We start from the raw sequence: 52,159 nt of genomic DNA, 5'->3' as shown, positions 1-52,159 counted from the left end.
GTTTTGCCCACTGAAGTCCAGGCTTTTGCCTAAAGTTACATTTCCCATGGCTGTTTTTATAATAAATTTACACGTTGAAATTTGCTACTTCAAACATATAAACTGAAATAAATTCAGGATGGCGATTGTGTATTTTTAGTTCCCTTTTTACTTACAGTTTTTTAAATCTTCTGCTATTTGCTCTGGGCTGTACATGCCTTGCTTATTGCCGTACGTATTGGTGATGTAAACAACTATCTGTGCAATATCTATATTAGCAAGAGTTGTAAAATCGGGCATTTTGCCATCGTATTTCTTGCCGTTTACCGTAATTGGTCCTGATGCTCCGTTTTTTATATAGCAAGCTATTTTCTGTTTGTTTTCCTTTAGGAAAACAGTATCTGTAAGAGGGGGAGCTAATTCATTTAACCCTTCTCCTTTTGAGCCATGGCAGTTTTGGCAATGCTTAATATACAGGTCACGACCGTTTGCATAGTAAATGTCCTGTTTTAGCTGATCTGAACTCTGGCAAGAATAAACCATCATTGCAATTGTAACCAAAAACAATGTACTTAATACTAGTTTACGCATGGTTACTTCTTATCTTCAGCAAGTAAAACCGGAATGTCTTTGGTCAATTGTGCAACTTGTTCTGGGTTAGTTCCATCGTAAGCTCCGCGGATGCGCTTTTGTTTGTCAATTAAAATTAACCAACCCTGGTGTACATACCCCTCTTTAGCTGTACTATCTTCAATTACTGCAACTAAGTAATCCTTTTCAGCAATTTTGTAGATGCTGTCTTTTGAACCATAAGCAAATTGCCATTTCGGGCCATCTACACCTAGTTTTTGTGCATATTTCTTTAAAACTGAAGGATGATCGTATTTGAAATCAATGGTATGCGAAAGGAACATCACATCAGGATTGTCTTTGTACTTATCAAATATGGTTTTCATGCTACGGTGCATTGTGGGGCATATTGTTGTGCAAGATGTGAAAAAGAAGTCGGCGATGTAGATTTTATCTTTAAAAGTATCGTTGTTGATTAGTGTGCTATCCTGGTTTAAAAAGCTGAAAGCAGGGATGGTTTTATAAACCGTATCTACTGTGGTTGAGCCATCTGCGTTTTTAATTGTTGCGGCTTCTCTTGGACCTAAAATAGGAAGTTTTTTTTGATCCTGGCAAGAGGCCAAAAACATTACAGTGCCAAGTAAAAATGCGGGAAGAATGGATCGGTTAAATTTCATAACAGTGCTTTTAGAATAGTGCAAAGGTACACTACTCAAAAAATAATATGTAATGTGTGGGTAATAAAATATGAAACACAAATTCATACACATATGTGTTATTCTGAATTTAATGACATCATTCAGAACATCGCCGATATGGATGCCGATGTAATTACAATAGAGTGTTCAAGGTCGCAAATGGAACTATTGGATGCTTTTGCTGATTTTAAATATCCAAATGAAATAGGACCAGGGGTTTATGATATCCATTCGCCACGTGTTCCGAGCAAAGATGAGATGGTTTTGTTGCTTGAAAAAGCCAAATCTGTTATTCCTGCAGCCCAACTTTGGGTGAATCCGGACTGCGGTTTAAAGACCAGACATTGGGATGAAACAAAAAAAGCTTTAATAGAAATGGTCGCAGCTGCAAAAGTACTGCGGGAATATGTAGAAGAAGCCGTAACTTTGTAGAAAAAAGAGGCAGGTTTTGCGCCTGCCCCTTTTTACAGAATTACATAAACATAAATGAGAATAAGGAAAAATGCGGTGATTACCGCGGTTGGGGGTTATGTTCCGGACACTATTTTAAGTAACCATGACCTTGAAAAGATGGTAGATACCAATAGCGAGTGGATTGTTGCCAGAACCGGGATAAAGGAGAGAAGAATAGTAAATGATCCAAATATTGCTACATCCGACATGGCTACTTATGCCTTGAAAAGATTGATGGAAGATGGAAATGTAGATCCAGATGAAATTGATTGTGTTATTGTTTCCACCTCTACTCCAGATTACGTAATGGTATCAACAGGGAGTATGGTTTGTGAAAAAGCAGGTCTAAAGAATGCATGGGGTATTGATACCAATGCTGCTTGCAGCGGTTTTTTGTATGCACTAACTCTTGGTTCAAGTATGATTGAAAGCGGTCGCTGTAAAAAAGTTGTTGTTATTGGCGCTGATAAAAATAGTTCTATAATTAATTATACTGATCGCAATACCTGTATTCTTTTTGGAGACGGTGCCGGAGCGGTTTTATTGGAGCAGACTGAAGAGCCAGTTGGTTTGATGGATAGCTATTTTAGAACAGATGGTACCGGTAAAGAGAATTTAATTGTTACTGCCGGAGGATCTAAGCATCCAGCTTCGCAACAAACGCTTGATGATAAATTGCATTACGTTCGTCAGGATGGTCGTGTTGTATTTAAAGCGGCTATTCAGGGTATGACCGATACTTGTAATAAGGTTTTGAAGTCTAACGATCTAGAAAGTTCACAAATCAATTTCTTAATCCCTCATCAGGCTAATTTAAGGATCATCCAATCCGTTGGTGATTATCTTGGGTTATCTGAAGATCAGGTTAAGGTTAATATTGATAGATATGGTAACACAACCGCTGCAACTATTCCTTTGTGTTTATGGGACTTTAAAGATGATTTCAAATATGGCGACAAAATGATATTAACCGCATTCGGTGCTGGTTTTTCATGGGGAGCTACCTATTTGAAATGGGGTAACCTAAGAAACAAACAATCGAATTAATGACATTAGAAGATAAAATTACGGCTTCGGAAACTAGAATTTTCAAAGCCGTATTTCCAAATACAACCAATCATTACGATACGTTATTTGGTGGTACTGCTATGCATATGATGGATGAGGTAGCTTTTATTACCGCTACCCGTTTTAGCAGACAAATCATGGTAACGGTTAGTAGTGATAGAATAGACTTCAAAAAACCAATTCCGGCAGGTACTATTGTAGAACTTGTTGGTAGGGTAAGTCACATCGGAAATACCAGCCTTAAGGTTAATGTCGAGATTTTTATTGAGCAGATGTATTCTGATCATAGAGAAAAGGCAGTAACGGGAGAGTTTTCGTTTGTAGCTATCGACGAGAATAAAAAACCAACATCTATATTAAAGTAGATAAATGAATCGTCGTTTATGATGCTTACATTTGTCGCGAAATGCTATTAAAACCCATAACCATATTACTTTTGTTTAGTTTGCTTAGTGCAAATTGCTCGAATTTATTTGTGTTTATGGGTTTTGAGGTAAATCAGAAATATATTGCTGCAGAACTCTGCGAAAACAGAGATAAACCGGAAATGCATTGTAATGGTAAGTGCTATTTAATGAAAAAGTTAAAGCAGGCACAGGATAAAGAACAAAAGCAGGAACGGCAGTCGCAAAAAACACAGATACAGGATGCTTTAATTGTAAAGCCACTGGTTTTTACGCAATATTCTTTTGCGGAAGTTAAATTCCATATTCCTTTTTCTACAGGGATACCGCAGTGTATTAAAAATTCTATATTTCATCCGCCAAAGGGAAATTAACCGTTCTCTTCAAAGTCTGGAATAAATGCGTTGAAGAAGCGCAATGATTCCTAGGCCATTTCTGAGAAGGTGAATTTACAGGACAATTGGGTGCAGACTGATTGACCATAGCGAAGTTTGGTGCAGAACTTATGTGCATTACACATAAGTGGTTTATAGATTTTAATATTTAAAAAATGAAAAGAATACTAGTTATCGCTTTTATAGCATTAATAGCTGCTGCTTGTACGCAGCAAAATAAGGACACAACGGATTATAAAGTTGTTCGTGATGAAGTAATGAAGTTTCATGATGTGGTAATGGGTGATCATAGTGTGCTTGTAAATAATCAGATGAAATTAGATACTTTGCTGAAGAACCTTAGTGGGTTAAAAGCTAAGTTTCCTGATGTAGATACTTTAAAGGAAAAAGAAACAATCCTTGCTATGGTTAAGGATTTAAGTCAAGCTGAGAATGATATGAATGACTGGATGCACAAGTTTGAGCCAGATGTAACCGGTAAATCAAACGAAGTAGCTGTACAGTATTTTAAGGATGAGCGGAAAAAGATTGAGGTTATTGATAGCTTGTATAAGCAAGAAATTAAGTTGTCTGATGAGTACTTAAATAAATTCAAGAAGTAATGAGGAATTTACTTTTAATAGCCTTGGGATTTGGGTTGTTTGCAGTTGGTTGTAAGAATGAAACTAAGCGACTGCCTTTTCTACAAATGGAAATCTCGGATAAGGTAGTTGATGGGAAAACAGTTGCGGATACTGCATTCAAGACTATTCCTCCGTTTAAGCTATTAAATCAGGATAGCGCTGTGGTAACTGAAAAGAATTTCGAAGGGACAATTTATGTGGCAGATTTCTTTTTTACTTCTTGTCCTACAATTTGCCCTGTCATGCATCGTAATTTATTGAAGATCTATAAAAAGTATGAAGGGAATCCTGAAGTAAAACTTGCTTCTCATACCATTGATGTAAAATATGATACTCCTTCAAGAATGAAAGCGTATGCTGATAAACTTGGAATTAAAGGAACGCAGTGGGAGTATTTGTGGGGATCGAGAGATGAAATTTATGCACTCGCTGAACGTAATTACTTAGCTGCTGCTCAGGAAGACAAGCAAGCTCCTGGTGGCTTTGTTCATGGTGGGTTTCTCACACTTGTTGATAAAGAGAAGCGCATTAGAGGTGTTTATGATGGTACTAATGATGTTGATGTAGAGAAGCTTATGGGGGATATGGATATCCTTTTAAGTGAATACAAATAATAAGCGCATTTTATTCGGTAAAGGCCTGCTGTAATAGTTGGGCCTTTACTATTTTGAGAAAGAAAGTTGCTTGTAGGTAAAGATTATTAGAGAATTCTTTATCTTTATATTATATTGATTTGCTAATTACAACAAGTGCTTAGCGGTACCTAAACTAAAACCAAACTCTCATGCTAAATGTTGATCTTGAAAATGAATTAATTGAGTTTAAAGCCCGGCTTGAATTTAAGCAGGAAGAACTTTTAAGAATGGTTCATGAGATCAATATACTTCATGTTAGTAAAGTTGTAACTGCATTAGCAACCGCAGATCTACTTCGGGAATCATTGGAAGAGTTAGAGCAGATTCTTGAGAAGTATAAGTAGCTTGAGATTATATAGAATTATTCATAGCTATAACAGCACTCCTCAAATCGAAATTGATTTTATGAGCTAGAAATACTCCTTCAGCGTCTTCATGATTTAGAAAGTCAATTAAATCATTGCAGTAAATAATTCCAATACATTTACCGTATTCATAAACAGGAAGGAACTCAGCCCTTTCATTGATAAATGTTGCTAAGGCATCAATTATGATTTGTTCAGGATGTAATACTGATCTGTGTGTTAGTGCAGGAAATGAAAATTCCCCATTTGTAATAACTGATTTAGGCTTCATATAAAAATTTATTTTACTGATGTTAAGTAGCTATCAGATAGGTGATCAAATAGAAAAGCCTGTGCTTTAATTTTAAAGCACAGGCTAACGTATTAAGAATTGCTATGCTTATTTTCTTTCGAGTTTGGTTACAGTGTATTCGCGCACCATTACTATTGTTCCCTCTGGACTGCTTACTTTAAATTCATCTGCAGGTGCAATAGCTATTGTTTTTCCTGTTGCATCTATTAGGGTAGCTGATTTTATAGTTAAAATTGTACCTGCTTTAAATGTGAAGATTTTTTGGTCTATAGTAGTAGCCTTTTCTGTTGTTGACGAAAGGATTAATTCGGCTTCTTTATAGTAAGGCAGATTAATATTACCTTCTTTTACTCCATATACTATTTTTAATCTGGTCGCTTTGCTTAGATCAACGCCGTTGGTGTCAGCAGATTTTGTACTTAAGACATCACTTTTATAAACAAATTTTACATTGGTTATCGCATTTTCAGGTTGAGGAGTAGCATCTTTATCTTTTTTACAAGCTGTAAATAATACTGGAAGAGCTAAAGCAACTATGGCTAACATTTTTTTTGCATTCATTTTCATAACTTTCTAATTAATGTTTTATTGATTACTGTTTATATCTTTTTTGTTGATACAAAGGTACAGTCGCCCTGCTGGCAAGGCTGCCAGAAAAAGGTTTAATGCTAACGGATTAAGACAGAAAGGTTAATTGGTCGTTTTAATAAAAACTTCTTGAGGAAGTGTGCCAAATGCCTTTTTATAGGCTTCAGAGAAATATCCGGTTTTGCTATAGCCAACTTCTAAGGCTACTTCACGTATGGAATGGAAGTTGCCACTTTGGAGTAAATTCTGTGCAAGCAACAGCTTTTCTTCTAAAAAGAAACTCTTAGGACTGCTTTTTACGATCTTGGTAAAAAGCTTTTTATATTTAGATTCAGACATTCCTGCCAGTTCAGCAAGGAAGGTTACACCCGGAAAATCTAATGGTAAATTATCCAGTAGATACTGACTAGTATTTAATATTGCCGTGGTATCTGATGATGATAGCTTTTGAATGATGGGTTCAAAGTTTCTTGCTCTTCGTATCAGGTGCGTTAAAACTTTGAGAGCAGTTCCTTTTGCATGCAACTCAAAAGAAGGATCGTTAAACGATCTTTCTTTTAATTCTTTTAACAAGAGGCGGGTGCTGCTGTCTATATGACTATAAAAGAATAATGTGTTTTTTGTCTCGTCAAATAATGCTTCTATTATATTCTGGGGTTTACTGTTCCCCATCAACGAGATTAAAAGCTCTTTACTCATAAAAAGCCTAAGACTGTAATACCTTTCATTAAGGGTAGGGATGAGTGTGCTTTCGGTTTGACTATCCATAAAACCCATTCCAAGTTTTGAGCGGTAACCAATTTTATGATCAGTGCCTTCAACAATATGACTGCTAATTTCATCGCTAAGGTCATAATATGCCAAATAGAAATGATCTGTAGTAGCTAGTCGAGTAAACGTAATGGGGGTATGGAAGGTTACATCAGCTAAAAGCAAGGAAAGTCCAGGTATTACTTCTAGAAAATAAGATCCGCCCTGGCCTATGCTTTTAGGTAGTTCCAGTAATTTTTCTTCAATAAGTTCGGCACCCAGATCATTTGCCATTGGTTGCTGCCAATGAGGGGCTAATGCGTAATAATGCTTGATATGAAGAACAGGAGCTGACATAATTAGAAATAGCTAAGGTGATCTTTTGGTGCTACACCGTATGCATTTTTAAAAAGCTCAGCGAAATGTGATGGGGTGGCAAAATTAAACTGTGCTGAAACTTCTCCTATGGTTACTTCACCGTTTTCGAGTATTTGTTTTGCAGAGGATAGCTTATTGATCAGGAAGAAAGCATTCGGACTGAGTCCGGTTATTTTCTTAAACAACGTTTTATATCTGGTTTCGGACATGCATGCCGTATTTGCAAGTGAAGATATGCCGGGAAAGGGTTCTGTAATAAGGTCGAGCAAGGTAGATTGTGAGCTGATGATTGCAGTTAGGTCTTCTTTTACAACTTTTTCAATCAGGATTTCCTGGTTGGCAACCTGATCCATATAGTTTGCCATTAATGCATATACGGTGCCTTTCAGAAATACATCATATAAAGGATCATCCATATCTATCTTGCGCAATTCTTCAATTAGCCACCAAGCTTCATTGGTCATTCTTTCATACCTTATGAAGGTGTTTTTTTTACTATCGAAAACTTCATCAAGTATTTCTTTAAACTGAGGTAGCTTTCCAAGATAAGCTTTAAAAGCTGTTTTGGCTATGAAAATGGAGATCATATAAGTCTTACTACCCTCTTGAATAATGTAGTCGGCATCAAGACTGCTGTCCATAATGGCAAGATTGTAGTTCCATCGGCCTACTGGTCTTGAAACCTCATCAAGTACATGAAATGCTTCTCCTTCGGTAAGGTTAAAGTAAACACCTATAAAATCATCTTTGGTATTTCGTTGATGAAAAGTTACAGGTTGGTTGTATGTTACGTCTATTATTAAGGCAGTGGTGAAAGGGCTAATGGGTAATACATAACGAGTTCCACTATGAATTTCCTGAGGTATACGGAGGTAATTGCCATCCACATAGCCATCTAGTTGTTCTGCCAGGTTATTTTTCCAGAACAAATCTATACCATATTCATGTGTAACTTCCTTCATCCAATACTGATAAATATACCTTAATTATAACTTTATAAGAAATAGTTATTAATTTACGTGTAGAGATACATGAAGGCTAAAGCATTACGCAAGTTTTTTAATGTAACGTAACAAATACATAATGTTATTTTAAGGCTGATCTTTGTATATTTCTACTGTTTTAACATCGATCAGAAATTGAAGTGCTTTTTGTCAAATAGATAGAATGCTTTATAAAGATTGCAATAAACCAAACCAAATATAATGACAGTAAAAAAATCAAACACAAATGATGCATCCAGAAGGAACTTTATTAAAAGCGCTTCTATTGTTGCAGGAAGTTTCATGATTGTGCCACGCCATGTGCTTGGCAAGGGCTTTATTGCTCCAAGTGATAAACTTAATATTGCCGGCATTGGCGTTGGTGGTAAGGGCGAAAGCGACCTCAGCGAATTTGCGAAAAATCCTAAAGTTAATATTGTAGGTCTGTGCGATGTAGATGATCGACAGGCGGCTACCTCGCGTAAGCGTTTCCCTAAGGCCAAATATTATAAAGATTTTAGAGAGATGCTGGATAAAGAAAAGAACAATATTGATGCATGTTCAATTTCTACACCGGATCATATCCATGCAATTGCTACAATATCTGCTATGCAGTTGGGTAAACATGTATATACTCAAAAACCTTTAACTCATGATATTCATGAGGCCCGTTTATTGGCTACTGCTGCTAAAAGGTTTAAGGTGATTACTCAGATGGGAAATCAGGGTGGTTCGAGTGATGGGGTTCGTCAGGCAATGGAAATACATAATGCCGGATTATTAGGTGATGTTCATACGGTGCAGGTTTGGACAAACAGACCTATATGGCCACAAGGCTTACCAACGCCTACAGGTAAATTTGAAACTCCTAATGAAGTAAATTGGGATTTATGGTTAGGCCCAGCAAAATACAGAGATTATAACCCAGCTTATATGCCATGGAACTGGCGCGGATTTAATGCTTTTGGAACAGGTGCATTAGGAGATATGGCTTGCCATATGATGGATCCTGTATTCCGTCTTTTGCCAATTGACTTCCCTACAGAGGTAGAATGTAGTATTCCAACCAGCTGGAGTCCTGATGGTAAAGAGGCTAAATACCCTGAAGGTTTCCCTGCTGCTTCAATCATTCATTTGAAATACCCTCGTAAGGATAATAAAGGAACTATAGATGTATCATGGTATGATGGAGGTTTACTTCCAAAATTACCGGATGAGTTGTTGCCGGGAGAGGCTTTTGGAGCTAGCGATGGTGGTGCACTTTTCATCGGTACAAAAAGTAAAATGATTGTGGATTGCTATGGTGCAAATCCTCGTCTGTTGCCTTCAAAATTGATGAAAACGACCACTATGCCTAAGCAAGCAATTGCACGTGTACCTGAAGGACATTATCAGCAATGGGTAAATGCTTGTTTAGAAGGATATGGTAAAAGTAAAACAAGCTCCAACTTTGAATATGCAGGTCCATTTACTGAAAGCATCCTGATTGGTAATCTTGCAATCAGAAGCTGGAATATAGAGGGTAATGCTGGAAGGAAAAGACTCCTTTGGGATGCTAAAGCAATGAAAATAACCAATTTTGACGAGGCAAATCAGTTTGTGAAACTGCCACGTAGAGAAGGGTGGGAATTGCCTAATATTTAGTAAATCGATAAGGGTGTCTAAATAAGGCGTTATCGTCATCCTGAAATAAATTCAGGATGATGTTCTTACCTATCTGGATGACGATGAGTAGAGTAAACAAACCTTTTTTAGACACCCTATTTTAAAATAAATTTATATTAAACTTAAAATTATAAGACAATGAAAAAATTCCTTGTACTCTGTTCTATTCCTCTTTTTTTGTTGTCTTGCTCTAGCGTAAAGCATCAAAAATCAGACGGTTGGGTTAGTTTGTTTGATGGTAAAACTTTTAACGGATGGAAGAAGAATCAAAATCCTGAAACCTTTAGTATAGAGAATGGGACTATAAAAGTTGCAGGGCCTGTTTCACATTTATTTTATGATGGTGCGGTAAGTGATCATAAATTTAAGAACTTTGAATTTAAAGCTAAGGTAATGACCAAACCAGGAGCGAACTCTGGGATTTACTTTCATACTGCGTTTCAGCAGGAGGGTTTTCCAGGCAAAGGCTATGAAGTGCAAGTAAATAACTCTCACAGCGATTGGCGCAGGACGGGAAGCTTGTACGCAGTTCAGGATGTGAAGGAAACTTACGTGAAAGACAATGAATGGTATGAGGAGTATATCATGGTGAAAGATAAAAACGTTACCATTAAAATAAATGGTAAAACTGTTGTTGAATATACCGAGCCTGAAAACGTAGGTAAGGAGAATGTAGGTGGCAGGGCTATTTCTGATGGTACCTTTGCTTTACAAGGTCATGATCCGGGTAGTGTAATCTATTATAAAGATATTATGGTTAGGCCATTGCTTAATTAAGGAAATAAAAAATATGAGTAATTTGAAGGTAGGTTGGGCCGGGCTTGGCAATATGGGGACTGCTATGGCAGCAAATTTATTAAAAGCTGGTTATGAGGTTAGAGTTTTTAATAGAAATAAGGATAAAGAAAAGGCGCTGATTGATGCTGGGGCACAATCAGCAAAAGATCTTAAGGAGCTAGTTGATAGCTGTGATGTGGTATTTACCATGTTGTCTGATGATAATGCAGTAAAAGAAGTTTACAATGAAACGAATGGTTTGCTCTCTGGAGAGAACTCTGGAAAGTTGCTGATAGATATGAGTACAGTTGCTCCGGAAACGTCAAAATATTTATCTGCCCTTTGCGAAGAGCACAAGATGAATTTTATTGAGGCACCTGTTTCTGGTAGTGTAAAACCTGCTCAGGATGGAACATTGATTATCTTGGTAGGAGGAACTACTGAAAATTATGAAACAGCAAAGCCTCTTTTTGATGTACTTGGAAAGCTATCCTTGTATTTAGGTGGTGCGGGTGCAGGTAGTTCTGCAAAGCTAGCCATCAATTACCTATTGGGCATTAACATACAAGCTTTGGCTGAGACTGTTCTTTTTGCTGAACAGAATGGTATTAGTAAAGAAAACATGCTAACCATTATTAATGAGGGCGCATGTGGAAATGGAATCATCAAACTTAAAACCCCTTCAGTTATTAACGACAGTTACCCGGCAGCTTTTGCTTTGAAATATATTGTTAAGGATCTTAAACTTGCAAAAGAAGCAGGTCTTTCTTCTCCATTGTCTGCACCACTTTTGAATACTTTTAGTGCGGCTATGAATGAGAGTGGCCTGGGCGATCAGGACCTTATGGCTGTTATTAAACATTTGGAGAAAGTTTAATTGGGGATCTGAAAGCGTAATAACCCTCCAATGCCCTTATTTTATTATTATCTTTAGCACATCGCTATTACCATACTGAATGACGGAAAAAGAAGGATACGACTCGGAACATTTTGACTTCTCGACACTGAAGCCAATTTTAAATGCTTCGCAGAGTGTTAAATTGCCTGTATCTGAAACAAAGGGAAATACTAAAATGATGCTGATCTTCAGTCAGCATCGTTTTTACAGACATTTAGTAATAGAACTTGCAGAAGCTGAAGTTACTGTAAGCGGTAAACCTAAAAACCCACTCAGCTTTATCGACCCTACTGACATGATCTGGAAAACAGAAAGTCAGGAGGAATTGAAGTTTTATGCCGGTATTTCTAAGTTCAGAAATAACTATGATGCAGGTAAATCAGAATCTGATTTGGAAGGGCTTAAAGCATTGGCTAAAAACCCACTAGGATTAGATGTTTATCTTCATGATGATAAGGTTTCTACTAATATAACGGCAACCTCTATAGTGCCCGGACAGCTGAAGGTATTAAAGGTTGATCTGACTTTAACCGTTGATGAGAAGGGAGACTTCTTTGAGATATCAGCAAGGTTGATGTTGGAAAATAAGCCTTTTGCTTTAGATATGCTGAAGGTGAGGTATCATTATTTTATTCAGTTAGGCAATATACTTTATCTGATCAATAATGCTTATTTTTTGAGTGTACTGGCCTTCTTTAAACAGCATAATGATATTATAGTTGTTCATAGATCGGAATTTGAACTGTTTCAGGAAAACATACTTTCTAAGTTAGAGGATAAGGTTAAAATCAATTACTCTTATTTAAAACCTGCCACTAAAAAACAGATAGAAGAGAAGGGGTTTGATCTTGATAATGAACAGATTATTTATTTGTCTGAATCTGAAGATTTTGTGTTGGTTACACCGGTTATCAGATATGGTAGTCTGGAAATTCCAATACTCTCCAGAAAGCAAATCAAGGCAAAGGATAAAAGAGGAAATATATTTACACTAAATAGAGATGAGGATATAGAATTTCAATTCATATCTAACATTTCAAGAGAGCACCCGTTCTTTGAGGAGCAAGTGCAAGAACTGCCTGAAAAAGCACATGCGGATTGTTTTTATCTACATAAAAAGAGATTTATTGAGAACAATTGGTTTTTGGATGCTTTTGAGGCATGGCGAGACAAAGGGATTACTATCCTTGGATTTAACGAACTAAAAAACAACAATCTAAATCCATATAAAGCCAATATTTCCATTAACGTGATTAGTGGTATAGACTGGTTTGAAACCTCTGTAAAAGTTAAATTTGATAAACAAGCAGTTTCTCTAAAACACTTGCATCGCTCAATTCGTAACAAGAGTAAGTTTGTTCAGTTGGACGATGGAACACTTGGCATATTACCTGATGAATGGATTGAGAAGTTTACAGGTTATTTTAGTGCAGGAGAGGTTGTGGAAGAAACTATACGGACTTCGAAGATTAATTATGCATCAGTGGAAGAGCTTTATGAGTTGGAACAATTAGATGGAGTAGTTAAAGATGAAATGAAACTTTATCGTTCTAAGCTATCTAGTTTTGAGTCTATTAAAGAAGTAGAGGTTCCAGCTGGGCTTAATGCTACACTGCGTGGATACCAACGGGAAGGCTTAAACTGGCTAAACTTTTTAGATGGTTTTAACTTTGGCGCTTGCTTGGCAGATGATATGGGACTAGGTAAAACAATCCAGGTGCTTGCATTTATTCTTTCACAGAGGGAAAAAGGCCATCATAATACCAATCTGATTGTAGTGCCTGCTTCACTTATCTTTAACTGGCAGCAAGAAGTAGAAAAGTTTGCCCCATCCATAAAAATAAGGACAGTGTATGGCTCGGATAGGGCTAAAGTAGTTCATGATTTTGATAATTATGAGATCATTTTAACCTCATACGGAACATTATTGGCCGATATCAGATTCCTTAAAGATTATAGATTTAACTATATTTTTCTTGATGAATCGCAAACGATTAAGAATCCGGAATCGCAGCGTTATAAGGCAGTTCGCTTATTAAAATCGCGGAATAAAGTTGTGCTTACGGGTACTCCAATAGAGAACAATACATTTGACTTGTATGGGCAATTGTCATTTGCCTGCCCTGGTTTATTAGGAACTAAACAGCAGTTTAAAAGGCTTTATTCAGTGCCGATAGATCAGTTTAAAGATACCAGGAGTGCACTTGACCTACAGAAAAAGATCAATCCATTTATTCTCAGAAGAACAAAAGAGCAAGTGGCTAAGGAATTGCCTGATAAAACAGAAATGGTGATCTACTGTGAAATGGGAACTGAACAACGCGATATTTATGAAGCTAGTAAGGAGGAAATTCGCGACTATCTGATAGGTAAATCCGATGATGAGCTGGCTAAGAGTAGTATGCATGTTTTACAGGGGATTACGAAATTAAGACAGATCTGTAATTCGCCCGCAATTTTAAAGGAAGGTAAGCATGAGAACACATCTTCTAAACTGGAGGTATTGATTGAACAGATCGAAAATAAATCTCCTCATCATAAGATTCTGGTATTCTCTCAGTTTGTTACTATGCTTGATCTGGTAAAACAGGAGCTTGTAGATAGAAATATTGGGTTTGAATATTTAACAGGCCAAACTAGAAATAGGTCGGCCGTGGTTGGGTCTTTTCAGGACAATCCAAATATCCGCGTTTTTCTAATCAGTTTAAAGGCAGGAGGTACCGGATTGAATTTAACTCAAGCCGATTACGTTTATATTATAGATCCATGGTGGAATCCGGCTGTCGAGAATCAGGCAATAGATAGGAGCTATAGGATAGGACAAGAAAAAAATGTTGTTGCGGTAAGGTTGATTTGTCCTGATACCATTGAAGAAAAGATTATGAAGATGCAGGACACTAAAAAGGATTTGGCTACAGAGTTGATCAAAACTGAAGAGTCGATATTTAAGACGCTAACGAAAAAGGATTTGTTAGGGTTATTAGGTTAAAAGATATATGTTAAAGAATAAGTACATCAGAAGTTCGGTATTGATTGCAGCAGGAAGTCTGCTTTCGGTATCATTTTATGCGTTTATAGCAGTAAAAAGAGATATTATTCCATTTGATTTGGAACGCGTATCCAGGGTAACCGGTAAAAGTATTTCGGGAGAAACTTTACCTAATCCAAATAGAACTAATGAGCTTTATAATGTTGGTGGGACAGATTTAGGGATAGCCTGGAAAATGGGGAATGGAAAAGTAGGCTTCTTTTTCGGAGATACTTACGGTACCGACTTTAAAGTAGTAAATGAAGGAGGTCCTGGGAGTGCTGGTGATTGGCGTTCAAATGTATTAGGGCTATCATCCGATAAAAATTTAGCGGATGGATTGACTTTTGACGATATGGTAGTACATCAGATCGTTCCAAGTCCGCATATTATTGATGGGACAGGTAGCCATACCACTATTCCAACTGCTGCAATACATGCAGCGGGTGCTGATTATGTTCATTATATGGATGTAAGGAAATGGGGTGGTATTGGCAGTTGGACAACAAATTATTCAGGCTTGTACAAATCAACTGATAATGGGCAAAATTGGGCTAAATGCAATGAAGTGCGTTTTGGTTCCCTAAGTAGCTTTGCACAAGTTGCTTATGCTAAAAAGAATGGTTTTGTGTATATGATAGGTACTGTTCCGGGACGTTGGGGTTCGGCTCATCTTGCACGTTTCAAAGAAGCTGATATTTTAAAACAGGATGCGTATGAATACTGGAATAATACGAAAGGTTGGGTTAAAAATGAAGAGAATAGCGCTGATGTAATAATAGATGCACCCTTAGGTGAGCTTTCTTTGGCTTTTAATAAAAAATTTAAACGTTGGATAATTACCTATTTGAATGAAAAGAAGGCGGAGATTGTATTAAGAGATGCAGAGAATATTAACGGGCCTTGGAGTGCTGAGAAAACATTGGCAAAGGCAACAGATTATCCTGGTTTATATGGTGCATTTATGCATCCTGCAAGTGAGAATAGTGATGAATTGTATTTTCTGATGTCGATGTGGAAACCTTATAATGTATTTTTGATGAAGGCACGATTAAAGTTTGCAGATTAAATTTAAACCCCCATATTTATACAATAAATACCGTACCTACTAACTACTGAAAAATGCAATACCGGGAATTACTAGATCTGCTTAGAGCGCATGTTGCAAGCTTGTTTCAGTCTCACGAAGACGAAAGGTTCACTTATCATAATTTACACCATACCGAACAGGTTGTAGAAAACGTAGTTAGGATTGCTAACCATTACCAGTTATCGGATCAGGATTTTTTTATTGTTGTTGCAGCAAGTTGGTTTCATGATATGGGATACTTGTTTGATTGTAGTCAGCATGAAATTAAGGGAACAAGCTTAGCTAACGATTTTTTATCAGATAAAGGTGTTACTCCTGACATAATAGAGCAGGTGAAGGGTTGTATTATGGCCACTAAAATGCCTCAATCGCCTGCAGGATTATTACAGGAGATTGTATGTGACGCTGACCTTTTTCATCTGGGAAGTGACAGTTTTAAGGAACGCAATCGATTAATGCGTAAAGAGGCCGAAGCATTTATAAAACATAAAATTGATAAGGCTGATTGGAGAATTAAGACGATAGCATTATTCAAAGCTCATCATTATCATACAGAGTTCTGTCAACAATTGCTTAACTCGAAAAAAGCATTAAATCTGGCGGAGCTGGAACATAAACTCATCACAGAACAAAACGTGGATACGACCGGAATTTCTAAAACTGGCGATTCGAAGGAAAACGGATCAAAGGAAAGTAAAAAGAATAAGGATGATAAGCCAAGTCGTGGTATTGAAACGATGTTTAGGATAACGTCCACCAACCACCAGCGCTTAAGTGATATGGCTGATAATAAGGCTCATATTATGATTTCTACCAATTCTATTATCCTTTCGGTTATTTTGAGTGTATTGTTACGTAAGCTAGAGGATAATCCTCATTTGATTATACCAACGTTACTTCTGCTCATTATTTGCGTAGTTACTATGGTGTTTTCTATTCTTGCTACCAGACCTTCAATTCCAACAGGGGTGTTTACGCCCGATGACATCAAGGAGAAGCGTGTAAATTTGCTGTTTTTTGGTAATTTTTATCGCATGAGTTTGCCTGATTACGAAAGTGGTATGATAAAAATGATGGACGATCGTGATTTCTTGTATGGTAGTTTGATAAAGGACGTATACGCTCAGGGTGTAGTTTTAGGTCGTAAATACAGGTTGTTAAGAATTGCCTACAACGTTTTTATGTTCGGTATTGTAGCAGCAGTATTGGCCTTTATTATTGCGTCGGCACTGGTAACAATGTAACCACCTTATGGCTGAAACGGTTTTTTTTAACAGAGATCTGAGCTGGCTTGGGTTTAATGAAAGAGTGCTTCTGGAAGCATCAAAAGATACCGTCCCAATTCTGGAAAGGATTAAGTTCCTTTCTATTTATTCTTCAAATCTGGATGAGTTTTACAGAGTGAGGATGCCAGTACTCATGGCAGTTGATGAGCATGTACAAGATATTGACTCGACAGGTAATTATGCTCTTGCTAAAGCGGAAATTAACAGACAACAAGAGCAATTTGGAGCAATCATTGCAAGCCAAATACTACCTCAGTTGGCCAAACAGGATATTCACTGGATCTATAACAAACCCATTCCTTCACAAATAACAGATCAGGTTGTAAACCTGTTCTTTAACGAAGTGTTAGCTTATATTTATTCTGTTTGCATCGATAAAGACCTTACCGATTTTTTTGCAGAAAACAATAAACTATATCAGTTGGTAATATTGAAGGATACGGTGGGAGCGGAAAGACTTGAGTTAATTAATATTCCATCAGAGAGCTTACAGCGCTTGTATGCCTTAGATCATGATGGACATAAGTATGTTGTATTTCTGGAAGATATTATAAAGTATAATCTATCGTACCTATTTCCAAATGATACCATAATGGGGGTGTTTAATATTAAAATAACCCGTGATGCGGAATTGAAAATTGACAATGGTTTGGAAGGGGATATTACAACCGTTTTGGAACGCCAACTGGAGACACGTGATTTTGGTTTTGCAACGCGTTTCTTAATTGAGCCAGGTATTCCTCTAAGGAATTTATATCGCCTGATCTATTCGCTGAAATTGGGAAGAGCGTCCATTGTAGAAGGGGGGCGATACCATAATCTAAAAGACCTGAATAGTTTTCCATTAAATGGCGAAGAGTTTAGCTATCCAAAATGGCCATCATTATCATCCATTCTGATTTCTGAAAAGGATACGTTGTTTAATCTTATTTTAAAGCAAGATTTACTTGTTAATGTTCCTTACCAAAGCTACGACTCAATACTTAGATTTTTTAATGAGGCTGCAAACGATGTATATGTAGAAGAGATATATACTACACTTTACCGGGTTGCAAACAATTCGAGGATTGTAAGTGCACTAATGACTGCAGCAAGAAATGGCAAGAAAGTAACCGCTCTGGTTGAGTTAAAAGCCAGATTTGACGAGGCAAATAACATTAAGTGGGCTAAGCAAATGAAAGCTGCAGGAGTAAAAATTGTATACAGCAGTATTGATTTAAAGGTGCATGCTAAAGTTGCTCTTGCAAAGCGAGTTATTAGTGGGCATGAAGAGTTTATTGGCTTGATGGCAACCGGGAATTTAAATGAATCAACAGCAAGGTTTTATACAGATCAAATTCTGCTTACCTCTCATCAGCCGATGCTCAAAGAACTGGAAGCTTTATTTGGGTTTTTGCGTAAAAGTAAGAAAGCACCTTCGCTGGAAGATCAGATTGATTTTAAGCATTTATTGGTAGCTCAATTTAATTTGCAGCACAGATTTATTGGTCTTATACAAAGAGAAATTGACAATGCCAAAGAGGGGATAGCTAATGGAATTACTATTAAGTTAAATAACCTTGAAGAGAAGATTCTGATAGCTAAGCTTTACGAAGCATCACAGGCAGGAGTTAAAATACAGCTTATAGTAAGAGGAATCTGTTGTTTAATCCCTGGGCAAGTCGGATTAAGTGAAAATATAACCGTTACCCGAATCGTTGATCGCTATCTTGAACATGGCCGAATATTTATTTTTGAGAATGGCGGGTACAAGGAAATATTTATGGGCTCGGCTGATTGGATGAATCGTAATATTTATAGTCGAATTGAGGTCTGTTTCCCATTATATGATCCAAAATTAAGGGAAATTATAATGAAAATAGTTAACTTACAGTTACAGGAGAATGCTCAGGAATCAATTTATAAATTTTTGAAAGATACTAATACAATATAAACCTAAGTTGCTTATGAAGCGAATTTACTCTAAATGCCTCTGTATTGTTATTTTATTGGCTCTTTTTGGAGCCTATGCATGTAAAAGCCCATTAGGTAAATACACAAGCCCTAAAGGCTATGACCTAACAAAGCCAGATAAGTTCAATATGCCTTCTAGCTTGCTGGAAATATCAGGTATTGCCTTTCATGATAGTAATAGTGATACAATTTACAGTATTCAGGATGAGGAAGGTAAGTTGTTTAGGCAAAAATGGGATGTGAAAGAACAAAAGAATATGAGGTTCGGATCAAGAGGAGATTATGAGGATGTAAGCATATTTCATGATAGGGTCTTTATTCTTAAAAGTAATGGCGCATTATATTCTTTCCCTTTTTCAGAAGCAGTTAAAGAGAAATCGGATGTTGTAAAAGAGACAAAACATTTGGTGCCAAAAGCAGAATATGAAAGTTTATACGCAGATGCTGCTACCAACAAGCTATACATACTGTGTAAAAACTGTCCGATTGATAAAAAAGCAAAAACAGTAACGGGATACATACTTGACTATAACCCATCTACGGATAGTTTGGTAAACTCAGGTAGCTTTAAAATTGATTTAAAACAACTTAAAGCTGTTTATCCTAAATTTAAGAATGACCTGAGGGCTTCGGCAATGGCTAAAAATCCTAAAACGAATGAGTGGTATATTGTTTCGTCAGTAAGCAAACTTTTGGTTATAACCGATGATAAATGGAATGTAAAAGAAGCACACCATTTAAGTTCTTCTATCTTTAATCAGCCTGAGGGGATTGCATTTGATAAGGACTTGAATCTATATATATCCAACGAAGGAGACGAGCTAACAGATGGCAATATTATCAAATTCAAGTATACACCCAGCAGTAAGTAGCACAGGAGCTGTTAAATAATTACCCTCGTTTTACTTATTTAGCAAATACAGGTGCTACCTTTGAACAGGTTTTTTATTTTTATTAAAGAATTTATTTCAGGGTTTTAATGTTGTTATTAAGGCGCTGTAACAAATATATCAATGCAATCAGTAACGCTAAATCTAAATCAAACAGTAAAGGAACCAGGAAGACATCCGATAGGTGCAGATATTAAATTGTCCTTAAATCCATTTATTGAATATGTTCAAAGAAGAGCGATTGAGGAAAAAACTGCCAAGATTAACTTCTACAAATATATATTAGAGCAATTTAATCATTATCCTGAGCTTAGAAATCCAATAGCTCCTGAGGATGCTAAGAAGTATTCTACACTTTTTGAGTTAATTTATACCTCGTTGTCGCCTATTATTAATGATGAAGGTCAGCAATTTTGGGCATTAGGTACACCCATTTCTCCGTGTTTTCATTATGGTACCGATGCATTTTATAGTGTATTTATGGAGCCATCCATGTGCAGTTTAAAATCAGATTTGAGCTTGCCATCAAAAAAGGAGATGGATAAAAGTCTGCTATCGACCTTTTATAACCTTATTCTTGAGAAGTTTTACAACTTCTCCTTAAACAACAATAAGTTCACTGTTAAATCTATTATAGATCCTAAAACCCATTTGCTTAAGTATTATCGCTTAAATGTGGATACTCGTTTTTTGGATATCAGGGCAAAGACTAAATTACCTGAATATAATTTAAAGGATGTAAAAGACTATATTAAGGATGAACGGAACTCATTAAAGATATTGACCAAGATAATACCACCCGATATTTTTAGTATTGAGGGGATATCTATTGTAACCCTAACCGATGTTACAGCTGAGTATGCTTTAGAAACCGTTAAAAATCTGGTTATAGAGCACAATGAATCTCAAAATGGACAACATAGCAGGGATATTGCAACTGCTCTAAAAACGCTTGTTGGATCTGATGAGATAAACTTTGGTATGGTTCCATACCTTAAACTCAATAAGAAACTACTGATTAATGAACAATCAGGTTTTCAGAGCAAAGTAGTACAATTGGCAAGAGAAAAGGATGATGTTGAGTATTTGCATTTGATTCAAGATTATCTTGATAATCCGCGTACCCTTATTTTTCCAGATATAACCGACGAAGAGCATGAAGTTTACCCTATGCTTACTTTGTTGGATGAAGTAGGAATCAAATCGTATGCTTTGTTTCCCTTATATTATAATGGAAAGCTGGTAGGGGCATTAGAGCTATATACAAAAGACTCAAGTAAATTTAATGGAAATACACTTACTAAAATAGAAGCTTCTTTTCCTCTGTTGGCGCAGTTATTCCATAACATCATTATAGATTTTAATAATGAAATTCAGGATGTAATTACGGATAAGTTTACCGCATTACAGCCTTCAGTTCAATGGCGTTTCCACGAGGCAGCATTTAATTATATACAATCTGGTGCCAGAGATAGAAACTTGCCAATTGAACCTATATTTTTTAGAAATGTATTTCCTTTTTATGGGGCTGTAGACATTAGGAACTCAAGTATACAGCGTAATTCGGCAATAAGGAAAGATCTGTATGTTCATTTCGAAATACTAGAAGAAACGCTTACCGCTATCAGAAATACTGTTTCAGCTTGTAAAAAGAGCGAAATACCATATGAGGCAGCAATTTGGAAGTACAAAGATTTGGATGAGCTTTCTGATCGTGAAATCTTAAAAACAGAAGATTACTTACAGCGACAAATACCGGCTTCCCTGAATCATTTAAGGGATAACTATCCTGAAATAAAGAGTATAATAGATAGATATTTTACGCTTACAGGTGTTAACGGAAAGGTTTTTGAAAACAGAGAACGTTACGAGAAGAGTATGCAAATGATTAATGTGGCAGTAACACGCCATCTTGATGAGTTTAATGCAGAAATTCAGAATGTTTATCCAAGTTATTTCGAAAAGTTTAGAACAGACGGAGTGGAATTCGATATTTATGTAGGACAATCTATAGGACCTAAAATCCCAATGCCTGAAGATTTACTGAATACATTCAGATTAAAACAGTTGAGGGTACTGGCAGAGATTGCTCAAACGACAAGTAATTTAGGGCCATATTTCTCATTACCACTGGAAACGACACAGCTTATTTTTGTTTATGACAAGCCTATTGATGTGAGCTTTAGAATAGATGAACAAAGGTTTGATGTAGAGGGTAGTTATAATATTCGCTACCAGATGGTTAAAAAGCGAATTGATAAGGCTCATATTAAAGATACATCCGAAAGGTTAACACAACCGGGTAAGATTGCTATAGTGTATTTTAATAGCTCTGAATCAAGAGAATACCTGGGATATATTAAAAAGCTTCAAAATCGTGGTTTATTGAATAACGACGTTGAACATTTAGAAATAGAAGAATTACAAGGTGTAGAGGGATTAAAGGCGCTAAGGGTAGGAGTAACTTTAAAAAGAATAATTAACTAATATGCGCCCTCTAAAGAAGCTCGTTAGCGCCGCGTTAATCACCTTGTCTATCCCCGTGATAGCTCAGGTGCAGAAACCAGCAGATTCCATTACAGTTGCAATAGCACCTGAGTACAATAGTGTAAGCAGTTTTCATAGGTTTTGGCTTGGCGAAAGCTATCGTCAGATATGGGCAACGCCTGTAAAAATTAGGATTATTGACCTTCAGAAAGAAAAAGGCGGATTAAAGATCGTTAAACTGGGAGGCGGTATGCAAACTCGTTCATTGCGATTAGTAGATCCAACTGGCAGAGAGTATGTTTTAAGGACTATACAGAAATATCCTGAACAGGGCCTGCCTGAAAACTTAAGACCAACCATTGCTAAAGATATTGCGCAGGATCAGGTTTCTACGAATCATCCTTTCGCAGCTTTGATTGTGCCTCCTTTAGCTGATGCACTAGAAATCCCTCATTCAAAGCCGGAAATCGTCTATGTAGGAGATGATCAGGGATTGGGTGAGTACAGAGAGAAATTTGCAAATGCTGCTTATTTGTTAGAGCCAAGATCTCCTTTTGAGGAAGAAACAGATAACACGGCCAAAGTACAACGTAAAATACAAGAGGACAATGACCATAGGTCAGATCAGAAGCTAACATTAAGAGCCAGACTGCTTGATTTTGTTCTGGGGGATTGGGATAGACACGAAGATAACTGGCGTTGGCTGGCTCAGAAGGCAAAGGGCGAAACCACTTATATTCCTGTTCCTAGAGATAGAGATAAAGTGTTCTATAAAACATCAGGAGTATTCCCTTGGATATTGAACCACCAGTGGCTAAAGTCACATTTACAGCCTTATAGTGATAATATTAGAGATGTAAACCATTGGAACTTTAACGAAAGGTATTTCGATAGGTATTTTCTAAATGAGCTTAATGAGCAGGACTGGAAGGATGCAGTTAAATTTATTCAGGATAAATTAACTGATGATCTGATCAATACAGCCTTCAGAAAGATGCCCGATACAGTATTTAAGCTTAGTGGTAATCAATTGATTGGTCACTTTAAATCAAGGAGAGATAAATTAGATACGTTTGCTTTACAATACTATAAGTTTTTATCAATAAATGTTGATGTACCAACTTCTGATAAAAAGGAGTTCTTTGATGTCAATTATGCAGATAACGGAAACGTGGAGGTCACTGTGTATAATATCAATAAGGAAGGTAAGAACGGAAGGTTAGTATATAAAAGAACATTTGATCCTAATGTAACTAAAGAGGTTAGGCTGTTTGGAATGGCAGGAGAGGATGTTTTTTCTGTTAGAGGTAAAGAAAACTCAAAAATCAAAGTTAGGATGATTGGGGGAGATGATGCTGATAAGTTCGAAATAGCCCAAGATGTTTCAACTAAGCCTTACATATATGACCGTTCTGATGAGTCCAATCAATTTCCGGATAATGCTTTGGCTAAGATGCGTCTTGCAAAAGACACCCTTGTAAACAAATTTGATAAGAATTCTTTTTTGTATGACAGGTCTGGAGTTCTTTTTAATCTGAATTACAATATAGATCAGGGTGTACAGGTCGGTTTAGGTTATATTATAGAAAAACAAGGCTTTAGAAAAGACCCATACGCATCAAAACACGAGTTTTGGGCTAACTATTCAACCGGAAGGAAATCATTTATTCTGGATTACCTGGGCGATTTTAAAAAGGCTGTAGGCAATAATGATCTAATTGTACATGCAAATTTACTGGGGCCGAATAACTTGAGTAATTTCTTCGGAATTGGAAATAATACACAATATCTCCATGAGCATAATGATGATAATGAGGAGTCAGATCGTGAGGATGGAATTTCTTATTACAGAAATCGTTATGACTACTTAAATGTAGATGTAAGGCTAAGCAGAAAGTTGAATAAACACCTAAGAATAGAAGGTGGTGTGTTAGGGTCGTTCTATACTAGTACAGAATCAGGAAATGAAGAGCGCTTCTTTACTGACTACAATGCCGCTAATCCATCAGAAGAGATCTTTTCGGATAAATACTATGCCGGCTTTGTAGCAGGATGGACCTATGATAGTCGTGATAATATAACTAACCCTAAAAAAGGTTTATACTGGAAAACATCTTTAACAGCACAACAAAGGGTTGATAAAACCAATGATAAGTATGGCGCTGTAACTTCCGAATTTCGTTTCTATATTAATCCTGGAAAATCAGGATTGGTATTTGCCAATAGGATAGGTGGAGGTACTGTTGTTGGTGCTCCTGCTTTCTTTCAGTACATGCAAATAGGAGGAATTAGTAGTTTAAGAGGTTTTAACAGCAAAAGGTTTACGGGGACTACAATGGCTTACCATAACCTTGATATGAGGTTAAAGCTGTTTAATTTCACTTCTTATCTAGTTCCTGGAACTGTTGGGATGATCGCTTTTAATGATTTAGGTAGGGTTTGGGAAAAAGGAGAATCATCTTCAAGATGGCACCATGGTTACGGTGGTGGATTGTACGTGATTCCTGGTGAGGTAATTTTGATACAGGCAACAGTAGGGTTCTCTAGGGAAGCAACAATGCCATATTTATCAATAGGATTTAACTTTTAAAATTGAAAAGGATTTAACTAAAAGACTGGCTCTGTTATTGAGCGTTCGTCATCCTGAATTTATTTCAGGACCTCGTTTAAGCAAGGTTTGAATACCAGTTGCGAGGTCCTGAAATAAATTCAGGATGACGGAAGTACAAATAAAAAAGAGGCCGTGCAAATTATGATCAGCCTCTTTTTTATTTGTACTGTTTTTCTCGTTACTCTGCTTCGTGATCAACCAATATCTTTATTTCGTGATCTGAAACGGTAATCAAACGATCTTTATACAATCCACCAATTACTTTCTTAAACGCGTTCTTGCTAATCTTAAATCTTGCGTATATTTCTTCAGGAGAGCTTTTGTCACCTAGAGGAATTACACCACCGCTTTCTTTTAAATCGTCCAATACGCTATCTTTTGTATCAAGGATATGACCATAACCCATTGGTTGCAGACTTAAATCAATCTTACCACCAACACGGATCTTTTTAATCCAACCCTTTCTAACTTCACCCGGGTTAAGCACATCAAACAATTCATTGGTGTACAGTAGTCCGATATATTTGTTGTCTACGATGGCGTTATATCCAAGGTCAGAACGATCAACGATAAGTAAACTTACTTCATCACCCTCTTCTAAATCTATATCTTCCTCTTCAACAAAATTGGTTAACCTCGAAGAAGCAACCATGCGGTCATTACTTTCATCAAGAAAAACATAAACTACGTGACGATCTCCTTTAAACATTGGACGCTTTTGTTCTCTTTTAGGAACATAAATGTCTTTATCCAGGCCCAAATCCATAAAAGCACCATCTTCACTGTCATCAACAACCGTTAGATAAGCAAAGTCGCCAACACATGCTAAAGGTTTTTTTGTAGTACCCATTAACCTGCCATCTTTGTGAACATAAACGAATACCGTTATGTTATCACCTATTTCGGCATTCTTTGGAACATCATTATAAGGAAGTAATACTTCTTTCTCCCCTTCGGTTAAAATAAGTCCTGCTTCTGTTTTAGTTATTATTCTTAAATCGTTGTATTGTCCTATTGCTATCATGGTCACTATGTTGAGTCATTTCTGATAAGCCAGAAATGACTGTATTTCTTTATGAATTGCAAAGGTAACATTACTGAGTGGGTAAATTGCTAAGAGAGCCTGCCTCAATGCAAAAATACTTTTCAATTGTGAGCGCCGCATGATATGGGATGTCCTCTTTTGAGTCAATTGGTATGTTACTATAGTTGTCTAAAGTATTTATACACTTGCCAATTAGCTTAGGTAATTCCCTTCTCATAGACTTATAGCTACTATGAGTTAGGTTATTCATCAGTTCCTGAATTCTGAATTTCTTTTCTCCGTCTTTGTCTATAACCTTTTTAACCGGCTTTTTTTTAACTGTATTACCAACTTCTGTTTTTTTACTAGTACTTTCTTTTTTTACAATCTGTTTTTTCATTTAAATTTTTGAGGTTTTTTATGATTTATTTAAGATTGTAGATCTACACTGCAAGTCTATGTAGAAAAGAATATATAGTGGTTAAAATATTGAAAGAAATTTTAACTTATTTGTTGAGGCTTAGGATATACATCTGAGCATCTGTTTTTTCTTTTAGCAAGTTATAAGCTATCCTGCTTCTTAAACCACTTGTACAGCAAAGCACAATTTTCTTATCAGTAGGGATGGTGTGAAGATGATCGTTGAGTTCGTATAATGGGAAATTAGATCCACCTATATTGTATTCCTCATATTCAAAATCCTCTCTCACATCGATTAAAAACAAAGATTCTTTTAATTCCTCAAATGCCTCCGGTGTTATTTCTTCATAGCCATTATTATAGTTTTTATCCGAAACGGATTGATACTCTGTTTTAATTGGCTTCTCATTTTTACCTAGATTAAGAATTAAGGACGAGTTATCCAGTGCATTAGTAATAAGTAATTTACCAGATAGCAATTCGCCAAACCCACAAATCAATTTAATGGTTTCATTAGCCATGTAGCTACCAATAATACCAGGCAAAGTTCCAATTACTCCACCCTCATCACAATTTGGAACCTCATCGGTAGGGGGTGGTTCAGGAAATAACGACCTATAATCTCCACCGCCATTATAATTAAACACAGAGACCTGACCTTCAAATCTAAATATAGAACCAAATACCAATGGTTTGTTCAAGGCAACGCAGGTGTCATTAACCAGATAACGGGTAGGGAAGTTGTCTGAGCCATCTACAACTAAATCATACTCTTGAACTAATGAATTTGCGTTGGTTGTGTCAATTTTAAAAGGATAGGAAACGAAACTAACATGCGGATTAAGCAATTGCAACTTACTTACTGCGGTATCAGCTTTACTGTTGCCTACATCAGTACTGTTAAACAGTATTTGCCTGTGTAAGTTGCTCTCATCAACCGTATCATGATCAACAACACCAATTTTTCCTATTCCGGCTGCGGCAAGATAAAGTAGCACCGGAGAACCTAAACCACCAGCTCCAATAATCAGTACTTTAGCCGCTTTTAGCTTTTGCTGACCTTCTACACCCAGTTCGGGTAGTAGTATTTGTCTGTTATATCTCTTTAGTTCAGCGCTATCCATTGTCAATTTAGTTTTTAGTTAAGCTAACATCCCAGTCTTTCCATACAGGTTCATAACCTTGAGAGCTGATCATTTGAGCTATTTCTTTCGCGTTGCGTTCATCAGAAATCTCAAACTGTTCTAACGATTGCGGTTCAACTGCGTACCCACCAGGGTTAGTTTTAGAACCTGCACTTATAGATGTGATCCCTAATTTCACTATATTATTTCTAAAAACGATGGATTCTCGTGTAGAAATTGATAATTCTACCTCTTCGTTAAACAATCGGTATGCACAGATCAGTTGAACAAGCTCTTTGTCGTTCATCACAACTTTAGGTTCCAAACCTCCGCTAAATGGGCGTAAGCGCGGAAATGAGATGCTATATTTACTCTGCCAGTATCTCTTTTCGAGGTAGTTTAGGTGCATTGCGGTAAAGAAGGAATCAGTTCGCCAATCCTCCAGACCTATCAGTACACCCAATCCCATCTTATGGATTCCGGCCTCACCCAATCTATCGGGAGTTTCTAATCTATACTGAAAATTAGACTTTTTTCCCTTTGGATGATGTTTTTTATAGTCTTCCTGATGGTAAGTTTCCTGATATACAAGAACTGTATTTAGTCCATAAGGAGTAAGTTCTTTATAATCTTCAGTATCCAATGGCTGAACTTCCATTGATATATGAGAGAAATGAGGCTTGATAAGTTCCAATACCTTTTTAAAGTATTCGGTATGGACCGTTTGATTGGCCTCGCCAGTAACCAGTAAAACATGATCGTATCCCATGTCTTTAATCACGGCTACTTCCTGCATAATCTCCATTGGAGTAAGCGTTTTCCTCCTAACCTTATTGTCGTAACTAAACCCGCAATAAGTGCAAATGTTATTGCATTCATTAGAAAGATATAGCGGCACATACATCTGAATGGCCTTGCCGAAGCGCTTAAGGGTTAGCTGCTGACTAAGCTGTGCCATTTGTTCCAGGTAAGGAGCCGCTGCGGGAGAAATGAGTGCTTTAAAATCTTCCAATGTTCTTTGAGGTGAATTTAAAGCGCGCTCCACATCTGCGCTGGTTTTAGCGTAAATGCTTTTACTGGTCTCATCCCAGCTGCAGGATTCAAAGAGGTCTGTGAATTTAGTCATCTAAGAATGAGGTTAATGGGCTGCTTGCTACAGCATGTAAATTAACAGAACCAAGCTTGGCTTCAAAAGCCATTCTGCCTGCCTCAACGGCTATTTTAAAAGCTCTGGCCATTAGCTCAGGATTTTGAGATACTGCGATGGCTGTGTTTACTAAAACAGCATCAGCACCAATTTCCATAGCCTTAGCTGCATCAGAAGGTGCGCCAATTCCGGCATCAATAATTACTGGTACATTACTCTGACTAATAATAATTTCTAAAAAGTCTATTGTTTTTAAACCTTTATTACTGCCAATAGGAGAGCCCAATGGCATTACTGCCGATGTACCTGCATCTTCCAATCGTTTGCACAAAACCGGATCTGCATGTATGTACGGAAGTACAATGAAACCTAATTTTGCCAGTTCTTCTGTAGCCTTTAGTGTTTCAATTGGGTCGGGCATAAGGTATTTAGGGTCTGGATGAATTTCAAGCTTAATCCAATTGGTTTCTAAAGATTCTCTTGCCATTTGAGCCGCAAAAACAGCATCTTTTGCATTGCGAACACCGGAAGTATTCGGTAAAAGGTTAATATGAGGATGGTTTAAGTGAATTAAAATATCATCATCATTGTCTTTCAAATCGACCCTTTTTAGTGCAACAGTTACCAGTTCCGATTCCGAAGCAAGCAATGCTCTTTCCATTTCAGTAGCCGAGCTGAACTTGCCGGTTCCTGTAAATAGGCGGGATTTAAATATTTTATCTGCTATTTTTAACATTTTGATTTTGCTATTTTTAACATAATAATTTGTTTATGTTGTTGGTATTCAGTGTTGTTTTTAGTTCGTCATCCTGCTTCGCTTCTCCGTCATCCTGCATTTATTTCAGGACCTCTCACCTGCAAGGGAGCCTTTCTCTTGAGGGGGGCTGAAATAAATTCAGGATGACGACCGATTCATGACGACGATACACTCAGGATGACGGAGCTAATAAATTTTCATAAATTCTATTTATGATGGCTGCTGTGTCATTCTGATTGGTTAATGCCCCTGAAACTGCTACACCATGCACCCCGGTAGTTATAATCAAAGGAATATCTGCCAATTCAATACCTCCAATTGCAATAATAGGAGTGGTGATGCCCGATATAGAAACCTGTTCCATAATTGCTTCATAGCCCTCTAAACCGATTATAGGACTTAAATTCTGTTTGGTATTGGTAAAGCGATAAGGGCCTAATCCAATATAATCAGCACCTTCAGCCACCCTTTGTTTAACATGATCAAAGGTGTTAGCCGTACCGCCGATAATCATTTGCTCACCAACAATGCTTCTTGCTTCGGCAATTGGCATATCAGTTAACCCCAAATGCAAGCCATAAGCTTCAGCTTTTAGCGCAATTAGTGGATGATCATTTACAATCAGTCTCGCTCCATAAGTTCTACAAAGCTTATTAGCTTTAATAGCCAGTTCAAGAATCGCCTCTTCAGGCTTATTTTTAACCCTCAGTTGTATCCATTTAGCGCCTGCAATAAGTGTTTTTTCAATGGCATCAAGGTGACTGATGTTGTCAGTTTCCTGCGATATATAATGTAGTTTATCAATCATAATGAGTGGTACCCAAGTAGGGTGTTGTTACTGTTTAAGAATTTTTCGATGTATAGTTTAGCATTGCTGCAAGCCTGTTTTAAGGAATAACCCAATGCCACATTTGCTGTAATAGCTGCGGATAAAACACACCCAGAGCCGTGTTTTTGATGAACATCAGCAACCCCAGGACTAAATTCATGGATGTTACCGCTCTCATACAAATAATCAGTGCCCCTTAAAGCTGGGCTATGGCCTCCCTTTAACAAAACAGCACAATACTGCGCCCAAAAGCTTATCGACTCTATTTGGCCTCCTAAACTCAGCATTTCATTGTAGTTCGGAGTAATCAGGTCTATTTGTTTAAGCACAGGTGCTAATGCCCGTATTCCATTTGCCCAATCGTGAAACTCATACCCTGAGCTAGACTTTAATATAGGGTCAATAATGATCTTTAAATCAGGTGTTTTTGATTTTAAAAAAACAATCACCTCATGTAAAACAGAAACATCTTTGATTAGCCCTATTTTACAAGCTACTACTTTAAACCTGGTCATTAAAGGTTCAAGTTGTGCAATGATTTGAATCGAATCTAACCAGTCGTTCTGTAAAAATTCACTATCTGTTTGTACGGTTAACGCACTGCAGATACCGAAACCATAAACCTGATGCTGCTCAAAACACTTTACATCAGCCAAAACACCAGCGCCGGCACTAGGGTCAAATCCAGCAATACTAATTGCGTATGGTCTGTTTGCTAACATCTTTCCATTATACTTTTAAAATTACTTACAGCTTTCGAAAGGTCATTCCAGATAAAACCCAATAGTGCAAGCCCGTCAAATCCCATTAAACTAACTTCATCAAAGTTAGAGGCATTGATTCCACCAAGTGCTATCAACTTTGTGCTGCTTAATCGCTGCGGTAACCTAAAATCGGCACCAAGTACACCAGCATACCCCGGTTTGGATATGCTGTTAAATACCGGTCCAAAAAAAGCATAATCAAATCCTTTCAAATCATTGACGTCCTCAAGTTGATGGATGGAAGTGCTCAACACCGTGTCTTTAAAATTAAGCCCTGTTTTAGCCTCCTGTAATTGCTTTCTCTGCTGCTCTTTGTAATGTAATCGGTTAATCCCGAAATCGGCTGTAAGGCCGTGAAACTGATGCAAGGCGATCCTGTTGTGATATACCTCATCAATTTCGGAAATCAACTGCTTGCAATACGATCTAGTACCTGAATTTTTTCTTAAATGAAATACATCTAATCCATTTTCAAACAACATATTAATTATCTTAGCTTCATTACTAAGGGCAGAAGGGTTAGAAATTACAATTACATTCATCTACAAATAGATTTCGCTGCCTTTTTCAGTAAATTCTTTAGATTTTTCTTCCATTCCTTTGGTCAGTGCATCTTGTTCATCAACGCCTTGTTTTGCGGCATATTCCCTAACATCCTGCGTAATTTTCATCGAGCAGAAGTTTGGTCCACACATAGAGCAAAAGTGAGCGATCTTAGCACCATCGGCAGGTAAGGTTTCATCATGAAATTCCTTTGCAGTATCCGGATCAAGCGAAAGATTAAACTGATCTTCCCATCTAAATTCAAATCTGGCCTTACTTAAAGCATTATCTCTGTATTGTGCACCTGGGTGACCTTTCGCTAAATCGGCAGCATGAGCAGCAATTTTATAGGTAATTACACCATCCTTAACGTCTTTTTTGTTAGGTAAGCCAAGGTGTTCTTTTGGCGTAACATAGCATAACATTGCAGTTCCAAACCAACCTATCATTGCAGCGCCAATGGCTGAAGTGATGTGATCATAACCCGGAGCAATATCAGTAGTCAATGGACCTAAAGTGTAGAAAGGAGCTTCAGAACAATGTTCCAACTGTTTCTCCATGTTTTCTTTAATCAGGTGCATTGGTACGTGACCAGGACCTTCAATGATAGTCTGTATATCATGCTTCCATGCAATTTTGGTTAATTCGCCAAGCGTTTCCAATTCAGCAAACTGGGCTTCATCGTTAGCATCGGCAATACAGCCCGGTCTTAAACCATCGCCCAAAGAGAAGGCAACGTCATAAGCTTTCATGATCTCGCAGATCTCCTCAAAATGAGTATACAAGAAGCTTTCCTTGTGATGTGCAAGGCACCATTTTGCCATAATTGATCCACCTCTTGATACAATTCCGGTTACTCTTTTTGCAGTAAGCGGGATATAGCGCAACAACACACCTGCATGTATAGTGAAGTAATCTACACCTTGTTCTGCCTGTTCAATTAAAGTATCTCTAAAGATCTCCCAAGTCAAATCTTCGGCTTTTCCATTCACTTTTTCTAATGCCTGATAGATTGGAACTGTCCCAATTGGAACTGGTGAATTACGGATAATCCATTCGCGGGTTTCGTGAATGTTTTTGCCGGTCGATAAGTCCATTATCGTATCCGCACCCCATCTGCAAGCCCATACCGCTTTTTCAACTTCTTCTTCAATGGAAGAGGTTACAGCCGAATTACCGATGTTGGCATTGATTTTAACCAGGAAATTACGACCAATAATCATTGGTTCTAACTCTGGGTGGTTAATGTTGCAAGGAATTACAGCTCTGCCCGAAGCTACTTCAGCGCGTACAAACTCTGGTGTAATGTAGCCTTTAGGTGTGTTTGCTCCAAAGCTATGGCCTTTGTGTTGGTGGCTCATTACATCATATTGAGCGCCCAATTGCTCATTTAAAAGGTCTATTCTTTGGTTCTCTCTAATGGCAATGTATTCCATTTCGGCAGTAATGATGCCTTTCTTCGCATAGTGCATTTGGGAAACATTAGCGCCTTTTTTTGCCTTGTAAGGTTTATTTATATAAGCAAAACGCAACGAATCCAATTTGCTATCGGCCAAACGTTGCTGACCATAATCAGAAGAAATATGATCCAATTGATCTACATCCAGTCTGCCGGTTATCCATTTTTCTCTTAGTCTTGGTAAACCTTCCCTTACATCAATATGTGCGTTAGGGTCGGTATAAGGGCCGCTGGTATCGTAAATTGTTACCGGAGGGTTTGGTTCTGTTAAGCCGAAGCCATTGTGAATCTTGGTATCGCTCAAAGTAATCTCCCGCATTGCAACTTCAATATCGTGCAATTGTCCTTTTACAAAAATCTTGCGTGAGGCAGGGAAGGGGCTGCGACTGATCACTTCTTCGGTTGGCGTTTTTTCACTTTTCATAAATGCTTTAATTTATAATGAAGGATTGATTTAATACTAGATTGGGTCATTAACCGCCCTGAGTGGCTTTAATGAGAATTACCTGGTCGCCATGTTTTAACTCGTGCTCGGCCCAGGCAGATTTAGAAATGATGGTTTGATTAATGGCTACAGCGATTCCTTTAGCCTGAACGTTAATAACAGACAGCATTTGTTCTACAGAACAAGGGTTGTTAAACTCGTAATTTTGTTGATTTACAGTTATTTCCATCTTTAAATAAATTGGAAAAACTATAGAGATTGCCCATAGTGGGACGAAAAGATAGCAATAGATTTGCTTCTACTTTTCCCTTCGGCAGTACTAACTGCATCAGGTTCAAAGGGTATATCTCAGCGCAAGGCACCCCTAAAGTTTTTTGTAAAGCTATGTTATTTTTTGGAAAAACAAATAGTAGAGGTTTAAAAACTACCCTAGGCGACTTAGTGCTTTCACTATGTGTCACTATTGTGTGAGTATCAAACTCGAATGAAATCCGAACCAATTACACTACAACTTCGTTTCAGAACGAATGCGCATTGTAGGGGAAACGTAGGAGAAGCGAAGGGGTAGCCTAGTTGATACTGACGCAATCCCCATACAATACCCCAACAATCCTTATTCAAAGATCCCTTACTTATTTTGTAACCATTCTTAGATTTTGAAACTCCTCTTCGTATCGGGTTGCGATGCTAATCTTGGCGATTTCTTCTGAGATGCTGTCCAGTTTGGTGCTTAAATGCCCGAAGGTAGTTGATGTATCTTCTGAGATGCTATCCAGTTTGGTGCTTACATGCCAGAAGCTGGTTGATGTATCTTTTGTGAGGATATTTAGTTCCTTTTCGATGTTGCCTAATCTTCCTTCCATTGTATTGAACCTTCCTTCCATTTTATTGAACCTTTCATCTATTTTAGCAAAGTTTTCGTCAACTGTTGTAATTATCCCTCTTATCGTTGCATGGGTGCCATTGGCAAGTTCTATGAGGCTGGCTATCGATTCTTCTAGTTTGAGTACCGTGATTTCGAGTTTAAACACGGTGGTTTCTAGCTTAGACATCGTTGTTTCGAGTTTAAACATTGATTGCTCTAATCTTGACGTTTTTTCTTCTAATCCGAATAATTTCTCTTTTAACTCTTCCATTATTTCTTTTTGGTTATTCAAATTTCTACAATTCCTTTCGGATTTTCATCATCATCAACCCAAATCACTATCAGAATCCAATAAATAATTTTATCAAGTTCCATGAAAAAAATAATCTAATTAACTTGCTAAATAGTTTTTTCAGCTCCAAAAGGAATGTTTACATTTGTATCCTATTAATTACGACTAGCTGCACTTTAGAGTGATTAATTTAATTTTTTCATCTCTTGTTAATGATTTCAAACAGTAAACATAGGTTTTTCTTAAGCCTTTTCTTTTTTATTTCAGGTTTCAGCTTTGCTACCTGGGCATCAAGAATTCCAACCATAAAAACCGCATTTGGGTTTAACGAGGCAGAGTTGGGAACTATTCTGTTGGCGATGCCGGTTGGTTCTTTAATCGGCTTACCGATTTCTGGCTGGTTAGTGTCTAAATATAATAGTCGTGTGCCATTGGCAGTTGGTTATGCCTTAAATGCATTTTCACTTGCTTTAATAGGAATTGCTCACAATACGCTTAGCCTTGTTTTTGCCATATGTGTGTTCGCTTTTACAACCAGAATATTCAACATATCGGTTAATACACAAACCTTAACACTACAAAAGAGGTTTGAAAAAAAGATAATAGGCTCATTTCACGGGTATTGGAGCATAGGTGGGATAGCCGGAATTGCATTGTCCACGCTTTTGTTAACTTTTAACGTAAGCTTAGCCGTCCATTTCTCTATTGTTGCCGGACTGATGTTGCTTGTAACCCTATATTCATATCAATTTTTATTAAAAGGAGATAAGTCAGAAACGGGTAATAAGCTGATATTAAGTAAGCCAGATCCTTATATCTTTTACCTTGGTATAGTTGTGTTCTTATGCGCAATATGCGAAGGAGGGATGTTTGATTGGAGTGGGATTTACTTTCAGGAAGTACTAAATGTCTCTATATTCACCTACGGATACTTGATCTTTATGACATTTATGGCTGCCTCAAGGTTCCTGTCCGATTTCATTATCGTAAGAATTGGTATGCCCAAAACATACATCATGAGTGCTGCATTTATTGTATCTGGCATTTCATTGGCTGTTATATTTCCAACTTTCTGGACTGCAATGGTCGGCTTTTCTCTTGTAGGATTTGGAACAGCCTCAATCATACCAATGTCGTATGCCTTGGCAGGAGCTTCAAAAAAGTATTCGCCGGGTATGGCTATATCGATTATAGCCACTTATTCGATAACAGGGATGCTTTTAGGACCTCCATTAATTGGATACCTTGCGCATGCATTTAATTTAAGAGTATCCTTTGTTGTTTTTGGATTATGCGGATTAATGCTTGTACCGATAACCAAAATGTTTTTTAACCACCAAAGGATAGCTCTCGATATTAAATAAAAAACTAGGCGTTTTGTATTGCATCGTTGGCATCATCGGCAGTGTTTTTAATTGCTGATTTTGCTTTCTCTAGTTCTGTATCTCTAAAGTCTTTAAATTCTTGCGAAACAGTGTTTACTTTGGTTTTCACGTTGTCTACAACCTGATTTTTTAATCCACTAAGGCTTTGTTTTCCATTATTGAAATTATCCTTAATGGAATGAAAACCATCTTTTACATTATCTGCAAGGTCTAATGCTTTGTCAGATATTTTCTCTCTTGTTTTTTTTCCGCTGTCGGGAGCAAATAAAAGCCCTATAACAGCACCTACCGCTAATCCAGCTAATAGTCCTATTACGGCTCCTGTTTTGTCAGTTGGGACAGTTGGGAAATTGGACAAGCGGTTAGATATTAATTTTTTATAATTCATAATAGATGTTTTTACTTAGATAGTAACACATTCCGTACCATAGTGTTTTAATAAATTGAAATTTTATCATTTTGTGTAGCAGCCGCTTAAAAATCGTGTAATAGATAAAAAAAAGAGAATGGAGAAAACTATTATATTTAATGCAAATATGAAAAGATTCTGCTTTTTTCTGGTTTTGTTTCTTACTCTTAGCGGAGCAACAACCAGGTCTCAGACTATTAATCCTGATAGTACACAAAAAGTCTTTGCAAAGCTAGCAAAGATGAAGAGGCTGCTTCTTATTGTGTATGGGAATATGCCCGATTCTGTGTCTGTAATTGGTAGTATGTTAAACTTAGGAGCATGGAAGGAAGCCGATAGTTTGATTGAAGCTTTTAATCATAATACATTAGATTATCATTTGCTTAAAGTTGATTACCTAATCTTAAATAATAAGTATAAAGAAGCAGAAGCTATAGTAACTCGGGTACTAAAGCAAGAACATAAAAACGAAAAGGCATTGCTATTAAAAGGCTTTTTAGAGATACAGGCGTGGCGTATACTAAAGGCCGAAAATACGGCAAAGCAAGTTCTTCAAAATAATCCTGAAAGTGAAGAAGCATCTCTTTTACTGGGTAGGGTTAAGTTGCTTCAAAAGGAGTATAAAAGTGCATTGCAAATTGCCAAAGAGATCCAGCAGAAAAATCCAAAAAGTGCTAAGGCATATCAGCTTGAAGCTGATGTTTACTTTTGGGATCAGCATCCTGAACAGGCCGAAAAGCCCTTAATTAAATCACTTGAACTAGATCCTTTCAATGCTGATGCAAGATTTAGCTACGGATATGCGATATGGAGAAGGGTAGATGCAACCCAGCTTAATGCTATGGCGGCCCAATGGGAGCTGGCATTGGCACTTAATCCGCTTCATTATCAAACCCACTGGCATTGGGGCAATGGCCATACCAATTTAACCTATGCCGATTATGCCGAGCCCAATGATGAAGTAATCAGAAAAGCACTTTTAAAAGCTGATGATCTGATTAAAAATAATGATGTAGCGGGCGCAATAGCCGTTACAAGGGCTGTAGAGAAACAGTACAGCGAGTCTGTTTTACCTTTAATGCATAGAGCTTCCATTTATTACAGTGCATTTGATCTTGATAGGGAAATGCGTCTCGATTCAGCCGAAAGTATTTTTAAAGCTATTTTGCTTAAGAAAAAGCATTATGGACCAGCTCATAATGGCTTGTCTGCTGTTATTAAATCGAAAAGAATTCCTTTTTTGGATACGTATGAGCCTATTACCAAAACATTAGCTAATACAAGAATCACGGATATTAAAAACTTCACTAAGGTGTTTTCTGATGTAAGTTACTATCCAGGAGAAACAGCAAAAGCGATGGTTTGGAATCAGCTTTATTCTTCCGTCGCGTATTTTCCATTTCTATCTAAGCAGGGTAATACTTTTAAGATACCACCATTGCATCAAGATTTGGCAATAGCAATGAATGCTCCGGCTTTTAGGTATATGACCACCTTTGACAACAGGCAGTGGATGGATATCAGAGGTGTTGGGAGTGGGGCTGCCGGAATAGAATATGTAGAACGCGGGGCATTTATGGAGCGAAATGTGGTATTGCACGAGTATGTTCATTTGTTTCATGGCGCAGTATTAACGGATGCCGAAAATAGGCAGATCAGGGCGCTGTACTATAATGCTATGAAAGAAAAACGCACACTCGATTATTATTCTCAAAACAATGAAAGCGAGTATTTTGCGCAAACATACCCTGCGTATTTTGAACCTGTAAAGGTGCATCCGTTAGATTTTAAATCTATGAATACCACCTTAGATCTAAAATCTAAAGATCCTGATATGTATAGTTTTCTGGATAAATTGATTGCTAAAGAAAAAGCCTATTTGGCAGGTGATAAGAAGGCCATGGCTAGCAATTGGGCAGAGGTTTATGTTAATTTGGCTAGTCGTTCTGGTAATTCAAAAATAGCGGTAGCGTATCTGGATACGGCTTTAATTTACGACGCTAAGTACCTACCTGCTTATTTGAGCATTGCCAATCTGAAAATATACAATAAGGATTTTAATGGCGCAGAGCAGTGGTTGACAAAAGCACAGCGCATTGATGCCGGTTATGCTCCGATTTATGTTGTTTATGCTGATTTGGCGGCCGCTAAATATACGGCCCGACAGATTAGTCAAGAAGAATCTATTAAGCAACAAGCGGCTTATCTGCAGCAATCTATTAAACAAGAAGATGATTTTCAGGAGTTGGCAAAGAACAATATGCTACTTCGTGAAATGTATAGAAGAAATGCCCGACTAAAAGAAGCCATTGCAGCAGCCGATCAATATGTTAAAACAGGAGCTACAGTATCTACCTATTTAAGAGATAGAAAAGATGAAGCTGTTGCTTTTTCTGCATCATTAAAGACCGCTCTTGGAGATACAATGCAGGTTTCCATTTTAAAGAAGCTGGTCGATCAAAAGCCTCAAAACTTTGAACTTAGAACAATGTATGCGGATGCACTTGCTGAAAACAAAAAGTACAATGAGGCTATAGCTACCATAAAAGAGGCTCAGAGAATTTTAAAGGCATCTGGTAATGATAGGCCTGATTACAACCTGCGAATTGCTGAATTTTACAATGAACTGAAGGACAGAGACAGTGTTAAAACATATTTGGAGCCATTTATAGCTGGTAAGTTGTATGTTAAAGGGCTTAATCAATTGAGATATATTAGGCTCCTCGCCGAAACCGGATATAGAACCAGAGCTTCGGAATTGCTAAAGCGGGTAAATACTACAGGCGACAATATTTATACTTCCGATTATTTATACACTTCAGCAAAACTGCTACAGGTTAATCAGAGAAAAGCAGAAAGTGAAATTTTATACGAAAGAGCTATTGAGGTAAACCCTTATCATTTTGCGGCATATCAGGAATTAATTGGTTATGCAAAAGAGAAAAAGCAAACCAAGAGGATCAATGAGTTGGAGTTGAATATGAAAAATAACAACTTAAAATAAGCCAAAACTTTTTTTACTAAAAACAGACTAATTAAGTCATTTTATTATCTACTTTTGTATTGTGTATTTTTTACACTAAGTACCTTTAGATTATGAAGAAAAGTTTGCTTGCTTTAACCCTTGGAGGCCTTGGAATCGGGATCACAGAATTTGTGATGATGGGCCTTTTGCCAGATATCGCCAAAGATTTAAATATTACCATACCTCAGGCAGGGCATCTTATTTCTGCTTATGCTTTAGGTGTTGTAATTGGCGCGCCATTACTAGTTGTAATTGCGGGTAGTTATCCTCCCAAAAAGATTCTAATGGTTTTGATGTTGATGTTTACAGGCTTTAATGCCTTCTCTGCATTTGCACCAGATTATAACACGATGTTTGCCGCTCGTTTACTGGCAGGCTTACCACACGGAGCTTTCTTTGGGGTAGGTTCTGTAGTTGCAAGTCGTATAGCAGAAAAGGGTAAAGAGGCGCAATCAGTTTCACTGATGTTTGCAGGGTTAACCATAGCAAACGTGATAGGAGTGCCGCTAGGGACTTATATCGGCCATAATTACTCATGGAGATATACTTTTGTAATCATCGTTATTGTAGGTATAGTTACCTTGTTAAGCTTAAAATCATGGATGCCTGCACTTCCTGCTACCAAAAATCGCGATTTAGGTAAAGAGCTTAACTTCTTTAAACTTCCAGAGTCATGGTTAATCATATTAATGATTGCAATTGGTACAGGAGGGTTGTTTTCATGGTATAGCTATATTGCTCCATTACTTACCGAAGTTTCCGGATTCGCCGCAAATTCAATCACATATATCTTGGTTGTAGCCGGATTAGGGATGCTAGTAGGTAACTTTATTGGAGGCAAACTGGCAGATAAAATATCGCCTGCAAAGGCAACGCTTACCTTATTGGTAGCGATGTCTATTAGCCTTTTAATAGTGCATTACGTGTCAGGAAATCAGGTTATGGCTATCATCATGACATTTGTAACCGGAGCAATCGCTTTTGCAGCTGCCTCGCCAATTCAAATGTTGATGATCAATACAGCTAAAGGTTCAGAGATGCTTGCGGCCTCAGTTAGTCAGGCCAGCTTTAACATAGGTAATGCGCTTGGTGCATTTTTAGGCGGTTTGCCATTGGCAGCAGGTTTTGATTATACTTCTCCGGTTTCTGTGGGTTCAATAATGGCATTAACAGGTGCAGCGTTTGCATGGATGCTTATTGCCAGAACCAAAAGAGTTGCTAAATTGAACTACGCATAAAAATTCTAAATTAGTACCGTGAAAAACATTATTCCGGTGCATAAACTCCATGAACGTTCTTCGACGGGCATGGAGATGATTTACTTTGAGGGCGCTAAAGAACGTGCATCGCTTTTGGGTGCACACCGAGACGACCATTACATTTTTATATTTCAGGAAAAAGGGGAAAGCAGTTTCATGCTTGATTTTAAAACCCTTTACATTGATGGTTGCGCAGTATTGTATGTGGCACCAGGTCAGGTTCATCATAACATAGGCCATATGAATGCTACGGGCTGGTTTCTTGCTATTGATACCCTATTGGTTAATGAAGAGTACAGGACTGTTTTTGAGCAATACATCATAGTTAACGAGCCGCTCACACTTGATGATAAGAATGCAGTAAAATTTAAGCAATGTGTGCAATTGGCGTATGATAGGTTTCTACGCATCGAGGAGCCGCTAAGCAGATCGATTGCGCATTCTCTTGCTCAATCCTATATCGGCATGATTGCCGAACTTTATCTTTCACAAACTCAATTTGCGCAAAAGCAAAATACCAGACCAATTCAAATTAATAGTCAGTTTAGGAGTCTGCTGATGGGAAGTTTTAAAACAACTAAAAGTCCGGCCGAGTTTGCCGAGAAATTAAACATATCACTTACTTATTTAAATGAGGTAGTTAAAGGGCATACGGGCTTTCCGGTTAGTTACTGGATTCATAATGAGATCGTTCTTGAAGCAAAGAGGTTGCTGTATTATACCGATTTAACGGTAAAAGAAATCTCCTTTGAATTGGGCTTCTCGGATCATACTTACTTCTCGAGATTGTTTACTAAGTTTGTCGGAAAATCAGCTGGTGCCTTTAGAGCTATATACCGCGCATAGTCCAATAATTACCCTATATTCTTCATTTCCTGCTGTCCGTTTTTAGTGTTGCTTTGCAATACATAAAAACTGAAAATTATGAATATTCTAAAAAAGAAGGCCCTTGTAATATTCGAAAAGCAATTTGGTAAGACTGGGCATGTTCTTGATGTACGTGCATGGAATCCTTCAACTTTTTACGAGATAGATCTTCACCTACCGGGGGTTGATATGAGCAAATGGCAAAGTGTACAACATATGAAATGTAAAGTTGCCAATGGGGTTTACAGAGACTATACACCTGCCCATTGGGATGCCGAAACGCAGACCTGTACGCTTTATGTTGATGCTGCACACGATGGAGACGGTAGCAAATGGGCAGCTACCTTAAAGCCGAAAGATGACATTACTTACCTTGGAATTTCAAGCACTTTTACAAAACCGATTGCTTCTGCCTCATTAACCTGCCTTGGGGATAGTTCTGCAATAGGGCACTTTTTGGCTTTAGAGCAATTGGCGGGCAAGGGGAATGTCTCGGGAGCTGTGGTAATTAAGGAAGAAGAGCACCGAAAAGCATTTATGTCTTACTTTGATTCTACGCTAGAGGCAATCCCTCAAAAGATGCATAACAATATTGATAACCTGCAAGAATGGCTACGCGAACAAAGCCTTGATGGTGGTGCCATTTATTTAGCAGGGAATGTTCCAATGGTTGTTGAGCTCAGAAAAATAATTAAAGCACTGCCAGGTTTTAATGGACGTGTTAAAGTGCAGGGTTTTTGGTGGTAAATTTTTACCTTTGCAGCCTGCAAGAAAAAGGAATGATGAGTAATACACCACTGGAAAGAATCCAAAGCGAAATAGAGCCATTAAGGCAACAGATAATCAATCATAAAGTTTATTCAGTTATCAATGATCTTGAAGATTTAAGAATCTTCATGCAATATCATGTGTATGCAGTTTGGGATTTTATGTCGCTGTTAAAATCGCTTCAGATTAACCTTACTTGTACAACTATTCCTTGGTTTCCTGTTGGATCAGCAAATAACAGGTATTTGATTAATGAGATTGTAGCCGGCGAAGAGTCTGATGTAGATAGCAAAGGCGAGAGAAAGAGTCATTTTGAGATGTACCTTGAAGCAATGAATCAATGTGGAGCCGATACTGCTCAGATTGATCAGTTTGTAAATGCTTTGAAAGCAACAGGAGATTTGAATAAGGCTTATGAATTATCTGAAACACCAGTCGAAGCTAAAAACTTTGTAGATTTTACTTTTAAAATCATCAATAGCAATCAGCCGCATTTACAGGCAAGTACGTTTACATTTGGTAGGGAAGATTTGATTCCAAATATGTTCTTAACTATAGTAAACGACCTGAATAAGAAATTCCCTGATCAGATCTCTTTGTTTAAATATTACCTCGACAGGCATATAGAAGTTGATGGAGATCATCACAGTCACCTTGCTCTTGAAATGACTTCAGATCTTTGCGGTACTAGCGAAGAGAACTGGAAAACAGCAGAGCAGGCAACTATTGAATCGCTTAAAAAGCGTATTGAGTTATGGGATGGCGCTTACAATAAAATAGTATTACTTCATCAGGTCGAAGAACTTTTGTAAGTCCTTTTCGTTGCTAGAGTAAAATGTAAGATTTTTGGACTTATCGTAAAGGTATAGTGATGGGTATTGTTTTGGGTGGAACAAAGGAATGAATACGCGATCTTTATCCTGTAAAATTGTAACATTCTTTAAAGCCTGTAACGGTTTACCGAACTTGTTAAAGAAATAATCTATAGAACGTTGCTCATCCTGAGTAATCATATAAATATTTATTCCAGTTAATTCTTTTGTCCTTTTAGACATATTTGCTGCTGTTCTTTGGCAGTGCTCACAAGTAGCATCAAAGAACATCAGTAAAGCTTTTTTCCCTTTAGGAATCTGATTTGTTGAATAAGAATTTCCATCAGTTTTATAGAAAACTGCTGCAGGTAATGCGCTGCCAGGCGTAAGTGTTTGTGAAAAAGCTATGGTAGAAAATGCACAAAGTATTAAAGAGAATAGTATTTTTTTCATATGGTGTTATTAATAGAAAGCGCTAATATCATACTAATACAGATGTTGTGCAACAATAAGATGATAAAAGATTAGCGCTATTTGTATGTAAAAACTTTTCTCTAAGTTTGTTTATATACAAATGAGATGGGAATGAAAGTCGAAAATTTAGAGCCAGCAGCGCTTTGGAATAATTTTATCAGTTTAAATGCAATACCTCGTGCCTCGAAAAAAGAGCAAAGGGTAATACAGTTTATGGTCGATTTCGGTAAAGGACTTGGATTGGAAACTGTAGAAGATCATATCGGTAATGTGGTTATTAAAAAGCCAGCAACAGCAGGTATGGAAAATAAGCAAACCATAATACTTCAATCGCATCTGGATATGGTTCATCAAAAGAATGGTGATACTGTTTTTAATTTCGATACCCAAGGCATAGAAATGTATGTAGATGGCGATTGGGTAAAAGCAAAAGGAACTACTTTGGGCGCCGATAACGGCATTGGTGTAGCTACTATTATGAGTGTTCTTGCTTCGTCAGAAATTGCTCATCCGGCAATAGAAGCTTTGTTTACAATTGATGAAGAGACCGGGATGACAGGAGCGAAGGAGCTTGATCCAACTAACCTATCTGGTACTATTTTACTTAATCTGGATACTGAAGAAGATGATGAACTAACCATAGGCTGTGCCGGAGGTATAGATACAAACACGATCTATAGCTACAAACAAAAGCAGCTATCGGGCAATAAAATAGCATACCAAATCTCTATAAAGGGTTTACTTGGCGGACACTCCGGAATGGATATTCATAAAGGCAGAGCCAATGCAAATAAATTAATGAACCGATTGCTTTATGAAGCTAATAAAGAAATAGGTGTTCAATTGAGTTCTGTAGATGGCGGAAGTTTAAGAAATGCAATTCCGAGAGAATCAAAAGCGGTAATAGCTATAGAAAATACTCAGAAAGAAAAGTTTAGCGCATTTATAACAAGATTTGCCTCAATTATTGAAGCAGAATACCATGCCATTGAGCCTTCATTAACTATTTCTGCAACAGAAACAGAGCTGCCAGGCTTTGTAATGGAGGAGGCTGACTTTACCAATATTGTTAACGCAATTTATGCACTACCTAATGGGGTTTTTAGAATGAGCCCTGATATTGCAGACCTTGTAGAGGCATCTTCTAACCTGGCAAGGGTTATTATTGGAAATGGAGAATTTGTTACTCAGTCGCTACAACGCAGCAGTGTAGAAAGCACCAAAAGAGATGTTGCGCTCGCAGTTGGAGCATCTCTTGAGATTATTGGCTGTGATGTTTCTCGCAGTGGAGACTATCCTGGTTGGAAGCCTAATGCCGATTCGGCAATATTAGAGCTAATGGCCGATTTGTACAGAACAAGTTTTAATTCGGAACCTAATGTTAATGCCTGCCATGCAGGTTTAGAATGTGGTATTTTGGGCGCTCATCTTCCGGGTATGGATATGATTTCTTTTGGGCCGACAATTCACGGCGCACACTCTCCTGATGAAAAAGTGCAGATCTCTTCAGTACAGAAATTCTGGGGCTATTTACTAAAAGTACTTCAACAAATTCCTTCTAAAAACAGTTAACTATCAGCGCGTTTTATCCTTATTATGAAAGTTTACATATATATATTCTTAGCACTTATTGTTTTTTCTTTATATCAATGTCAGAGTTACAAGAAAGCTACTACTAACACATCTGTACAGAATAAGCCTATAGATTTTAACCTGGCATCTGTGGTTCCTGCCGATGAGGCCATTAGTAAAATGGTGGTCGAGGATGGATTTGAAGTGAAACTGATAGCAGCCGAGCCGATGGTAACAACACCGGTTGCGATGTCATTTGATAACAAAGGCCGTATGTGGGTGGTAGAAATGAATGGATATATGCCTGATACGCTTGGTACCGGTGAGGATAAGCCTACCGGGAAAATCATTATTCTGGAAGACAAAAATAAGGATGGTGTTGCTGATGAGCGTAAGTTGGTGATTGATTCATTGGTATTACCTAGAGCTATCTGCTTAATTGAAGATGGTATTCTGGTTGCAGAACCACCAAACTTATGGTACTATGAGCTTAAAAACGATAAGCCAGTAAAAAGAACACTTGTAGATGATAAATATGCAGGTGAAGGTAATGTAGAGCATCAGCCAAATGGGTTGTTAAGAGCATTGGATAATTGGATTTATAACGCAAAATCAAGCAAAAGATACAGAAAGCAAGGTGACAAGTGGTTAATTGAAAACACGCATTTTAGAGGACAATGGGGTGTTAGTCAGGATAATTACGGACGGTTATACTATAATGATAATTCATCAAATGTAATAAGTGATTACTTTACTCCTGGTTTCGGCTCTGCCAATAAAAACCAAAGGGGAGTAGATGGCTTTTCGGAAAGAACAGTGCCAAATAATAGAGTGTACCCAATTAGGCCTACTCCAGGTGTAAACAGAGGCTATTCGGCTGGTATTTTAGATGATAGTTTAAGATTAGTGAACTTTACGGCTGCATGTAGCCCTCTAATATACCGAGGAGACTTGTTTGGTAGCGCTTTTGATTTTAATGCATTTGTAGCTGAGCCATCAGCAAATTTAATTAAAAGAGATGTTTTAACCGAAAACGGATACGTGGTAAAAGGAGAACAAGCATATAAAGGCAAGGAGTTTTTGGCTAGTGTAGACGAAAGGTTCAGGCCGGTTAGTTTATATAATGGCCCTGATGGCGCTTTATATGTTATTGATATGTACCGAGGTATAATACAGCATAAAACTTATGTAACACCTTATCTATCTGGGCAAATTAAGGCCAGAAGCCTAACGCAACCTTTAAACTGTGGTAGAATTTATAAGGTAGTTCCTAAAGGTAAAAAAACAGTTTTTACAAATATTCCTAATGATCCCAATAAGCTGGTTGAGCTTTTGGGAAGTTCAAATGGATTTATAAGAGATATGGCTCAGCAAACGCTGATAGATGGGAAATACAAACAGGCAATTCCTCTTTTAAAATCTATTATAAAGCAAACAAGCAATCCATTGCTGGTAATTCATGCTTTGTGGACGCTAGAAGGGCTTAATGCTTTAGAAACTAACGAAGTATTGGCGCTGTTGAAAAACACCGATTGGCCAATACGTATGCAAACATTAGCAGTGCTTCCATCTGTAATTAATCAGAGCTCCTACAGGTATTACATCAAAGCGTTAAATGAAATTGTTGCAAATAACGATGAGCTTGCAGCTCCTTATGTAGCATTTTTGGCCAGGTATATTAAGCCATTTAATGAAACCTCTGCTGATGAGCTATTGGTAAATCTGGTTAAAAAATACCCTAATAGTAATTTTGTATCTGACGCTGTGATTAGCAATTTAGCCTATCGCGAGGAAAGCTTTAAAGAAACCATAGCTAAGTTTGAGCCAGATACAAACCTGAGAATAAACAAGCAATTGCAAAGTGTAATTACAGCTTTTAATAACGCTCAAAAGAATCGCGACCCAAAGGTGCTTGCTAAGCAATATCCTAAAGGATCGGCACTATTCTTATCAACCTGTCAGACCTGTCACTCGGCCGATGGAAATGGGATAGCATCTTTAGCACCTCCTTTAAATAAGTCGCAATGGGTAAATGGCGACAAAAACACCTTGTTGTCAATTGTTTTGTTTGGATTAACAGGGCCGGTAAATGTTAATGGTCATGTTTATAAGGCGCCGGAAATTGCAGGCGATATGCCTGGAATAGGCCATAGCGAAGAGATTTCTGACGAAGATATTGCGCAATTATTAAGCTTTATTAGAAGCTCGTGGCAAAACAATGCAGGGAAAGTAGATGTTAAAGATGTAGTAGGTGTTCGTCAGAAATTTAAAAGCAGACAAAAAGCCTTTACTGTAGAAGAATTAGAATCAAAGAAATAAAACCTGAATTTATAAAACACATTAAGTTATGAAAGTAGTAATTGGATCAGATCATGCGGGTTTTACTTATAAAACGATATTGATAAAAATGTTGCATGATGAAGGGTATGAGGTAATTGATAAAGGAACGCATACTCACGCACCAAGCGACTATCCTGATCATGCTACACATGTAGCTCGTGCATTGCTTAATAACGAAGGTGATAGGGGGATTTTGGTGTGCGGCAGCTCAGTGGGAGTTAGTATTGCTGCAAATAAATTTAAGGGTATTAGGGCAGGTGTTTGTCATGATACCTATTCAGCGCATCAATCTGTAGAGCACGACGATGTAAATGTTTTATGTATCGGTGAGCGTGTTATAGGCATCGAATTGGCCAAAGATATCGTGAGGGCATTTCTCAAGGCTACTTTTTCTAACGAGGAACGACATGTTAAACGATTAGAAAAAATAGCCGCCATTGAGAGGGAGGAGATGTAGGGTGTTATTGTACTACGGTAATTTGTCCGCTAAAAGGATGTTCTGTTCCGGTTGGAGTAAGCATACCCCTTGAGATAATGGTATAAATTTTACCTTTCTTAATGTCGAAATCTTTAATTTCTGTTTTAAGAGCACCTGTAGCTTTATCTTTAATTTCGAAAGTATAAACCTTGGCAGGGATTTCAATAAATTCACTTACAGCTTTAAAAGCTTTGTCGGTAGCTATAGCAACACCATCTTTGGTTGCAATATTAAGCGCCGGGGCATCTGGTGATAAATTGATAAACCTTACACGTGCTTTATCATCTCCGGGAGTTTTAATCTCATCAGTGATAAGAAGGTAATCAAGCGCCGTACCTTTTCCAATAACAAACAAGGAGTAGGCATTGCCATTTTCAAGCGTTAAACTTTCTGAAAGTAAGCTTTCAGAACTGCTTTCGGTAGTAAGTTTAGCTGCAAATATTCCTGGATTTAAGCGTATATAAGGTATAGCGCCTCCAAATGGAAGGGCTCCATTATGTATTTTAGTATTATTTAAATAGAAATTATAAGTAGCTAATGTTGGTGAAGTGTTAGTAACGGTCAGTAGAGTTAAACGAGTCTCTGGAGCCGGATCATTGTTTTTGCAGGACTGCATCAGTAAAGTTAAAAGCAGTATAGCAATAGCAATAATGCAAATTACAAAGGAGTTTGAGTAAGAGCTTTTAGTAAAGGATTTAGTCGCCATAAGTTTTGGTTTAGGGTTAGTAATTGAGAGTTCGTAATTAAGTAAAAAAACAAGGCCGGCTCACCTGAGCCGACCCCGAATCTAAATTAACGCTCTCAACACCTAAACGAGGCTCGTTGGGAAATCGCTACAGCAGGATTAAGAAAAATTATAATTATTCTTCTTTAAGCAGCATATTGGCCAATGGCTCATCTCTGCTATAAATATCTTTTCGGAAATTTAGGTGGTTATTACGGTCTGTAAAAGCCGTGAAATAAGCTATATAAACAGGAACTTTCTTTTTAAGGGTAACATATTGCTCTTTACCCGAGTTCATAGCTGTTTTTATTTTAGTGGCGTCCCAACCTTTGTTATCCTTAAGCAGAAATTCTGCAAGTTTTGTAGGGTTTTCTACCCTTATACATCCGTGGCTAAATGCTCTTGAGGATTCTCCAAATAGTGATTTAGCAGGAGTATCATGGAGGTAAATATCGTAACTATTAGGGAATAAAAACTTTACAAGCCCTAAAGAGTTTTTAGGCCCTGGTTTTTGTCGTACTACCGGCAAACCACCACTATAGCCCGTTATTTCCATTTGATGCGTGCTAATGTAGTTTTTATTGCGACGCATGGCAGGTAAAATTTCATTGCGGACTATGCTTGTTGGGACATTCCAGTAAGGGCTAAATACTACATATTTCATGTCGCCCGAAAAGATGACTGTTTTATGGAGAGATTGGCCTACCACAACATTTCCGCTCCATAACAAACTGTCTGAATGGTAAACATGTAGTTTAAATTCTGGAATATTTACCGCAAGATAGCTTGAATCTACTTTTACCGGCAACCATCTGCTACGCTCCATATTTACCAAGATTTGCCTGATTCGCTTTTTTAATGAGGTATTTAGCTCTGTTAATGTGCCTGGTCCAATAGAACCATCTGCGCCCATTCCATTTCTTTCTTGAAATTGTTTCACAGCTGCTAGAAGCTCATCATCATAGTGCGTATTGGTGGTGTCTCCTTTAAAATCCTCCAGTTTAAACAGTCGAGTTTTGATTTTTGCAATTACTTCAGAAGAATCACCCGGCTTATATGATTTTTTATCGGCCACAATAGGTTGCCAGCTATCTTTTTGTTCGAGGTCTCTGTATTTAATCAGGAAGTTTTTCAGGAGATCATACTGCCTGTAAACAGGAGCAACCGTTGTGCCTGCGAATTTAGCAGGAGCTTTAATCATGCTATCTAAGTATGCATCGTATGCAATTTTTTTGCGTGGAAGAAACCATTCGGCAGATTTACTAATAGAAGCATCCATACCTTCCCATGCCAATTTAGCGAAAACAAAATACTGGGCAGTAAGCATCAGTTCCAGATTAATGTCTGGTTTTTTGGTTTGTTTGGCGTAAATCATCGAATCCAGTGAGGCACGATAAGGCACATCTTTATTTATTCCTTCATCTTTTAGGTTTTTAACCCTATCGGTAAGGTTGCCTGCTTGTTCTATTAACCCATTTTTATTGTACCATGCAAAGGCAAAATGCCTGCTGTTGTAAAATTTACGGATAGAGGGAGCGTATTCTTCTAGTTGCGGATGCGCTGTAATGAATGATTCTATTTGGAGTGTATCAAAGAAAAGTTCCTGTTCGGAATTGAAGTTTCCGGGGATTGTTTTATTCCACTCTTTTATGGAACGTCTTTTTAGTGAGTCCTTTGTGATTTTGGGAGCCTTTTTTTCTGATTGGTTGCAGCTACTTAAGTATAGTAAGCCCAAAAACAAAAAAGATACAATAGGGAGGGGGCGTAACATGTTCATGCTTTAATTTTATTTAATAAATATCACGATTCCAAATTGATTTGAAAAGGAGTAGGTAACTTAAAATGATGATGTTCACATTAATTGTTTTTCTTTTTTGTAAAATACTGAATTACAGATGTGTTTTGTTTTGGCGTTTGTTGGTAATTATGTTAAAAACCTGTTGATAAGGTGTGTTTTAGCTGTTGATAAGTTGTTAGTGAGGTGTTGGTTGCTTGTTAATAAAAAATATCACATTTTCCTTGTTTTCAATGATTTAAGTATGTAAATTAGATCTATCGATTGCGAAGTACTTTGACAGTCTGAAGAAATTCCAAAAAGAAAACTTAGCTCAAGGGCAAAAAGATTCTGGAAATTTCGAAGATCAGTAAAGAAAAACTCGAAGTTCAAAGGAGACAGAGAACACGAGATTTAAGATTACCGGAGCCCAGCGCAAAGGTATGTAGGCTGCATCAAGACAGACGTATTTCAGCTGAAGAAGCCTACGGGATGATTCACAAAGAGATAACTTAGACGGGGTTCAAAGTTTGTGAAAACTAAGAATACTACGAAATGGTAAAGTAAAAGAAGAATTGATGCCTTTTTATAGCTATGGCGGTAAAAAGGTGGAAACGGAGAACTCAAATCGAAAGAAGCGAGTCTCCGTTTTCTTGTTTATATATTTATGTGGTTCTTGGTTGGGTACACTATATATATATACTATTTATATTCGATTGTCATCCTGATAGCCTGGTACTAAAAAAGTACAAAAAGTGGTAATGATAATTTTCATTATCACTTTTTTTTGGTTCTTCAACTCCTTCGCTTCTTCTACCGCTTTTGTTCGGACCTCGTTCGCCGCTGGTCGAACGAGGTCCGAACAAGGTGCGTTTTAAGGTGGTGTCAGGAGCGACTATATTATAGGTCCAAATTCCGATTTTTTATAAATCCGAAACCAAACCAAAAACAATCCAGTTAAATGGCAATACCGTCTTGATTAAAACTTTTGAACAATGTTGTTCAGCTCATCGTATTTTAATATCAATCGGTTTTTTTGATTTCATGAATTAAATATAGCGAAATATCAATACACTTCTACATTCTATGCGGCTTACGACGGATATCGACGCAATGAGTGACATTATGCACTTTATATGACCTAAGAATGGGATTAGTTAGAAAGCATTTCATTAGGAATCTAATGGTTTGTTATTTTTGGTTTAATTCAGGACCTCAATATAGCGTTGTTCATATATATAGAGGTAAGCTTTCGACTGGAGGTTGTGTTGTTATTGGTGTTGGAATGAAGCCTTTTCATAGCTGCCATTTAATTTTCTGCCTAGCTTTTAATGAGTTAGGAGATTTCATGAAATAATAATGGGAAAGGGTTTGGAGGTTGGTGGAATTTTCCTACTTTTGCATCCCGCTTCGGAGGAAGAGAAACAGAGAAAAGGATTAGTGAAATTGAGTATTTGAAAGGTTGTAAAGGAGGTTTGTCTCTTTGAGTTTATCAGAATGAAAGTTCAGAAAAACAAAAAGAAAAAAAGAAAATAAAAGTCTTGACAAATAGAAAAAGATTTCTACCTTTGCAGTCCCAAACAAAACGGGGGTTACCAAACGGAGTTTAGTAACGAAATAAAAAAGATTGAAATAATGAAAAGGTTAAACAGAAAGCGAAGAGCAATAAGACTTGGCTGAAACACAAACCAGAACATTAAAGATATATAAAGATGACCCGCGAGGCGAATCGAGAAG

The 52,159-nt window shown here is 37.4% G+C and carries 47 protein-coding genes and 1 riboswitch; of the genes, 26 read left to right on the top strand and 21 right to left on the bottom strand.

Translation table 11 applies throughout. From position 1 onward, the window contains the following. Window positions 1-147: 147 nt before the first annotated feature. Both HQN83_RS24445 and HQN83_RS24440 read right to left on the bottom strand, forming a co-directional pair. Window positions 148-570, bottom strand: a complete 423-nt coding sequence (locus HQN83_RS24445; protein WP_173094273.1) for a c-type cytochrome — start codon at window positions 568-570, stop codon at window positions 148-150. Between the two features lie 2 nt (window positions 571-572). Next, window positions 573-1,226 (bottom strand): SCO family protein, encoded by a 654-nt coding sequence (locus HQN83_RS24440; protein ID WP_173094271.1) that lies wholly within the window; start codon window positions 1,224-1,226, stop codon window positions 573-575. Window positions 1,227-1,241: 15 nt separating this feature from the next. Here HQN83_RS24440 and HQN83_RS24435 point away from each other — a divergent pair, with 15 nt between their 5' ends. From HQN83_RS24435 to HQN83_RS24405, 7 genes are all read left to right on the top strand, one after another. Then, window positions 1,242-1,679: a hypothetical protein gene (locus tag HQN83_RS24435; protein WP_317172535.1), complete on the top strand. Its 438-nt coding sequence runs from the start codon at window positions 1,242-1,244 to the stop codon at window positions 1,677-1,679. Window positions 1,680-1,733: 54 nt separating this feature from the next. Then, a complete protein-coding gene (locus tag HQN83_RS24430) occupies window positions 1,734-2,747 on the top strand; it encodes a beta-ketoacyl-ACP synthase III (protein ID WP_173094269.1) in 1,014 nt (337 codons plus the stop codon). Continuing rightward, complete coding sequence (locus HQN83_RS24425; RefSeq protein WP_173094267.1) at window positions 2,747-3,133, top strand: acyl-CoA thioesterase; 387 nt, start codon at window positions 2,747-2,749, stop codon at window positions 3,131-3,133. The genes HQN83_RS24430 and HQN83_RS24425 overlap by 1 nt, the downstream gene beginning before the upstream one ends. Window positions 3,134-3,174: 41 nt before the next feature. Further along, window positions 3,175-3,546, top strand: a complete 372-nt coding sequence (locus HQN83_RS24420) for a hypothetical protein (protein ID WP_173094266.1) — start codon at window positions 3,175-3,177, stop codon at window positions 3,544-3,546. A gap of 176 nt (window positions 3,547-3,722) precedes the next feature. After that, window positions 3,723-4,169, top strand: coding sequence for a hypothetical protein (locus tag HQN83_RS24415; protein ID WP_173094264.1), 447 nt, complete (start codon window positions 3,723-3,725; stop codon window positions 4,167-4,169). Continuing rightward, window positions 4,169-4,804, top strand: a complete 636-nt coding sequence (locus HQN83_RS24410; RefSeq protein WP_173094262.1) for an SCO family protein — start codon at window positions 4,169-4,171, stop codon at window positions 4,802-4,804. The genes HQN83_RS24415 and HQN83_RS24410 overlap by 1 nt, the downstream gene beginning before the upstream one ends. Before the next feature lie 170 nt (window positions 4,805-4,974). Then, on the top strand, window positions 4,975-5,169 hold the full coding sequence (locus tag HQN83_RS24405) for a hypothetical protein (protein ID WP_173094260.1): 195 nt from the start codon (window positions 4,975-4,977) through the stop codon (window positions 5,167-5,169). 7 nt (window positions 5,170-5,176) lie between these two features. Here HQN83_RS24405 and HQN83_RS24400 read toward each other — a convergent pair whose 3' ends face one another. The 4 genes from HQN83_RS24400 to HQN83_RS24385 all read right to left on the bottom strand — a co-directional run bounded on the left by HQN83_RS24400 (window position 5,177) and on the right by HQN83_RS24385 (window position 8,160). Continuing rightward, a complete protein-coding gene (locus HQN83_RS24400; protein ID WP_173094258.1) occupies window positions 5,177-5,461 on the bottom strand; it encodes a CBS domain-containing protein in 285 nt (94 codons plus the stop codon). A 108-nt stretch (window positions 5,462-5,569) separates the two neighbouring features. Next, a complete protein-coding gene (locus HQN83_RS24395) occupies window positions 5,570-6,043 on the bottom strand; it encodes a hypothetical protein (protein WP_173094255.1) in 474 nt (157 codons plus the stop codon). A gap of 129 nt (window positions 6,044-6,172) precedes the next feature. Further along, window positions 6,173-7,177: a helix-turn-helix transcriptional regulator gene (locus HQN83_RS24390; RefSeq protein WP_173094254.1), complete on the bottom strand. Its 1,005-nt coding sequence runs from the start codon at window positions 7,175-7,177 to the stop codon at window positions 6,173-6,175. A 2-nt stretch (window positions 7,178-7,179) separates the two neighbouring features. After that, entirely contained in the window at window positions 7,180-8,160 is a 981-nt protein-coding gene (locus HQN83_RS24385; protein WP_173094252.1) for a helix-turn-helix transcriptional regulator, read from the bottom strand. Between the two features lie 243 nt (window positions 8,161-8,403). Between HQN83_RS24385 and HQN83_RS24380 the strand changes: the two genes are divergently transcribed. The 10 genes from HQN83_RS24380 (at window position 8,404) to HQN83_RS24335 (ending at window position 24,845) form a co-directional block, all read left to right on the top strand. Next, complete coding sequence (locus tag HQN83_RS24380) at window positions 8,404-9,825, top strand: Gfo/Idh/MocA family protein (protein WP_173094250.1); 1,422 nt, start codon at window positions 8,404-8,406, stop codon at window positions 9,823-9,825. Window positions 9,826-9,984: 159 nt separating this feature from the next. Next, a complete protein-coding gene (locus HQN83_RS24375; protein ID WP_173094248.1) occupies window positions 9,985-10,623 on the top strand; it encodes a 3-keto-disaccharide hydrolase in 639 nt (212 codons plus the stop codon). Between the two features lie 13 nt (window positions 10,624-10,636). Further along, entirely contained in the window at window positions 10,637-11,500 is an 864-nt protein-coding gene (locus HQN83_RS24370) for an NAD(P)-dependent oxidoreductase (RefSeq protein ID WP_173094246.1), read from the top strand. A gap of 79 nt (window positions 11,501-11,579) precedes the next feature. Further along, window positions 11,580-14,510, top strand: a complete 2,931-nt coding sequence (locus HQN83_RS24365; protein ID WP_173094244.1) for a DEAD/DEAH box helicase — start codon at window positions 11,580-11,582, stop codon at window positions 14,508-14,510. A gap of 7 nt (window positions 14,511-14,517) precedes the next feature. Further along, entirely contained in the window at window positions 14,518-15,618 is a 1,101-nt protein-coding gene (locus HQN83_RS24360; RefSeq protein WP_173094242.1) for a DUF4185 domain-containing protein, read from the top strand. Between the two features lie 53 nt (window positions 15,619-15,671). After that, the gene (locus HQN83_RS24355) at window positions 15,672-16,883 is read left to right on the top strand and encodes a Pycsar system effector family protein (RefSeq protein WP_173094241.1); all 1,212 of its coding nucleotides are present in this window, start codon (window positions 15,672-15,674) and stop codon (window positions 16,881-16,883) included. 7 nt (window positions 16,884-16,890) lie between these two features. Further along, window positions 16,891-18,858 carry a polyphosphate kinase 1 gene (ppk1, locus tag HQN83_RS24350; protein WP_173094239.1) on the top strand — a complete coding sequence of 656 codons (1,968 nt, stop codon included), beginning with the start codon at window positions 16,891-16,893 and terminating at the stop codon, window positions 18,856-18,858. A 13-nt stretch (window positions 18,859-18,871) separates the two neighbouring features. Then, a complete protein-coding gene (locus tag HQN83_RS24345) occupies window positions 18,872-19,750 on the top strand; it encodes an SdiA-regulated domain-containing protein (protein WP_173094237.1) in 879 nt (292 codons plus the stop codon). A gap of 141 nt (window positions 19,751-19,891) precedes the next feature. Further along, entirely contained in the window at window positions 19,892-22,255 is a 2,364-nt protein-coding gene (locus HQN83_RS24340; RefSeq protein ID WP_173094235.1) for a GAF domain-containing protein, read from the top strand. 1 nt (window position 22,256) lies between these two features. After that, entirely contained in the window at window positions 22,257-24,845 is a 2,589-nt protein-coding gene (locus HQN83_RS24335; protein WP_173094233.1) for a BamA/TamA family outer membrane protein, read from the top strand. 199 nt (window positions 24,846-25,044) lie between these two features. Here HQN83_RS24335 and HQN83_RS24330 read toward each other — a convergent pair whose 3' ends face one another. The 11 genes from HQN83_RS24330 to HQN83_RS24280 form a co-directional block, all read right to left on the bottom strand. Then, complete coding sequence (locus HQN83_RS24330) at window positions 25,045-25,890, bottom strand: CvfB family protein (RefSeq protein WP_173094231.1); 846 nt, start codon at window positions 25,888-25,890, stop codon at window positions 25,045-25,047. A gap of 70 nt (window positions 25,891-25,960) precedes the next feature. Further along, window positions 25,961-26,290 (bottom strand): hypothetical protein, encoded by a 330-nt coding sequence (locus HQN83_RS24325; RefSeq protein ID WP_173094230.1) that lies wholly within the window; start codon window positions 26,288-26,290, stop codon window positions 25,961-25,963. Between the two features lie 106 nt (window positions 26,291-26,396). Further along, window positions 26,397-27,434, bottom strand: coding sequence for a HesA/MoeB/ThiF family protein (moeB, locus tag HQN83_RS24320; RefSeq protein ID WP_173094228.1), 1,038 nt, complete (start codon window positions 27,432-27,434; stop codon window positions 26,397-26,399). A gap of 7 nt (window positions 27,435-27,441) precedes the next feature. Beyond that, window positions 27,442-28,560: a 2-iminoacetate synthase ThiH gene (gene thiH / locus HQN83_RS24315; RefSeq protein WP_173094226.1), complete on the bottom strand. Its 1,119-nt coding sequence runs from the start codon at window positions 28,558-28,560 to the stop codon at window positions 27,442-27,444. Continuing rightward, window positions 28,553-29,317, bottom strand: coding sequence for a thiazole synthase (locus tag HQN83_RS24310; RefSeq protein ID WP_173094224.1), 765 nt, complete (start codon window positions 29,315-29,317; stop codon window positions 28,553-28,555). The genes thiH and HQN83_RS24310 overlap by 8 nt, the downstream gene beginning before the upstream one ends. Before the next feature lie 193 nt (window positions 29,318-29,510). Beyond that, on the bottom strand, window positions 29,511-30,146 hold the full coding sequence (locus tag HQN83_RS24305; protein WP_173094222.1) for a thiamine phosphate synthase: 636 nt from the start codon (window positions 30,144-30,146) through the stop codon (window positions 29,511-29,513). Further along, window positions 30,143-30,889, bottom strand: coding sequence for a hydroxymethylpyrimidine/phosphomethylpyrimidine kinase (locus HQN83_RS24300; protein WP_173094220.1), 747 nt, complete (start codon window positions 30,887-30,889; stop codon window positions 30,143-30,145). Before HQN83_RS24300 ends, HQN83_RS24305 begins: the two co-directional genes overlap by 4 nt. Beyond that, the gene (locus HQN83_RS24295; RefSeq protein WP_173094218.1) at window positions 30,883-31,473 is read right to left on the bottom strand and encodes a thiamine phosphate synthase; all 591 of its coding nucleotides are present in this window, start codon (window positions 31,471-31,473) and stop codon (window positions 30,883-30,885) included. Before HQN83_RS24295 ends, HQN83_RS24300 begins: the two co-directional genes overlap by 7 nt. Beyond that, window positions 31,474-33,357 (bottom strand): phosphomethylpyrimidine synthase ThiC, encoded by a 1,884-nt coding sequence (thiC, locus tag HQN83_RS24290; protein ID WP_173094217.1) that lies wholly within the window; start codon window positions 33,355-33,357, stop codon window positions 31,474-31,476. Window positions 33,358-33,406: 49 nt separating this feature from the next. Further along, window positions 33,407-33,607, bottom strand: coding sequence for a sulfur carrier protein ThiS (gene thiS, locus HQN83_RS24285; protein WP_173094215.1), 201 nt, complete (start codon window positions 33,605-33,607; stop codon window positions 33,407-33,409). Between the two features lie 59 nt (window positions 33,608-33,666). Beyond that, window positions 33,667-33,754: riboswitch (TPP riboswitch) on the bottom strand. Window positions 33,755-34,010: 256 nt separating this feature from the next. Then, a complete protein-coding gene (locus tag HQN83_RS24280; RefSeq protein WP_173094213.1) occupies window positions 34,011-34,430 on the bottom strand; it encodes a hypothetical protein in 420 nt (139 codons plus the stop codon). Window positions 34,431-34,747: 317 nt separating this feature from the next. Between HQN83_RS24280 and HQN83_RS24275 the strand changes: the two genes are divergently transcribed. After that, entirely contained in the window at window positions 34,748-35,899 is a 1,152-nt protein-coding gene (locus tag HQN83_RS24275; RefSeq protein WP_173094212.1) for an MFS transporter, read from the top strand. A 4-nt stretch (window positions 35,900-35,903) separates the two neighbouring features. Here the strand turns inward: HQN83_RS24275 and HQN83_RS24270 are convergent, their stop codons facing one another. Beyond that, window positions 35,904-36,308 carry a YtxH domain-containing protein gene (locus HQN83_RS24270; RefSeq protein WP_173094210.1) on the bottom strand — a complete coding sequence of 135 codons (405 nt, stop codon included), beginning with the start codon at window positions 36,306-36,308 and terminating at the stop codon, window positions 35,904-35,906. A 118-nt stretch (window positions 36,309-36,426) separates the two neighbouring features. Between HQN83_RS24270 and HQN83_RS24265 the strand changes: the two genes are divergently transcribed. The 5 genes from HQN83_RS24265 to HQN83_RS24245 all read left to right on the top strand — a co-directional run bounded on the left by HQN83_RS24265 (window position 36,427) and on the right by HQN83_RS24245 (window position 43,060). Continuing rightward, complete coding sequence (locus tag HQN83_RS24265; RefSeq protein WP_173094209.1) at window positions 36,427-39,333, top strand: tetratricopeptide repeat protein; 2,907 nt, start codon at window positions 36,427-36,429, stop codon at window positions 39,331-39,333. Window positions 39,334-39,425: 92 nt separating this feature from the next. Beyond that, window positions 39,426-40,592 carry an MFS transporter gene (locus tag HQN83_RS24260; RefSeq protein ID WP_173094207.1) on the top strand — a complete coding sequence of 389 codons (1,167 nt, stop codon included), beginning with the start codon at window positions 39,426-39,428 and terminating at the stop codon, window positions 40,590-40,592. A gap of 18 nt (window positions 40,593-40,610) precedes the next feature. Further along, the gene (locus HQN83_RS25475) at window positions 40,611-41,459 is read left to right on the top strand and encodes a helix-turn-helix domain-containing protein (protein WP_173094206.1); all 849 of its coding nucleotides are present in this window, start codon (window positions 40,611-40,613) and stop codon (window positions 41,457-41,459) included. A gap of 78 nt (window positions 41,460-41,537) precedes the next feature. Then, window positions 41,538-42,227, top strand: coding sequence for an SIP domain-containing protein (locus HQN83_RS24250; RefSeq protein ID WP_173094204.1), 690 nt, complete (start codon window positions 41,538-41,540; stop codon window positions 42,225-42,227). Between the two features lie 32 nt (window positions 42,228-42,259). Next, a complete protein-coding gene (locus HQN83_RS24245) occupies window positions 42,260-43,060 on the top strand; it encodes a DUF3050 domain-containing protein (protein ID WP_217277466.1) in 801 nt (266 codons plus the stop codon). On the opposite strand, the gene HQN83_RS24240 is transcribed toward HQN83_RS24245, so the two are convergent. Beyond that, window positions 43,031-43,513, bottom strand: a complete 483-nt coding sequence (locus tag HQN83_RS24240) for a TlpA family protein disulfide reductase (protein WP_173094202.1) — start codon at window positions 43,511-43,513, stop codon at window positions 43,031-43,033. The two genes, HQN83_RS24245 and HQN83_RS24240, sit on opposite strands and share 30 nt — an antisense overlap. A 132-nt stretch (window positions 43,514-43,645) precedes the next feature. Between HQN83_RS24240 and HQN83_RS24235 the strand changes: the two genes are divergently transcribed. From HQN83_RS24235 to rpiB, 3 genes are read left to right on the top strand one after another with little or no spacing between them, the layout of a single operon-like run. Beyond that, on the top strand, window positions 43,646-45,106 hold the full coding sequence (locus HQN83_RS24235) for an aminoacyl-histidine dipeptidase (RefSeq protein WP_173094200.1): 1,461 nt from the start codon (window positions 43,646-43,648) through the stop codon (window positions 45,104-45,106). Window positions 45,107-45,130: 24 nt separating this feature from the next. Then, window positions 45,131-47,425 carry a DUF7133 domain-containing protein gene (locus tag HQN83_RS24230; RefSeq protein ID WP_173094198.1) on the top strand — a complete coding sequence of 765 codons (2,295 nt, stop codon included), beginning with the start codon at window positions 45,131-45,133 and terminating at the stop codon, window positions 47,423-47,425. Between the two features lie 28 nt (window positions 47,426-47,453). Then, complete coding sequence (gene rpiB, locus HQN83_RS24225) at window positions 47,454-47,903, top strand: ribose 5-phosphate isomerase B (RefSeq protein WP_173094196.1); 450 nt, start codon at window positions 47,454-47,456, stop codon at window positions 47,901-47,903. A gap of 4 nt (window positions 47,904-47,907) precedes the next feature. On the opposite strand, the gene HQN83_RS24220 is transcribed toward rpiB, so the two are convergent. Both HQN83_RS24220 and HQN83_RS24215 read right to left on the bottom strand, forming a co-directional pair. Continuing rightward, complete coding sequence (locus tag HQN83_RS24220) at window positions 47,908-48,630, bottom strand: DUF4397 domain-containing protein (protein WP_173094194.1); 723 nt, start codon at window positions 48,628-48,630, stop codon at window positions 47,908-47,910. A gap of 154 nt (window positions 48,631-48,784) precedes the next feature. Next, window positions 48,785-50,419 (bottom strand): L,D-transpeptidase family protein, encoded by a 1,635-nt coding sequence (locus HQN83_RS24215; RefSeq protein ID WP_246254580.1) that lies wholly within the window; start codon window positions 50,417-50,419, stop codon window positions 48,785-48,787. Window positions 50,420-52,159: the final 1,740 nt, after the last annotated feature.

Source organism: Pedobacter foliorum (genome assembly GCF_013266735.1).
Lineage (GTDB): Bacteria > Bacteroidota > Bacteroidia > Sphingobacteriales > Sphingobacteriaceae > Pedobacter > Pedobacter foliorum.
This window is presented reverse-complemented; position numbering and strand designations above follow the sequence as displayed.

Coding starts and splice junctions, on each gene's coding strand:
- HQN83_RS24280 (WP_173094213.1), bottom strand. CDS start 34,430: ATGTCTAAGCTAGAAACCACCGTGTTTAAACTCGAAATCACGGTACTC.
- HQN83_RS24260 (WP_173094207.1), top strand. CDS start 39,426: ATGAAGAAAAGTTTGCTTGCTTTAACCCTTGGAGGCCTTGGAATCGGG.
- HQN83_RS24275 (WP_173094212.1), top strand. CDS start 34,748: ATGATTTCAAACAGTAAACATAGGTTTTTCTTAAGCCTTTTCTTTTTT.
- HQN83_RS24400 (WP_173094258.1), bottom strand. CDS start 5,461: ATGAAGCCTAAATCAGTTATTACAAATGGGGAATTTTCATTTCCTGCA.
- HQN83_RS24305 (WP_173094222.1), bottom strand. CDS start 30,146: ATGATTGATAAACTACATTATATATCGCAGGAAACTGACAACATCAGT.
- HQN83_RS24220 (WP_173094194.1), bottom strand. CDS start 48,630: ATGGCGACTAAATCCTTTACTAAAAGCTCTTACTCAAACTCCTTTGTA.
- HQN83_RS24245 (WP_217277466.1), top strand. CDS start 42,260: ATGATGAGTAATACACCACTGGAAAGAATCCAAAGCGAAATAGAGCCA.
- HQN83_RS24395 (WP_173094255.1), bottom strand. CDS start 6,043: ATGAATGCAAAAAAAATGTTAGCCATAGTTGCTTTAGCTCTTCCAGTA.
- HQN83_RS24235 (WP_173094200.1), top strand. CDS start 43,646: ATGAAAGTCGAAAATTTAGAGCCAGCAGCGCTTTGGAATAATTTTATC.
- HQN83_RS24215 (WP_246254580.1), bottom strand. CDS start 50,419: ATGTTACGCCCCCTCCCTATTGTATCTTTTTTGTTTTTGGGCTTACTA.
- HQN83_RS24370 (WP_173094246.1), top strand. CDS start 10,637: ATGAGTAATTTGAAGGTAGGTTGGGCCGGGCTTGGCAATATGGGGACT.
- HQN83_RS24445 (WP_173094273.1), bottom strand. CDS start 570: ATGCGTAAACTAGTATTAAGTACATTGTTTTTGGTTACAATTGCAATG.
- HQN83_RS24240 (WP_173094202.1), bottom strand. CDS start 43,513: ATGAAAAAAATACTATTCTCTTTAATACTTTGTGCATTTTCTACCATA.
- thiC (WP_173094217.1), bottom strand. CDS start 33,357: ATGAAAAGTGAAAAAACGCCAACCGAAGAAGTGATCAGTCGCAGCCCC.
- HQN83_RS24325 (WP_173094230.1), bottom strand. CDS start 26,290: ATGAAAAAACAGATTGTAAAAAAAGAAAGTACTAGTAAAAAAACAGAA.
- thiS (WP_173094215.1), bottom strand. CDS start 33,607: ATGGAAATAACTGTAAATCAACAAAATTACGAGTTTAACAACCCTTGT.
- HQN83_RS24365 (WP_173094244.1), top strand. CDS start 11,580: ATGACGGAAAAAGAAGGATACGACTCGGAACATTTTGACTTCTCGACA.
- HQN83_RS24380 (WP_173094250.1), top strand. CDS start 8,404: ATGACAGTAAAAAAATCAAACACAAATGATGCATCCAGAAGGAACTTT.
- HQN83_RS24310 (WP_173094224.1), bottom strand. CDS start 29,317: ATGTTAAAAATAGCAGATAAAATATTTAAATCCCGCCTATTTACAGGA.
- HQN83_RS24415 (WP_173094264.1), top strand. CDS start 3,723: ATGAAAAGAATACTAGTTATCGCTTTTATAGCATTAATAGCTGCTGCT.
- moeB (WP_173094228.1), bottom strand. CDS start 27,434: ATGGATAGCGCTGAACTAAAGAGATATAACAGACAAATACTACTACCC.
- HQN83_RS24335 (WP_173094233.1), top strand. CDS start 22,257: ATGCGCCCTCTAAAGAAGCTCGTTAGCGCCGCGTTAATCACCTTGTCT.
- HQN83_RS24355 (WP_173094241.1), top strand. CDS start 15,672: ATGCAATACCGGGAATTACTAGATCTGCTTAGAGCGCATGTTGCAAGC.
- HQN83_RS24300 (WP_173094220.1), bottom strand. CDS start 30,889: ATGTTAGCAAACAGACCATACGCAATTAGTATTGCTGGATTTGACCCT.
- HQN83_RS24410 (WP_173094262.1), top strand. CDS start 4,169: ATGAGGAATTTACTTTTAATAGCCTTGGGATTTGGGTTGTTTGCAGTT.
- HQN83_RS24345 (WP_173094237.1), top strand. CDS start 18,872: ATGAAGCGAATTTACTCTAAATGCCTCTGTATTGTTATTTTATTGGCT.
- HQN83_RS24375 (WP_173094248.1), top strand. CDS start 9,985: ATGAAAAAATTCCTTGTACTCTGTTCTATTCCTCTTTTTTTGTTGTCT.
- HQN83_RS24430 (WP_173094269.1), top strand. CDS start 1,734: ATGAGAATAAGGAAAAATGCGGTGATTACCGCGGTTGGGGGTTATGTT.
- HQN83_RS24330 (WP_173094231.1), bottom strand. CDS start 25,890: ATGATAGCAATAGGACAATACAACGATTTAAGAATAATAACTAAAACA.
- HQN83_RS24390 (WP_173094254.1), bottom strand. CDS start 7,177: ATGTCAGCTCCTGTTCTTCATATCAAGCATTATTACGCATTAGCCCCT.
- HQN83_RS24230 (WP_173094198.1), top strand. CDS start 45,131: ATGAAAGTTTACATATATATATTCTTAGCACTTATTGTTTTTTCTTTA.
- HQN83_RS24295 (WP_173094218.1), bottom strand. CDS start 31,473: ATGAATGTAATTGTAATTTCTAACCCTTCTGCCCTTAGTAATGAAGCT.
- HQN83_RS24360 (WP_173094242.1), top strand. CDS start 14,518: ATGTTAAAGAATAAGTACATCAGAAGTTCGGTATTGATTGCAGCAGGA.
- HQN83_RS24440 (WP_173094271.1), bottom strand. CDS start 1,226: ATGAAATTTAACCGATCCATTCTTCCCGCATTTTTACTTGGCACTGTA.
- HQN83_RS24405 (WP_173094260.1), top strand. CDS start 4,975: ATGCTAAATGTTGATCTTGAAAATGAATTAATTGAGTTTAAAGCCCGG.
- HQN83_RS24265 (WP_173094209.1), top strand. CDS start 36,427: ATGGAGAAAACTATTATATTTAATGCAAATATGAAAAGATTCTGCTTT.
- HQN83_RS24385 (WP_173094252.1), bottom strand. CDS start 8,160: ATGAAGGAAGTTACACATGAATATGGTATAGATTTGTTCTGGAAAAAT.
- HQN83_RS24270 (WP_173094210.1), bottom strand. CDS start 36,308: ATGAATTATAAAAAATTAATATCTAACCGCTTGTCCAATTTCCCAACT.
- thiH (WP_173094226.1), bottom strand. CDS start 28,560: ATGACTAAATTCACAGACCTCTTTGAATCCTGCAGCTGGGATGAGACC.
- HQN83_RS24420 (WP_173094266.1), top strand. CDS start 3,175: ATGCTATTAAAACCCATAACCATATTACTTTTGTTTAGTTTGCTTAGT.
- rpiB (WP_173094196.1), top strand. CDS start 47,454: ATGAAAGTAGTAATTGGATCAGATCATGCGGGTTTTACTTATAAAACG.
- HQN83_RS24250 (WP_173094204.1), top strand. CDS start 41,538: ATGAATATTCTAAAAAAGAAGGCCCTTGTAATATTCGAAAAGCAATTT.
- HQN83_RS24425 (WP_173094267.1), top strand. CDS start 2,747: ATGACATTAGAAGATAAAATTACGGCTTCGGAAACTAGAATTTTCAAA.
- HQN83_RS24340 (WP_173094235.1), top strand. CDS start 19,892: ATGCAATCAGTAACGCTAAATCTAAATCAAACAGTAAAGGAACCAGGA.
- ppk1 (WP_173094239.1), top strand. CDS start 16,891: ATGGCTGAAACGGTTTTTTTTAACAGAGATCTGAGCTGGCTTGGGTTT.